This is a genomic window from Ruminiclostridium hungatei, assembly GCF_002051585.1.
Classification (GTDB): Bacteria; Bacillota; Clostridia; order Acetivibrionales; family DSM-1351; genus Ruminiclostridium; species Ruminiclostridium hungatei.
This window is the reverse complement of sequence record NZ_MZGX01000014.1, coordinates 1-57671: the sequence shown is the minus strand read 5'-3', so window position 1 is coordinate 57671 and position 57671 is coordinate 1. Positions and strand designations below refer to the sequence as shown.

Annotated in this window: 52 protein-coding genes, 2 pseudogenes, 1 riboswitch and 1 other annotated feature (1 of these 56 running past the window's edge); of the genes and pseudogenes, 25 read left to right on the top strand and 29 right to left on the bottom strand. The window is 44.0% G+C overall.

Going from position 1 to position 57671, the window contains the following annotated elements:
• A protein-coding gene (locus CLHUN_RS11335) for a hypothetical protein (protein ID WP_080064712.1) crosses the window boundary here: on the top strand, positions 1–343 show its 3' portion. Its footprint begins 50 nt before the window's first position; 343 of the gene's 393 nt are visible here — the last part of the coding sequence; its start codon lies beyond the left edge, outside the window; it ends in the stop codon at positions 341–343.
• 94 nt (positions 344–437) lie between these two features.
• On the opposite strand, the gene CLHUN_RS11330 is transcribed toward CLHUN_RS11335, so the two are convergent.
• The 4 genes from CLHUN_RS11330 to CLHUN_RS11315 all read right to left on the bottom strand — a co-directional run bounded on the left by CLHUN_RS11330 (position 438) and on the right by CLHUN_RS11315 (position 5448).
• The gene (locus tag CLHUN_RS11330) at positions 438–2039 is read right to left on the bottom strand and encodes a glycoside hydrolase family 43 protein (RefSeq protein ID WP_080064711.1); all 1602 of its coding nucleotides are present in this window, start codon (positions 2037–2039) and stop codon (positions 438–440) included.
• Between the two features lie 229 nt (positions 2040–2268).
• Complete coding sequence (locus CLHUN_RS11325) at positions 2269–3258, bottom strand: hypothetical protein (RefSeq protein ID WP_080064710.1); 990 nt, start codon at positions 3256–3258, stop codon at positions 2269–2271.
• 207 nt (positions 3259–3465) lie between these two features.
• Positions 3466–4176: a YiiX/YebB-like N1pC/P60 family cysteine hydrolase gene (locus CLHUN_RS11320; protein WP_080064709.1), complete on the bottom strand. Its 711-nt coding sequence runs from the start codon at positions 4174–4176 to the stop codon at positions 3466–3468.
• Between the two features lie 54 nt (positions 4177–4230).
• Entirely contained in the window at positions 4231–5448 is a 1218-nt protein-coding gene (locus CLHUN_RS11315) for a macrolide family glycosyltransferase (protein WP_080064708.1), read from the bottom strand.
• A 128-nt stretch (positions 5449–5576) separates the two neighbouring features.
• Between CLHUN_RS11315 and CLHUN_RS11310 the strand changes: the two genes are divergently transcribed.
• Positions 5577–6137: a TetR/AcrR family transcriptional regulator C-terminal domain-containing protein gene (locus tag CLHUN_RS11310; protein ID WP_080064707.1), complete on the top strand. Its 561-nt coding sequence runs from the start codon at positions 5577–5579 to the stop codon at positions 6135–6137.
• 146 nt (positions 6138–6283) lie between these two features.
• On the opposite strand, the gene spoIIID is transcribed toward CLHUN_RS11310, so the two are convergent.
• The 5 genes from spoIIID to CLHUN_RS11285 form a co-directional block, all read right to left on the bottom strand.
• On the bottom strand, positions 6284–6532 hold the full coding sequence (gene spoIIID / locus CLHUN_RS11305; RefSeq protein ID WP_080064706.1) for a sporulation transcriptional regulator SpoIIID: 249 nt from the start codon (positions 6530–6532) through the stop codon (positions 6284–6286).
• Positions 6533–6866: 334 nt separating this feature from the next.
• Complete coding sequence (serS, locus tag CLHUN_RS11300; protein WP_080064705.1) at positions 6867–8144, bottom strand: serine--tRNA ligase; 1278 nt, start codon at positions 8142–8144, stop codon at positions 6867–6869.
• Between the two features lie 119 nt (positions 8145–8263).
• Positions 8264–8472, bottom strand: a binding site (T-box leader).
• Positions 8473–8578: 106 nt separating this feature from the next.
• Positions 8579–9736: a DUF362 domain-containing protein gene (locus tag CLHUN_RS11295; RefSeq protein WP_080064704.1), complete on the bottom strand. Its 1158-nt coding sequence runs from the start codon at positions 9734–9736 to the stop codon at positions 8579–8581.
• A gap of 153 nt (positions 9737–9889) precedes the next feature.
• Positions 9890–10465 carry a hydrolase gene (locus CLHUN_RS11290; RefSeq protein WP_080064703.1) on the bottom strand — a complete coding sequence of 192 codons (576 nt, stop codon included), beginning with the start codon at positions 10463–10465 and terminating at the stop codon, positions 9890–9892.
• A 134-nt stretch (positions 10466–10599) separates the two neighbouring features.
• Positions 10600–11775, bottom strand: coding sequence for a MalY/PatB family protein (locus CLHUN_RS11285; protein ID WP_080064702.1), 1176 nt, complete (start codon positions 11773–11775; stop codon positions 10600–10602).
• A gap of 296 nt (positions 11776–12071) precedes the next feature.
• Between CLHUN_RS11285 and cysK the strand changes: the two genes are divergently transcribed.
• The 3 genes from cysK (at position 12072) to coaBC (ending at position 14645) form a co-directional block, all read left to right on the top strand.
• Positions 12072–13004: a cysteine synthase A gene (gene cysK / locus CLHUN_RS11280; RefSeq protein WP_080064701.1), complete on the top strand. Its 933-nt coding sequence runs from the start codon at positions 12072–12074 to the stop codon at positions 13002–13004.
• 219 nt (positions 13005–13223) lie between these two features.
• Positions 13224–14030 carry a phosphopantothenoylcysteine decarboxylase domain-containing protein gene (locus tag CLHUN_RS11275; RefSeq protein ID WP_080064700.1) on the top strand — a complete coding sequence of 269 codons (807 nt, stop codon included), beginning with the start codon at positions 13224–13226 and terminating at the stop codon, positions 14028–14030.
• A gap of 69 nt (positions 14031–14099) precedes the next feature.
• Positions 14100–14645 (top strand): bifunctional phosphopantothenoylcysteine decarboxylase/phosphopantothenate--cysteine ligase CoaBC, encoded by a 546-nt coding sequence (gene coaBC, locus CLHUN_RS11270; RefSeq protein ID WP_080064699.1) that lies wholly within the window; start codon positions 14100–14102, stop codon positions 14643–14645.
• 65 nt (positions 14646–14710) lie between these two features.
• Here the strand turns inward: coaBC and CLHUN_RS11265 are convergent, their stop codons facing one another.
• Positions 14711–16216 carry a family 43 glycosylhydrolase gene (locus tag CLHUN_RS11265; protein ID WP_080064698.1) on the bottom strand — a complete coding sequence of 502 codons (1506 nt, stop codon included), beginning with the start codon at positions 16214–16216 and terminating at the stop codon, positions 14711–14713.
• A gap of 178 nt (positions 16217–16394) precedes the next feature.
• Here CLHUN_RS11265 and hydE point away from each other — a divergent pair, with 178 nt between their 5' ends.
• Positions 16395–17432 (top strand): [FeFe] hydrogenase H-cluster radical SAM maturase HydE, encoded by a 1038-nt coding sequence (gene hydE / locus CLHUN_RS11260; protein WP_080064697.1) that lies wholly within the window; start codon positions 16395–16397, stop codon positions 17430–17432.
• Positions 17433–17556: 124 nt separating this feature from the next.
• Here hydE and CLHUN_RS11255 read toward each other — a convergent pair whose 3' ends face one another.
• Both CLHUN_RS11255 and CLHUN_RS11250 read right to left on the bottom strand, forming a co-directional pair.
• Entirely contained in the window at positions 17557–18657 is a 1101-nt protein-coding gene (locus CLHUN_RS11255; protein WP_080064696.1) for a sugar kinase, read from the bottom strand.
• Between the two features lie 23 nt (positions 18658–18680).
• Positions 18681–19322 (bottom strand): bifunctional 2-keto-4-hydroxyglutarate aldolase/2-keto-3-deoxy-6-phosphogluconate aldolase, encoded by a 642-nt coding sequence (locus CLHUN_RS11250; RefSeq protein ID WP_080064695.1) that lies wholly within the window; start codon positions 19320–19322, stop codon positions 18681–18683.
• Between the two features lie 395 nt (positions 19323–19717).
• Between CLHUN_RS11250 and CLHUN_RS11245 the strand changes: the two genes are divergently transcribed.
• Positions 19718–20389, top strand: coding sequence for a GntR family transcriptional regulator (locus CLHUN_RS11245; RefSeq protein ID WP_080064694.1), 672 nt, complete (start codon positions 19718–19720; stop codon positions 20387–20389).
• On the opposite strand, the gene CLHUN_RS11240 is transcribed toward CLHUN_RS11245, so the two are convergent.
• From CLHUN_RS11240 to CLHUN_RS11230, 3 genes and pseudogenes are all read right to left on the bottom strand, one after another.
• Positions 20358–21113 (bottom strand): DUF2238 domain-containing protein, encoded by a 756-nt coding sequence (locus tag CLHUN_RS11240; RefSeq protein ID WP_080064693.1) that lies wholly within the window; start codon positions 21111–21113, stop codon positions 20358–20360. The genes CLHUN_RS11245 and CLHUN_RS11240 overlap by 32 nt on opposite strands.
• Before the next feature lie 238 nt (positions 21114–21351).
• Positions 21352–22521, bottom strand: a complete 1170-nt coding sequence (locus CLHUN_RS11235) for an iron-containing alcohol dehydrogenase (RefSeq protein WP_080064692.1) — start codon at positions 22519–22521, stop codon at positions 21352–21354.
• A gap of 440 nt (positions 22522–22961) precedes the next feature.
• Positions 22962–24707: pseudogene (locus CLHUN_RS11230) on the bottom strand (iron-containing alcohol dehydrogenase); the annotation flags it as partial.
• Between the two features lie 431 nt (positions 24708–25138).
• Between CLHUN_RS11230 and CLHUN_RS11225 the strand changes: the two are divergent.
• Entirely contained in the window at positions 25139–25777 is a 639-nt protein-coding gene (locus CLHUN_RS11225; RefSeq protein WP_080064691.1) for a corrinoid protein, read from the top strand.
• A 168-nt stretch (positions 25778–25945) separates the two neighbouring features.
• On the opposite strand, the gene CLHUN_RS11220 is transcribed toward CLHUN_RS11225, so the two are convergent.
• The gene (locus CLHUN_RS11220) at positions 25946–26179 is read right to left on the bottom strand and encodes an HPr family phosphocarrier protein (protein WP_080064690.1); all 234 of its coding nucleotides are present in this window, start codon (positions 26177–26179) and stop codon (positions 25946–25948) included.
• A gap of 132 nt (positions 26180–26311) precedes the next feature.
• On the opposite strand from CLHUN_RS11220, the gene CLHUN_RS11215 reads away from it, so the two are divergent.
• Complete coding sequence (locus tag CLHUN_RS11215) at positions 26312–27070, top strand: DUF1638 domain-containing protein (protein ID WP_080064689.1); 759 nt, start codon at positions 26312–26314, stop codon at positions 27068–27070.
• A gap of 41 nt (positions 27071–27111) precedes the next feature.
• A complete protein-coding gene (locus tag CLHUN_RS11210; RefSeq protein ID WP_080064688.1) occupies positions 27112–29019 on the top strand; it encodes an ASKHA domain-containing protein in 1908 nt (635 codons plus the stop codon).
• Between the two features lie 33 nt (positions 29020–29052).
• On the opposite strand, the gene cobS is transcribed toward CLHUN_RS11210, so the two are convergent.
• From cobS to CLHUN_RS11180, 6 genes are all read right to left on the bottom strand, one after another.
• Positions 29053–29802, bottom strand: coding sequence for an adenosylcobinamide-GDP ribazoletransferase (cobS, locus tag CLHUN_RS11205; protein WP_080064687.1), 750 nt, complete (start codon positions 29800–29802; stop codon positions 29053–29055).
• A gap of 4 nt (positions 29803–29806) precedes the next feature.
• A complete protein-coding gene (gene cobU, locus CLHUN_RS11200; RefSeq protein ID WP_080064686.1) occupies positions 29807–30367 on the bottom strand; it encodes a bifunctional adenosylcobinamide kinase/adenosylcobinamide-phosphate guanylyltransferase in 561 nt (186 codons plus the stop codon).
• Between the two features lie 116 nt (positions 30368–30483).
• Positions 30484–31701 carry an ABC transporter ATP-binding protein gene (locus CLHUN_RS11195; protein ID WP_080064685.1) on the bottom strand — a complete coding sequence of 406 codons (1218 nt, stop codon included), beginning with the start codon at positions 31699–31701 and terminating at the stop codon, positions 30484–30486.
• Between the two features lies 1 nt (position 31702).
• Positions 31703–32740 (bottom strand): FecCD family ABC transporter permease, encoded by a 1038-nt coding sequence (locus CLHUN_RS11190; RefSeq protein ID WP_242656502.1) that lies wholly within the window; start codon positions 32738–32740, stop codon positions 31703–31705.
• A 103-nt stretch (positions 32741–32843) separates the two neighbouring features.
• Positions 32844–33911, bottom strand: coding sequence for an ABC transporter substrate-binding protein (locus CLHUN_RS11185; protein WP_080064683.1), 1068 nt, complete (start codon positions 33909–33911; stop codon positions 32844–32846).
• A 214-nt stretch (positions 33912–34125) separates the two neighbouring features.
• A riboswitch (cobalamin riboswitch) is annotated at positions 34126–34292 on the bottom strand.
• An 87-nt stretch (positions 34293–34379) separates the two neighbouring features.
• A complete protein-coding gene (locus tag CLHUN_RS11180; protein WP_080064682.1) occupies positions 34380–35558 on the bottom strand; it encodes a phosphopentomutase in 1179 nt (392 codons plus the stop codon).
• 236 nt (positions 35559–35794) lie between these two features.
• On the opposite strand from CLHUN_RS11180, the gene CLHUN_RS11175 reads away from it, so the two are divergent.
• A complete protein-coding gene (locus tag CLHUN_RS11175; RefSeq protein ID WP_080064681.1) occupies positions 35795–37219 on the top strand; it encodes a CapA family protein in 1425 nt (474 codons plus the stop codon).
• A gap of 105 nt (positions 37220–37324) precedes the next feature.
• Positions 37325–39145 (top strand): LTA synthase family protein, encoded by a 1821-nt coding sequence (locus tag CLHUN_RS11170; RefSeq protein ID WP_080064680.1) that lies wholly within the window; start codon positions 37325–37327, stop codon positions 39143–39145.
• 89 nt (positions 39146–39234) lie between these two features.
• On the opposite strand, the gene CLHUN_RS11165 is transcribed toward CLHUN_RS11170, so the two are convergent.
• Complete coding sequence (locus tag CLHUN_RS11165) at positions 39235–40248, bottom strand: nucleoid-associated protein (protein WP_080064679.1); 1014 nt, start codon at positions 40246–40248, stop codon at positions 39235–39237.
• A 182-nt stretch (positions 40249–40430) separates the two neighbouring features.
• On the opposite strand from CLHUN_RS11165, the gene CLHUN_RS11160 reads away from it, so the two are divergent.
• Positions 40431–41126: a tetratricopeptide repeat protein gene (locus tag CLHUN_RS11160; RefSeq protein ID WP_080064678.1), complete on the top strand. Its 696-nt coding sequence runs from the start codon at positions 40431–40433 to the stop codon at positions 41124–41126.
• Between the two features lie 19 nt (positions 41127–41145).
• Here the strand turns inward: CLHUN_RS11160 and CLHUN_RS11155 are convergent, their stop codons facing one another.
• On the bottom strand, positions 41146–41835 hold the full coding sequence (locus tag CLHUN_RS11155; RefSeq protein WP_080064677.1) for an SGNH/GDSL hydrolase family protein: 690 nt from the start codon (positions 41833–41835) through the stop codon (positions 41146–41148).
• 248 nt (positions 41836–42083) lie between these two features.
• Between CLHUN_RS11155 and CLHUN_RS11150 the strand changes: the two genes are divergently transcribed.
• The 8 genes from CLHUN_RS11150 (at position 42084) to trpA (ending at position 48566) form a co-directional block, all read left to right on the top strand.
• Positions 42084–42677 (top strand): DUF1836 domain-containing protein, encoded by a 594-nt coding sequence (locus tag CLHUN_RS11150; protein WP_080064676.1) that lies wholly within the window; start codon positions 42084–42086, stop codon positions 42675–42677.
• Positions 42678–42770: 93 nt separating this feature from the next.
• The gene (gene ytaF / locus CLHUN_RS11145; protein ID WP_080064675.1) at positions 42771–43394 is read left to right on the top strand and encodes a sporulation membrane protein YtaF; all 624 of its coding nucleotides are present in this window, start codon (positions 42771–42773) and stop codon (positions 43392–43394) included.
• Between the two features lie 581 nt (positions 43395–43975).
• Positions 43976–44110 carry a hypothetical protein gene (locus CLHUN_RS22725; protein WP_278247540.1) on the top strand — a complete coding sequence of 45 codons (135 nt, stop codon included), beginning with the start codon at positions 43976–43978 and terminating at the stop codon, positions 44108–44110.
• Positions 44107–45126: an anthranilate phosphoribosyltransferase gene (gene trpD / locus CLHUN_RS11140; RefSeq protein ID WP_080064674.1), complete on the top strand. Its 1020-nt coding sequence runs from the start codon at positions 44107–44109 to the stop codon at positions 45124–45126. Before CLHUN_RS22725 ends, trpD begins: the two co-directional genes overlap by 4 nt.
• Positions 45127–45194: 68 nt before the next feature.
• Entirely contained in the window at positions 45195–45983 is a 789-nt protein-coding gene (gene trpC / locus CLHUN_RS11135) for an indole-3-glycerol phosphate synthase TrpC (protein ID WP_080064673.1), read from the top strand.
• A complete protein-coding gene (locus CLHUN_RS11130; RefSeq protein WP_080064672.1) occupies positions 45983–46618 on the top strand; it encodes a phosphoribosylanthranilate isomerase in 636 nt (211 codons plus the stop codon). Before trpC ends, CLHUN_RS11130 begins: the two co-directional genes overlap by 1 nt.
• Positions 46619–47803, top strand: coding sequence for a tryptophan synthase subunit beta (gene trpB / locus CLHUN_RS11125; protein WP_080064671.1), 1185 nt, complete (start codon positions 46619–46621; stop codon positions 47801–47803).
• Entirely contained in the window at positions 47796–48566 is a 771-nt protein-coding gene (gene trpA / locus CLHUN_RS11120; protein WP_080064670.1) for a tryptophan synthase subunit alpha, read from the top strand. Before trpB ends, trpA begins: the two co-directional genes overlap by 8 nt.
• 118 nt (positions 48567–48684) lie before the next feature.
• On the opposite strand, the gene CLHUN_RS11115 is transcribed toward trpA, so the two are convergent.
• Both CLHUN_RS11115 and CLHUN_RS11110 read right to left on the bottom strand, forming a co-directional pair.
• A complete protein-coding gene (locus CLHUN_RS11115; RefSeq protein ID WP_080064669.1) occupies positions 48685–49995 on the bottom strand; it encodes a nucleotide sugar dehydrogenase in 1311 nt (436 codons plus the stop codon).
• Positions 49996–50011: 16 nt separating this feature from the next.
• On the bottom strand, positions 50012–50974 hold the full coding sequence (locus tag CLHUN_RS11110; protein ID WP_080064668.1) for a glycosyltransferase: 963 nt from the start codon (positions 50972–50974) through the stop codon (positions 50012–50014).
• Between the two features lie 207 nt (positions 50975–51181).
• On the opposite strand from CLHUN_RS11110, the gene CLHUN_RS21805 reads away from it, so the two are divergent.
• Positions 51182–52522, top strand: coding sequence for an NTTRR-F1 domain (locus CLHUN_RS21805; RefSeq protein ID WP_133051110.1), 1341 nt, complete (start codon positions 51182–51184; stop codon positions 52520–52522).
• 18 nt (positions 52523–52540) lie between these two features.
• On the opposite strand, the gene CLHUN_RS11095 is transcribed toward CLHUN_RS21805, so the two are convergent.
• The 3 genes from CLHUN_RS11095 to CLHUN_RS11085 all read right to left on the bottom strand — a co-directional run bounded on the left by CLHUN_RS11095 (position 52541) and on the right by CLHUN_RS11085 (position 55906).
• A complete protein-coding gene (locus CLHUN_RS11095; RefSeq protein ID WP_080064666.1) occupies positions 52541–54187 on the bottom strand; it encodes a recombinase family protein in 1647 nt (548 codons plus the stop codon).
• A gap of 37 nt (positions 54188–54224) precedes the next feature.
• On the bottom strand, positions 54225–54488 hold the full coding sequence (locus CLHUN_RS11090; RefSeq protein ID WP_080064665.1) for a DUF6870 family protein: 264 nt from the start codon (positions 54486–54488) through the stop codon (positions 54225–54227).
• 452 nt (positions 54489–54940) lie between these two features.
• Positions 54941–55906: a helix-turn-helix transcriptional regulator gene (locus CLHUN_RS11085; protein ID WP_080064664.1), complete on the bottom strand. Its 966-nt coding sequence runs from the start codon at positions 55904–55906 to the stop codon at positions 54941–54943.
• Positions 55907–56369: 463 nt separating this feature from the next.
• On the opposite strand from CLHUN_RS11085, the gene CLHUN_RS11080 reads away from it, so the two are divergent.
• The 3 genes and pseudogenes from CLHUN_RS11080 to CLHUN_RS22715 form a co-directional block, all read left to right on the top strand.
• On the top strand, positions 56370–56687 hold the full coding sequence (locus tag CLHUN_RS11080) for a hypothetical protein (protein ID WP_080064663.1): 318 nt from the start codon (positions 56370–56372) through the stop codon (positions 56685–56687).
• Positions 56688–56947: 260 nt separating this feature from the next.
• Positions 56948–57343: pseudogene (locus tag CLHUN_RS22720) on the top strand (NTTRR-F1 domain); the annotation flags it as partial.
• Between the two features lie 46 nt (positions 57344–57389).
• A partial coding sequence (locus tag CLHUN_RS22715) for a hypothetical protein (RefSeq protein WP_278247542.1) occupies positions 57390–57671 on the top strand: 282 nt, incomplete at its 3' end.

Genomic DNA, 57671 nt, shown 5'->3' with positions numbered 1-57671 from the left:
ATCACTGGGGCTGCTGTTTCTTTCATTTTTAATCTCAATAATATTCTATTTGTTTCCCTTGGGATTATTAAACTATTTGGTGTATCTTCCCTTCCTCGTGTTCCTGTTAAGAGCCCTTTCCAAAAATCACTCCGCCCGCCGGAAGGAAAATACCTACTTTTTAAAGCTATGGAATCCCATAGCAGGCTGGTTTTTTAAAAAACGCAGCAGGGTGAGCACTTACAAAACCCACAGGTACTTTAAATGCCCCGGCTGCAAGCAGGAAGTCAGAGTGCCGAAGGGCAAAGGCAAGATACGCATAACCTGCCCGAAATGCAAGCTGGAATTTATCAAAAAGACTTGATTTTAGTGTAATCCGGCACTTTGTGCCGTGCCGGCCAGGGTTTTGATGAAAACACCCTAAACCGGCACAGCAGCATAATTCAGCATTCTCCTGTTCACCAGCAGTACTCAAACCAGTCAAAGTCAGCGTGGTTCACGCTGGCTTTTCCATTGCTGCTGGCAAACATTCCAATATAGGTTCCTACAAAACCTCCCGCCACATCAGCGCTCAGAAACCTTCCGTCAACATTTTCAGCCAGGCTGGTAAGGTTTTCCTCATCAAGGCCATAGTAGAAGCTCAACTCCTGTTCCCGGGCCGCCGCCTTGAGGTATAGCCTCCCGCCTTTGATCTCCCGGACTGCTATTACCGTTTCAGTCCCTGCATGGCAGCGGACAAGCTGCAGGATATTTTTACCCTCATTCAAGGTATACTCAAACCGGATATTGTAATCATCACTTTGTATTAAGGCTATACCTGCCGATTCACCTTCCAGGGCAGGTTGAAATTCCATGGCTGCCGCTGCGGCAAATGCCATATGCTGCTGTCTCCGGCCTATAAAGCTTGGATTCGCCTTCTCGGTAATTTTTTGCGGCCTCAGCCTCAGTCTCAAGTGTCCCCTTCTTTCCGTCAAACTCCAGGAACTGGATCTGGGAGTCCGAAGTGTATTCCAGATAAGTGCAAGCTGGGAGCTGTCAAAATCATCTCTCCGGGAAAAAGCTGCCGCCTCCTCTTGCGGAAGTACCGGCCTTTTGTAATTGAATTCTATCCTGCCTGTACCGGGACTGACTATAGGCCAGCCGTCTTCCCATTTTACAGGAGCCAGGAAAGTCTCCCTTCCAAGATTTCTAAAATAACCTCCATATGGCCTGGATGCCAGTGCCACCATCCACCATTCCCCATTTTGTGTCTCCACCAGATCCGCATGTCCGGTATTTACAATGGGATAATTTCTGCCGAGATGCCTGTGGGTCAGAATAGGATTTCCGGGGTTGCCCTCATAAGGCCCCGTCAGTTGCGGGCTTCGCGCTATGGTTACAGAATGGTGATAATCCGTTCCTCCTTCAGCTATCATCAGGTAATATACCCCGCCTATCTTATACAAGTGAGGCCCTTCAGACCAAACGGCATTTTTCAGTGCACCTCTCCACAGTCCGTACCTGGGGCCTTTTAGGGACATACTGTTCAGGTTCAGTTCCTGAAGATAGATTTCATTGTCACCGTAATATTTGCCTCCTTCGGAAGCTTCACTGGTTCCCACATAATAAGCCCTTCCGTCATCATCAAAGAACAGGGAGGGATCTATTCCAGGGGCATTTTCCAGCCAGTATGGCTCAGACCATGGCCCGGAAGGATTTTCGGCCGTCACGATAAAGTTTCCGCCCCGGGTCACATTGGTGGTTATAACATAGAACCTTCCTTCATTATACCTTATGGTAGGTGCAAAAATCCCCTCCGAGTGTTTACCCTCATCCAGGTCCAACTGTGACGGGCGGTCCAGAACATGCCCTATCTGTCTCCAGTTAACCAGGTCCCTGCTGTGAAAGACAGGTATGCCAGGAAAGTAGGAAAAGGAGGAGGTTACCAGATAGTAGTCTTCTCCAACACGGCAAATGGACGGGTCGGGATAAAATCCCGGCAGAATGGGATTTGTAAAAAAGTTTTCGCGGTCTGTACTGTTATTGGTTCCAACGTCATTAAATGTGCCTGAATTGTTCATAATTTATTTCCCGTTTTCTTAAAATATTATTTTTTGTATCTAAAACTTATATTGAGTCTTGCAGCTTTCCTGGGCTGTCATTTCCCGTCCGGGCAAAACGCTGTTTATATTATGCCAGCTATGCTTATTTTAATCCTAAATCTTTTTGATAACAACAATCCGGTAACATTTTCGACAAAATTTTTTAGATGTGCTTGATGTTTTAAAGTTACACCGGTAATGGAAGCCATTACTCAACTATGTTTGCCAATAATTCATTTATGGTGTGGGCCTCCTGAATGGATATTTCCTCCAATGAACGGATTATCTTCTCAATATGCTCCCTGTTCCTGTTTTTTTCATATTTCATTTGCAGATTTCTCAGCATCAGCACCTTGTTTTCAATTTCAATGCTGGAATTCAAAATCGGCCCATGCCGGGTCAGGTGCTTTGTTTCATGCAAGTAGGCAATCCTTGCGGTCATACACCTTTTGTGCTCCCAGAGTATATGCAGTATTCGTATGTCATAGTAGGTCTTTTCATTAAGAAGGGCTTCAAAATATGTTTTCAGATGTTTATAGATTTCCAGGCCGTATACACAGTCCGAGGTTGGATTATTATACATTATGGACCTTTTTGACGTATTGCAGGAGTTCAGGTAATCACTCAATGTATTTTTGATATTTTCCAGCTCCAGCTTAAATACAGCATTACTATTCGGCTTTAAAATTTTCAGGTGAAGGTTGTCCGGGGCATGATTAAATGAATCTGACAAATCCTGATATCGTGTCTCGGAAAAAGTGTACTTTTGATTTTGATCAAAACCCGACGAATAAAAGCAGCGGGTATCCGGGTCAAACCCGTGCAGCAGGTTTTCATGAATGAAATGCCTTGTATTATAGGCTCTTCTGTTCCGGTCATAGAACTCATCAATATAAAGCCATATATAATAGCCCTGCTCAATATATTTGACGGCTAATTCCACAATATCAATACCATTTATTCTTAAAAACTCATTTTTTACCATCTGCAGGTCAAGCAGCGGACAGTAGTCAAATGCTCCCCCATACAAATCCAGCCTGTGAAAATTGAGCCAATACCTTTGAGGGTAATATTTCATCTGTATATAATTCGTGTTGAACCATTCCTTGAAGTCCGGGTGTTCCCGGGCAACAGACAACAGATATGCATGATGCAGATAGCCTATAACAGGAGGCAAATCAATATTTAGTCTTATCATAGCTGGCACCTCCCCGAATCAGTTTTTTAAATCCCTGGCTCAAATTAACTTTTATAAATCTGCATTTATCCTCACATTTATATGTAAATATTGTAATGTATGTAATATTATACCATTAGGCATTGTGGAGGTCAAACCAATGTCTGCACCAGAACAATAAATCCCCCGCTGTCAGACAGCGGGGGATTTATTGTTGAAGGCTCGAAGCTAACCCTGCTTATATACGATTGACACCTTGTCGCTTCTCAAAAAATCGTATGGGAAAACAGCTTTTCCGCCATTTCCGTCCAGATCCGCTCCGCTCTTTACATAACAATCCCATACATACTGTGAGCAATAATACTTATCTATCTTCGTCTTCTCGAACATATTGGTAAAATAGCTGAAGGGTGTGCCTATTCTTGTATGCCCGTATGCAATGGCATCCGCTATGATTTTTTGATCAACCTTCGGACGTACCACCAGAATTTTTTTATATCTGGTTCTCCAGTCATTTACATGGTTTTCAATGCCATCCTGGAAAAGCTCCAGAACCATTTTGGGGTCGGAATCCACAAACGCGGAATGGGTGGTAAGGGAGCCCATGGATATTGCATTCATATCGGTATTGCCAGGATCAATTGCAGCAATCAGGATATCTCCGGGCTTTCCTACCCAAGCCTCCTTTGAATTATACAAATCCATATCCTTTTCTATGGGCAGGTTATTCCAGTTGCGTTGTATGTATTCCTGAAAGCTCAAAGTATCTTTTATTTCCTTATATATTGCTTGAGCGTCTGCCGGAGTGACTTTTGTCACATCAACATAAGCCGGAATTTCAGGGCTGATTTTCACATCAAGGGCGAAAGCCCCTGAGCCCATAACACTGGCAGATATTAATACTGTGCAAAGCAATGCCGATATTATTCTTTTCTTCATAAGTATACCTCCCAAATTAATTTTTTTGATTTGCCGGTTAATTTTTCCGGCAGACTACCTGAGAATAAGATCTCCGTTTAACTTTCTACTGTTTATAATATTTAAAATCTCATCAACTCCTCTCTTATAGCCTCCTGCTGCTCTCAGCGTTTTCCCTGCCTTCTCGCTGTTTTGCCTGTAACCTCTGTTGGAAAAAATGCTGACTGCCGCCTCTTTTAATCTTTCAGGAGAAACCTTATCCTTTTCAATAACAATCCCGGCCCCAAGTTCGGCAACTCTGTATGCAACTATGGGCTGATCAAAGAAATGAGGTACCGCAATCAACGGCACCGAATAGTACAAGCTTTCATTAGCACTGTTCATACCCCCGTGTGTGATGAATAAATCTGCATGCTTCAATACCTCAAGCTGCGGTACATGGTCCATAATGACAAAGTTTTCAGGAATATCCCTGAAGCTTTCCATATTTATATTCCTTCCAACAGACATGATAATCCTTGCATCCATGTCTCCAAAGGCAGCAAGGCAGCTTTTATAAAACTCCACAGACCTGTTGAATATCGTCCCAAGGGAAATGTAGATGGTTTTGCTCCTGTGATGCTCCAGCAGTGCCGGTTCCATGGGTTCCCTCCTATCCGGAATTGATGGGCCTATGAACTTATAACTTTCATCAAAGCTGTTCCCGCAAATTTGAAAATATTTCGAAGTATAAACAATATTGATATCATTTTTTAAAGAATGCAAGCTGAACAGATCCGGCACCTCTATGCCGTACTTGTCCCATAAATGCCTGACCACGGGAGTAAAGCCCGGATTATTGAGAAGTCTTTTCACAGCAGGGCCGAACCTGGCAAAAAAGTCTGAAAGATAATTGGTCTTATCATTAATTGCAAAAGTGGAGTTGGAACTTATTGCAGGTACTTTTAAAACTTTTGCTATTTCAGCGCCAAGAAAAAACAACAGGTCATATATGATGCAATCAAACCTCTCCTCAATACTGAAAACCGTTTCAATTATTCCAATATAAACCCGGGCAATCTCCATTAATTGAGGTTCCATCTCAGTCAGGCCGATATCCCCGTTATTGAATTCCAGCTCATTAAAATTTTTATAGCCTATAAATACCGCACCCAGGTTTTCTATCCTGCTTCTGAACTCTTCCCCGGCTATATACGTGACCTTTTCTCCCCTTTCAAGCAATTCTTCAACCAGGCCTATGGTGGGATTGATGTGCCCGTGACCAAATACATTGATAAATAATACATGTGACATAAATATCGCCCCCCTTATTAATTTAATTTACATTATTTTACTATTGAGTATTATATTCCCAATAAGTATACTAATAAATAGGCAATTTTTTCTAATTGTCCAAAAAACAACAACAGGGAGTGATATTGGTGGAAAGTCAACGCAAAAAAAGCAAAACCAGAAGTGACATAATCGAAGCATTCCAATATCTGATGACAGCTATGCCATTTGATAAAATAAGGGTGCAAAATATTACCTATCTAGCAGGGGTAAACCGTAATTCATTTTATTATCATTTTACTGATAAGTACGATTTACTGTATAAGGTAGTAACCCAGATGCTTGTAATAGATTATGATACCGCCTCCGGAAAATCCTTGATCCAGCAGTCTATTGAAGAGGTTCCCAGAATCCTGCATTACTTCGAGGAGCACAGAAGGTTCTTTAAAAGTGCCTTCAGAGACGACAAGCAGCATTCCTTTTATAATTTTTTTCAAAAGCTGATTTTCGACTGGTTTACAACCATATTAAACGATACGTATGACATAGCCGAGACTGGGAATAATTCCTTCTATAAAACCCAGACCAGATTCTATGTGGCAGGCTACAGCCAATTGCTGATATACTGGCTATACCATGAACCTGATAAACCGGCGGAAGTGCTTGCAGAAGAAATCCTGCTTATTTTCAATAGTGCATTTAAACGATGAAGGCTTATTGCTATTTATCCTGAGTAACATTAACAGGGGAGAAGTCCAAAACAACCAAAAGCCGGGTTGCTTAACGCACCCGGCTTTTCAAACTTCATCCTCTATGTAAATTATTGCTTTTTCCTTCACACCTTGTCTATGTAAACCTACCTGCTCTGATACTTCGCCTTTGTTGCTTCTCCGCCCCGGATATGCCTTTCTGCCTTATTTTCCTCCAGTATGATTCTGACATCGTTCATAAGTGTAGGATTTATTTTCTCTAGTCTTTCGGTAACATCCTTGTGGACTGTGCTTTTGCTGATCCCGAACTTTTTAGCAGCATATCGTACTGTAGTCTTTTTGTCAATAATATAATTTGCGAGTTCCAAAACCCGTTCCTCTATATATTCCTTCAACCATATACCCCCCTTTAATAAGGCAAAATTACTGCAAAGCAGGCCAAGCCAATTACAAGTATTTTCGTGCGACAAACAACATTTTGCCGTAATTGGCTTATAAAGCTGCACAGGCAATGTCTACAGTGTATATATATGCCCTTGGGGCTATGGTTATGAATATCTTGTTAATTTTTATATTTCAGGAAACTCCGGCCAGAGCAAAAAACCGTTTCACTTTCAAAAGATGCTTTAATCCTGCTTTGATGACTGCACGCAAAAAGGAGCTACAGCATGGGCAGACTTTCCAAAAGCGCCTTATGCTGCAGCTCCCTTAAAAACTTTTATATGAATTTTATTTTATAACCGTCATCCCGCCCATATATGACTGCAGAGCAGCAGGGATATTTACCGAGCCGTCTGCATTGAGATTGTTTTCAAGAAATGCTATGAGCATTCTCGGGGGAGCGACAACCGTATTGTTCAAAGTATGTGCAAAGTACTTGCCGTTTTCACCGTCAACTCGTATTTTCAGACGGCGGGCCTGAGCATCACCCAGATTTGAACAGCTTCCCACCTCAAAATACTTTTTCTGCCTTGGTGACCAGGCTTCAATATCCACCGACTTCACCTTCAGATCCGCAAGGTCTCCCGAACAGCATTCCAGCGTTCTCACTGGTATGTCAAGGGAGCGGAACAGGTCAACGGTGTTCTTCCAGAGCTTCTGGTACCACTCCATGCTGTCCTCCGGCTTGCAGACGACTATCATCTCCTGCTTTTCAAACTGGTGTATGCGGTAGACTCCTCTTTCTTCCAGGCCATGGGCTCCCTTTTCTTTTCTGAAGCAGGGTGAATAACTGGTCAGAGTCTGTGGCAAAGTGCTTTCAGGTATAATAGTGTCAATAAATTTACCTATCATGGAATGTTCGCTGGTTCCAATCAGGTACAAATCCTCACCCTCTATCTTATACATCATTGCATCCATTTCAGCAAAGCTCATAACGCCTGTCACAACTTCACTTCTGATCATGAAAGGAGGAATACAATATGTAAAGCCCCTGTCTATCATGAAATCTCTGGCATAGGATATTACGGCCGAATGCAGCCTTGCAATATTGCCCATCAGGTAATAAAAACCGTTTCCGGCCACTTTTCTTGCACTGTCCAGATCTATCCCGCTCAATTTTTCCATGATTTCAGTGTGGTATGGAACGTCAAAATCTTTTAAGGCAGGTTCTCCAAAACGTTCAACCTCCACATTTTCACTGTCATCCTTACCGATGGGTACACTGGGATCAATAATATTAGGTATAGTCATCATTATGGTTTTAACCTTTGACTGGAGTTCGGCTTCCTTCACTTCCAGCTCAGCCAGACGGGCAGCCTCGTCATTGACTTTCTTTTTAAGCTCTTCTGCTTCTTCCTTTTTTCCCTGGGCCATCAGACCGCCAATCTGCTTTGAAATCTTGTTTCTGTCAGCCCTTAAGGCTTCCGCCTCCTGCTTGGCACCTCTCAACTCAGAGTCAAGGTCAATAACCTCATCCACCAGACCAAGCTTTTTGTCCTGAAACTTGTTTTTTATGTTCTGTTTTACTATTTCAGGATTTTCTCTTACAAATTTTAAATCCAACATAACTACACTCCTAATCTTCATTATTTAATATTTTTCGAAAAGTTTGTATTGAATAAACCTCCGGGCTTAATCCGGCAATGCCTGCTGCTGAAAATAAAAAAACCTTCATCCCGTGTTACTGCTGGGACGAAAGTATTCCGCGTTGCCACCCAAATTGCCGGCACAAGCTGCACCGGCCACTCATAGAGAAGTACGATAAAGGGTACCAAACCTTTCAACTTTTCATTGAACGCTCAAAAAGTGGACCGGCCCACACTTCCACCGGCTCACACCAAACACCGGCTCTCTTATGAAAGCTATAAACCATGGCTTTTATCATCGCTTTTGTATGTCATTATGCTTAATTATATATATTTTTATACGTATTATCAAGGAAATTTTAACAGGCGGCTGCCAAAACAATTTCTTTTCAGCTAAAAAAGCATAATTTTTTGTCAATTCAGCCCCAACAGCCTGCTCAAGGCTTTATCCCTTGTGATTATGGCGCCTTTCGGACAGAGCTCCTGACAGCAAAAGCATCTTATGCAGTTGCTGTAATTCCATTTGGGTATGACCTTTCCATTGTGCCTGATAAAAGAAATTACCCTGGCTTTCTCAGGGCAGGCCTCCTGACACTTCCTGCAGCCGATACACTTTTCTTCCACCAGAACCGGGTCAGGTGCAGTCATTGTGGATACAAGGCTTGTCAGACCGGGAGTAAGAAAATTTATCACTTTCGCATTTCTGGAAAGTTTGAAATCCCTGCACTTCATTTCTTCAATACTCCGCCCCAGAACCTCTATCTCCTCAGGCAGTACAGTTCCCCAATTTGCAGCCTGGGCTGCCTTCAAAACAGGAACAGCCAAAACGTCCTTATAGCCTATGAGCCTGACAGCAGTTGAGTCCACAGCAGTCAGGGACTCACCCATGATTATGGTATTCATCTGCTTGGGGGTTCCGTTCCTTGGCCCGTTTCCCTCCATGGCAATTATGCCGTCAAGTATTGCAAAGTTTGTTTTGACGACGGAATTCAAGTCCAGAAGCATTTTTGCAAAGCTGGCTGAATCAGGCAGCTTTGTGTGCCACTGGGCCTTTTGACTTCCGGGTATACAGCCGAACTGATTTTTAACCGCTCCCGTATAGTACATCATGGCATGGGTTTTAAGCTTGGGAAGCGTTATGACCACGTCCGCCTCATATGGTCCCCTTGCAATATTCCAGTACTTATACATCAGAGGGCTTTCAAGTTTGCAGTGCACTGCTTCGTTAAAATCGCAAAACTGTACGCCGTACCTTTTCGCCACTTCCATAAGGCCCGACTTTTCAGCCGCCACTCTGGTATCCTCCTGTCCCGGAGAATCCCCAAAGGATATGTTTCCGCTGTACTCACCAAGGATTCTGACTACAGCTTCAAAGACCGCAAAATGTGTAATTACAGTTGAGCCCTTCTCAACCACACTAAGTAGATTCGGTTTCAGAAGAACACTGCTGCCCGCAGGTATCAGCCGGCGCAAAAAGCTATCCCCGCCCAGAAGCTCAAACCCCTCACGCAGTGTCTTCTCAATCTGGTCAACCTCATATACGGCACATTCCAACAACGCAACTTTTTCCATATTACCTCACAGGTTCGTGTTAAGTCAATTACTATCGGCTGAAAGACGATAAATTTTGGTTTGAGGCCAAAGCCTCCTGAAGTCAGAACTTGCTGGCTTTTGTAAGGCAAAGGCTTTGAGCCGCAATTGACTTTGGTAATATCTATTGTACCTTTATGCCAGCATAATAGCAATGGCAGCCTCACATTCCCTCATTGCCAGGATGGTCTGCTCTATGAGATAATCCAGCTCCCAGCCCAGCATGGCCGCACCCCGTTCAATAACTTCACGGGAGCAGCCTGCCGCAAAGTTTGATGTCTTGTACTTTTTCTTCACTGATTTAACCTCAAGGTCTGAAACACTTTTGGAGGGGCGCATAAGGGCAACCGCACCAATGAGACCGGTCAACTCGTCTACGGCGTACAACACTTTCTCCATCTGATGTTCGGGCACTATATCTACGGTAAGGGCATAACCGTGGCTGGCAGTTGCATGGATGACTGCCGGCTCGATGCCTCTTTCCGCCATAATTTCCTGCTGCTTTATACAATGCTGTTCAGGATATTGCTCGAAATCCAGGTCATGGAGCAGACCTACGATTCCCCAGAAGTCCTCCTCCTTTTCATAGCCCAGCTTTCCTGCAAAATATCTCATGGTGCCCTCAACAATCAAAGCATGTCTCAGATGAAAGGACTCCTTGTTGTACTCCGTCAATAAAGCCCACGCCTCTTCTCTTGTCAATTTGCTCATTATCATCCCACGTATAATCCGGTTCTCATCTTCCGGCCCGGATTATATTCCTTTCTCCCCAAATTCCACGGGGTTGATTATTTCCTGTATTGTTATATTTTATGTTGTCCGGTTATTTTGGCCGTCAAAGGTATTTACAGCCTTCTGACCGCTTTTTCCAACTGTCCCAGGGCTCTTGTAAGTATTCCCCTGGGGCAGGCTATATTTACCCTTTGGAAGCCCCGCCCCTCCTCACCGAACATCAATCCGTTATCCAACCAGAGCTTTGCCTGGTTTATAACAAGGTCCTCAAGGCTGTCATCGGATAAACCCAAGCCGCTGAAATCCAGCCACAAAAGATAAGTTCCCTGAGGCTCCACCAGCCTTATTTCAGGAAGTCTTTCAGCCAGGAATTCACGTACATACGAAAGATTATCCGTCAGGTAGCTCTTTAGCTGGTTAAGCCACTGTGCACCATGCTCGTATGCCGCCTGGCAGGCCACAAGTCCCATGGTGTTTAACTGGCTGTACCCGCTTTTTACTATTTCCTCCTGAAAGCCTTTCTTTAAGGCAGGATTTTGTATAAATATGTTTGACACTTGGAGGCCTGCCAGATTGAAGGTCTTGCTGGGTGCGGTGCAGGTGATGGTATTGCTCATATATTCCGGCTTGAGACTTGAAAAAATCAGGTGTCTGTGGCCTTCATATATGAAATCTGCGTGGATTTCATCCGCAAGCACTATCACATCATGTTTCAGACATATATCTCCAAGAGTGGTCAGTTCCTCTTTAGTCCACACCCTTCCCACCGGATTGTGGGGATTGCACAGAATAAACAGCCTGACATCTTCCGCAGTGATTTTGGCTTCCAGATCTTCAAAATCCATTTTGTACTCCCCGCCAGTGTAGACAAGCGGATTATTCACCAGCTTGCGCCTGTTGGCCAGAATGGTTTCAGAAAAGGGATAATATACCGGCTGTTGTATCATGACTCCTTCTCCCGCTTCGGTAAAGGCCTTTACAGCCATGGCAACAGCAAAAACGATTCCAGGAGTCTTCACCAGCCATTCCGGACGGATTTCCCAGCCAAAGTTACCGGAAAACCACTTATATAATGTAGCAAAATAGTCCTCCTTAACTTCAGAGTACCCGAAGATTCCATGCCGGCTGACCTTCTCCAGGGCTTCTGTAACCTGGGGGAGAGTCTTGAAATCCATATCGGCAACCCACAGCGGAATAGAGTCCTCCGGTTTTCCCCTATGTTTGGCAAAATCGTATTTAATTGAATTTGTATTTCTCCTGTCGATTATTTCATCAAAATTATATATCATATGCATTCTCCCTGTAGTTACTGAGGTTTATAATCAATTATGGACCCTTCAGACAAAAATCAACCCTATTTAAAAATATTATTATCCATAATATTACTCTGATAGAAAATCAAAGTCAATATCATACTAAACATATATTAATTATATATTTTATTCTAAAACGTATTGACAATTCTATTCTATGGGATTATAATTAATTCATAGTAATTATATATGATATGTATGAAATATAGTTGCTTTCAAACTGCATAAACCACAAACATAAACAAATAATTAATATAAAGGAGAATATGTATATGTCTAAAATTTATAAGAGCCTCACTGATTTAATAGGGAAAACACCCTTGCTGGAATTGGCAAATTATGAAAAGAAGCATGCTTTGAAAGCTAAAGTAATAGCAAAGCTTGAATACTTTAATCCTGCCGGAAGCGTAAAGGACAGAATAGCAAAAGCTATGATTGATGATGCCGAAGCAAAGGGAGTATTGAAGCCCGGTTCTGTAATAATCGAGCCTACCAGCGGAAATACAGGTATTGGTCTGGCCTCTGTTGCTGCTGCCAGAGGCTACAGGATAATTCTCACAATGCCCGAAACAATGAGTATAGAGCGCAGGAATCTCCTGAAGGCCTATGGCGCCGAACTGGTGCTTACAGAAGGTGCAAAGGGAATGAAAGGTGCCATAGCAAAGGCAGACGAACTTGCTCAGGAAACTCCCAATAGCTTTATTCCCGGACAGTTTGTGAATCCTGCAAATCCAGCGGTGCACAAAGCCACTACCGGTCCTGAAATCTGGGAGGATACCGAGGGAAAAGTAGATATATTTGTATCAGGTATCGGAACAGGCGGTACTATCAGCGGAGTAGGAGAGTATTTAAAATCCAAAAATCCCGATGTAAAGATAATCGCTGTGGAGCCTGCAAGCTCACCGGTCCTTTCCAAGGGAACTCCAGGGCCTCACAAAATCCAGGGCATCGGAGCGGGATTTGTTCCTGATACATTAAATACAAAAATTTATGACGAGATAATAACAGTGGAAAATGACGATGCCTTTGCTTCCGGAAGAGAGCTGTCAAAGGTTGAAGGGCTGCTGATCGGCATTTCCTCGGGAGCTGCCGTCTGGGCCGCTACCGAAGTGGCAAAACGCCCTGAAAATGCAGGAAAAACTATTGTTGTGCTTCTGCCTGATACAGGTGAAAGATACCTTTCAACACCTTTATTCTCTGAATAAAAGGCGGAAGGAATAATAAACGGCATATATTTGATATGTATTATTTGTCTCATTGATCCCTCTATAAAATATTTAGCTTTACTTCATCCAAATAAACAAGTGGAAGCAGTACTCAGGTTACTTGCTTCCACTTGTTTTTATGTTAAAATATAAACTAGCAGTTAATATTTATTTTATATATTAACTATCAGTTTATTATATTATACAGGAGTTCGGATTTTGAATATATTGATAACCGCAGGCGGAACCACCGAAAGAATAGACAATGTCAGAACCATAACCAACAGTTCTACCGGGAAGCTGGGTTCGGCAATAGCAGAAGCCTTTGCAGGAGCTGCTCATCTGCCTGTTGAAAAAATCTATTACCTTTGCGGACTAAATGCGGTCACCCCTGCTTCAGAACAGTCTGGTACAACCAGCATAATCAGGATAGGCAGCGTAAATGAGCTTATTGAAAAATTAAGTGAAATATTGGCGACACAAAAAATAAATGTGGTTATACACTCCATGGCTGTCAGCGACTACACTGTGGATAGTCTCACCACCAAAAGCAATATGGCGGCTTCAATGACCAGGTTTATAAAGGACAGCGGGCAAACCGGAGACTTAAGTCCTGAAACCTTTACCTCAGGAATGCTTCAGGCAGCCTTTTCCGGAAACGGGAATTTAAGCTCTGAGAATAAAATCAGCTCGGATATTGAAGATATGGTTATCGTCATGAAAAAGACCCCCAAGGTAATAAGCCTTATAAAAAAGCTTCAGCCCCATACACTCTTAATAGGCTTCAAGCTTTTAAGCAATGTTTCTCTGGAAACCCTGCTGGATACAGCTTATAGCCTTTTACTGAAAAATGGCTGCGACCTGGTGCTGGCAAATGACCTGGCTGAAATAACGCCTCTTAAACACAAGGGATATTTAATAGACCGCCATAAATCCTACGAGGAATTCCATACAAAAGCTCAGATAGCAGAGGGTATAGTCAAACGGGTGGGCAGTATCCTCACCCGGGGAAATGAAGAAAGCTGACCTTTTACCGCCTGCAGGATGCAGATGGAATACCCGGCAAAACAATACCGCTGTAAAGGAAGATGAAATATGAAAAAAAATATTGTTTTAGGTGTTACCGGCAGCATAGCCGCCTATAAAACTGCTGATATTGCCAACACATTAACCAAGAAGGGCTTTAATGTGGAAGTAATCATGACCAGGAGTGCCATGGAATTTGTGACACCCCTTACCTTTCAGTCACTCACCAAAAATAAAGTCTATTATGATATGTTTGAGGAAATAACGCCGAGTGAAATAAAACATATTTCACTTGCAAAAAAAGCCGACCTGTGCCTTATAGCTCCCGCCTCTGCAAATATCCTGGGAAAACTTGCAAACGGAATAGCAGACGACATGCTTTCTACGGTAGTAATGGCCATGTGCAATGTGCCTGTTTATATTTGTCCCGCAATGAATACAAATATGTACAACAACCCCATAGTTCAAAGAAATATTAATACACTGTCCCAATTGGGATATCACTTTATTGAGCCGAAGGAAGCCGTTCTGGCCTGCGGAGATTTGGGCAAGGGGGCTCTTGCCGATGTGGACAGGATAGTCAGTACCGTTGAGGCCCGGTTCCACCCTCTGTAGCACTGGTCCCAGAAATTTACGTGCCATACTCCCAAAGCGTACGGCACGTAAATATGAAGGAGCCGTTACCGTATGGAAATATCATCGTAGGCAGCAGTATTTGCAAAACCTTTTCCCGAATCAAAGGCAATTCTGTCAAACTGGGTGACTGTACCCGTAAAGCTGCAGCCGGCTTTGATTTTGACTCCATCGATATATGCATCAAATTTCTGAGTTGCCGTATCGGCTACAATTCTCAATTGATACCAGGTGTTGCCCGATACAGTCTGAATTATATTTCTGGTGGACGTACCCGTTAACCAGCCCAGACCCTGTTCAAAATTAATAATATCTATACCAATTGAATTCCCGCTGTACAGCCTTATTCTGTCCCATCTCCCCGGATTCTCATATTTAAAGCTTATATCAAAGGTCACGCTTCCGCTCTTTGCCGGAAAATCCTTGACTGCATAACAGTAGTTTGAAGTGGTTGTATCTGATAATTGAAGTGCCTTGTCTCCGTCTATGGAGAGCACCTGTATATTTGTGGCCTCAGGCTGGCTGACGGTCCATTGGTAGGGGTCGGCATTTGTCAGTATCCCTCCGAAGGTATACGTGTGATAGTCGTTGGCTATTGCGCCAAACTCAGCAGCGGCTTTAACCGTATCCGTATAATTCATGGTTACAGAAGAACCATTAATAATCAGAGGAAGCATGAGATATGAAGAATCGCTGACCTTGCCTCCCCATGCACCTGCCCACCTGTCCGCCAGAAAGACAAAGCCGCTGCCCACCGGGAATACACACGCCCCCTGGGAATCATAGCAGGTGGCATCTCCCAGGTTGGTCAAACCCGTCCAGCCTGAGGATATGGCTTTTGAAGTGGCATATTTCTGCTGATTTGGGCTCCACCCGGTGCAGCCGGAGGTTATAAGGTAATAAGTATCTTCTTTTTTAAACATACATGGCGCCTCTCTCTTTTGTCCCGGCCATAGAGTTACAACCTGTGAAGCTATTGATTTATAGTCGGAGGACAGCCTGTACACTATCAGGTCTGCGTTTTCATTGGCAGCAGATATGAAATATCCTGTGCCGTCCGAGTCTACAAAAGTAGTACAATCCCTGGACATATTATTGTTTGGTCTGAAACTGCCGGTATAGGTAAAGGGGCCGGTGGGGCTGGAGCTGTATGCGACGGCAGCCCTTGCAAGTGAATAATCCCTTCCGTTCTCATAATGCATCCACATTACGTATTGGTTTGTAGAAGCATTATACATTACCTTGGGCCTTTCGATATTGCAACTGTTCAATTCAGCCGCAGAGCTTTTTGATAAGGCGGCCCCCCTGTCCGTCCAATTTACAAGATCGGTTGAGGAGTATACCTTTACCGATACAAACAGGTTGCTCGCATCACGGTTTTCACCATACCAGTAATAGGTATCGCCCACTTTGATAATACTTCCCCCATGGGCCTGGACTCCGCCAAAGCTTGTACCGTTATTTATTATTCCGATTGCTGCGAAAGTAACTGCGGGAGTAGCTGCAAAAATGACAAAAACAATCAGAAAAAAAGCGACAGACCTTTTAAGCATATTTTTACCTCCTAAAACTAAACTTTGTTATATTATAACATTTTATATAATATTTAACATAGGACACTGGTAATACCTCCCGTTACAGCATACTTTTTAAACCTGCATTTTTGTGGTATAATATAATCATTATAAATTTAGTAGGAATTAACATTTTAGTTTGAGAGGCTGCAAAAACATGAAACAGTTAATTGATAAATTATATGAAAAGCAACAGTTGGCAAAAGATGAATACATACATATTCTTAATAATATTGACGCTGCTTCAAGTGAATACCTTTTTGAAAAAGCCCGTGAGGTATCCCGGCGCAGCTTTGGAACCTCAATATATACAAGGGGCCTGATTGAGTTTACAAACTATTGCAGGAATAACTGCTATTACTGCGGAATAGGTTCAGGAAATAAAAAAGCCGATCGGTACAGGCTCAGCCGTGAGGACATATTGGACTGCTGCAAGACAGGCTATGAGTTGGGCTTCCGTACCTTTGTCCTCCAGGGAGGGGAAGACAACCACTATTCTGATAAGGATATCGTTGAAATAATTACATCAATAAAGCAAGACTATCCTGATTGTGCCATAACACTTTCAACAGGTGAAAAAAGCAGCTCCTCCTATCAGAAATATTTTGAGGCAGGAGCCGACCGGTACCTGCTGCGGCACGAGACAGCCAACGATGAGCATTACAGCCGCCTTCATCCTGAAAGCTTATCTCTGGCCGACAGGAAACGGTGCCTGTATAGCCTTAAGGAAATAGGCTTCCAGGTTGGGACAGGCTTCATGGTAGGTTCTCCCTATCAGACCACCGCAACCCTGGCAGAAGACCTTTTGTTTATAAAGGAATTCAACCCTCATATGGTAGGAATCGGCCCCTTTATACCACACAGTGAGACCAGGTTTGCCTCCGAAGCTGCAGGCAGTCTTGAGCTTACGCTGGTTTTGATAGCCTTAATCCGTTTAATGCTTCCAAAGTCGCTTATACCCGCTACTACCGCACTTGGGACCATAAATCCCCAGGGTCGTGAAAAAGGTATCCTGGCAGGAGCAAATGTAGTCATGCCAAACCTCTCCCCGGTATCGGTGAGAAAGAAGTACTCCCTGTACGACAACAAGATATGTACCGGCGAAGAAGCGGCAGAATGCAGATTTTGCCTGGCTGGCAGAATGGAGAAAATCGGGTATCAATTGGTGGTGGACAGAGGGGATTACAAGGGCTGACCTGTCCTGGGTTTTCACCCTCGAAAACAATAAGGCACAGCGCGGCTATGACTTGATGATCAAGCCATAGCCGCGCTGTGCCTGTATTAGGCAAAAACCTTCATGAAGGAGCAATTTTACCTGATTATCTTACCACTCTTGCCCCAAGCCCCTTCATTACACCTTCAACTTCCTTCAGACTGGCCATGGAAGTATCTCCGGGAGTAGTCATGGCCAATGCGCCGTGGGCAACTCCATAATTTACTGCCTTCTGTGCATCCCCGGCAGTCATGAGTCCGTAAACCAGACCGGATGCAAAGCTGTCTCCTCCGCCTACCCTGTCATATATTTCAAGTCCAGGGAACTCAATTGATCTGTAAATCTTGCCCTCTGCCCAGCAAATGGCGCTCCAGTCATTTACCGTAGCTGTTTTAACCCCTCTCAGAGTTGTTGCAACAACCTTCATGTTGGGGTACTCTTTAACAACCCTGTCTATCATCTTTTTGTAGCCTTCAATGTCAAGCTCCTTCAGATTTGAATCATTGCCTTCCACCTCAAAACCCAGGCACTGTGTAAAATCTTCTTCATTTCCTATCATAACGTCAATGTACTTGGCTATTTCCTTGTTAACCTCCTGCGCCTTCTTGTTTCCGCCGATGTAATTCCACAGGGAAGGCCTGTAATTAAGGTCATAGGATACTATCGTGTTATATTTTTTTGCAGTCTTGACAGCTTCTATTACTACCTGTGGCGTAGTCTCGGACAAAGCTGCAAAAATGCCTCCGGTGTGGAACCACCTCACACCCAGTTCACCGAATATATACTCCCAGTCCATATCTCCCGCCTTAAGCTGGGATGCTGCGGTATTCGCCCTGTCGGAAACCCCAAGGGCCGCTCTTATTCCAAAGCCTTTTTCGGTGAAGTTCAGTCCGTTTCTTACTGCACGGCCAATCCCATCATATGGAACCCACTTGATCAAAGAGGTGTCTACCCCGCCCTGCAATATAAAGTCCTCAATAAGTCTTCCTATATCATTTTCAGCAAAAGCAGTAACAACGGCACAGTTCATTCCAAAGCACTTGCGAAGCCCTCTGGAAACATTGTATTCCCCTCCGCCCTCCCAGGCCTTGAATTCCCTGGTATTTTTTATTCTGCCGTCTCCGGGATCAAGTCTGAGCATTACCTCTCCCAATGATATGCAATCGTATTTATAACTGCCCTCTGGTTTTAAACTAAGAATAGACATGAAACAACCTCCTGTAATTTATCCTAAACCCTGGCTTCCTTTACCTTTTCAACAAATTGCTTTCCAATGGCAACTATTGATTCATAATCGCCCTTCTTAGCACCGGCGGTAAGATTCCCCCCTACTCCCACAGCAACACTTCCGGCTTTGATCCATTCTCCTACATTGTCAAGGTTCACTCCCCCTGTAGGCATAAGCTTAATATATGGCAGCGGCCCCTTGAAAGCCTTAATGATTGCAGGTCCAAACAGTTCTCCCGGGAAAACCTTTATAATATCGGCACCGGCTTCCATAGCCTCCACAGCTTCTTTAACAGTCATTGCTCCCGGCATGCAGGCAACCTGGTATCTGTTGCACACCTTGACCACTTCCGTATTGAGGCATGGGCTTACGATAAACTGGGCTCCTGCCAGTATGGCAGCTCTTGCAGTTTCAGGGTCGAGAATTGTTCCTGCTCCAATGAGCATCTTACCGTCCTTGTTTGCCTTGGCAAGTTCCTTTATAACATCCAGGGCTCCGTTAACAGTAAAAGTAATTTCGATGGCATTTATTCCTGCCTGAATACAGGAATCTGTTATTTTCATAGCCTGCTCGGCACTTTCTGCCCTTACAACTGCTACCACACCGCAATCACAGATTTTCTGCAAAACTTCATTCTTATCCATGTTATATCTATCTCCTTTTCCCATATAGGTTTATTGTTCTTCTCAAAGTCAATTGCTATGTACCGTCAAAAAACCAAAGACTTTTTTAGGCCAACTGACAATAGAAAAAGTTATTGATAAACTACATCTTATATATTAATATACTAATATACAAGTTCAGTGTCAATAGTTCAAACCGTATCACATTGAGCACAATATTCAGTCGTACATTTGTGTATTTACACAAATGTACGACTACTTATGCTAAAATATTAATTATTGCAAAAAGTACAGCAAAAGAGGTTAGCGTGAAAGATGATACATGTGGTAAGTCAAAGTGAATTTCACGCAGCGAAAGCCACTGCGTATCTTTCATTACTATTTGTGTACGCGCTGTGCGCGTAGATGGAGATATTATGATTAAATATGCCAGGAATATGCTTCCCTTGAAGGAAGTTATCTATTTGGAAGTTAAAAATAAAATATTGAATCTTGAGTACAAACCCGGTCAGATGATCAGCGAGAACGAAATAGCAGAGTCGTTAAACGTCAGCCGGACTCCTGTCAGAGAGGTTTTTATCAGGCTGTCCTATGAAAAGCTGCTTAACATATACCCTCAGAAGGGAACCTTTGTGTCGCTGATAGACCTGCCCTTTGTGGGCGAAAGCGTGTATATGCGGGATCTGCTGGAAAATCAGATCGTTAGCGGAATAATTGAAAACGGCGGTCTTCTCCCCCATGAAATAAGGAAAAACCTTCGCCAGCAAAAGGAACTGGTAGAAGAAGCCGGAACCGTGGAAGAATTTCTTGAATTGGACAATGAATATCACAGAGTCATATTTAAGACTGCCGGGCATGAAACCATATGGGATATAATAAGCACAACCAGAATTCATTATAACAGGTACAGGGTATTGACCATGTACGAACCGGAAATGCTCAGAAAGGTGTACCTGGAGCATCAAAATATTGTGGAACGGATTGAGGCCCGTGATTCAGCCTGCTGCTCTATCTTAAAACAGCATCATTATTCCGGTCTCGATCACTCAAAGGTTCTCAAAGAGAAGTATCCTGATTACTTTTTATAGGCCTTATCCTGGTTACTGCAAACTTTTCAAGCCAGCCCTTCTTAAATCTAAGGGAGATGTAACCCATAACGCTGGTGCCAAGTGCACCGAGAGCATCAACAATCAAGTCCTTCATTGTATCTGCCAGGGCATCCCTCCCTATTCTGAGACTGCCGTTTTCATAGGCAAACTTCTGCATATTCAATCCCAGCAGCTTATCAAAGGAGAACTCATATACCTCCCACAATGCGCCAATGGCAAGTGCAAAGGAAAATGCAAAAACCGCTACGAACAGGGGACTGAGGTTGATGCTTACTTTTTCGGAATCATTCAGCAGCCTGACTATGGAAAACCCCAGGGCTCCTATCATGGCACCGCTGAAGGTATGCAAAACCGTATCCCAGTGGGGTATGTGGTAATAGAAGCTTCGAACCTCCCCCAGATATATGGCCGCATAAAGAAAGATAACGAAAACTATATGCATAAAGCTGGGAACATTTATCTGAAGCTTTCTTTCCAGAATTGACGGAAGAAACATTATGATAATACCCATAATGCACTGAATGAGCATAAGCACGTAATCACTTTTCAGCTTTTGAAACCTGACCTCCGCAACAGCACCTGACGGTGACAAAATTACATGTATAAGTGAGAACGCGGTTGATGCCACAAGAGTTGCAAATACAAACCAAAAGGTTATCTTTTCCCAATTTGCCTTTCTGAATGCGAATCTTTTATTTACCATCCCATACCTTTGTCCTTATAGATATATTGAAAACTGTTTTATATATTATAGCATTTATTTATTGAATCTGAACATAAAAATACGCCACAACAACTTAGGAAATAAATACCGTCCTTAATGAGGCCCCAGCTAAAAATCTCTACAAATGCAAAAGAGCCTCTGCAGGGCAAACCTTCAGTTCGCCTGTAAAAGCCCTTCTGCAATTTATCAGTTATAGAAATTTATGAGTTATTGCAATTTATTTATAAGACTTTTTCAGTATCTCCACCACATTTTCATCACTGAGTTCAGCAGGGTCACAGGCAAAAAGTCCACCCATGGTGTGTCTGGCGTTTCTGGCCAGGGCTTCTATCTCACCGGCCTTTATTCCATAGTCGGACATTTTAAGTCCATAGACACCGCAGGCCTTTTGCAGATCAACCAAAGCAGCTACAAAGTCCATTGGCTCGCTTGCATCCTTCTTTCCAAGTGCTGCCGCCATATCCACAAGCCTTTGGTCACAAGAGCCGGATTTTGCAAAGAAGGTGTAGTAAGCTTCGCTTACCATGATGAGCCCTGCTCCATGGGGAAGCTCCGGATGAAATGCACTGAGGGCATGTTCAAGTGAATGCTCCGAGGTACAGCCGGAGGTAGACTCCACCATTCCGGCAACCGTGTTTGCCAGGGCTACCTTTTCCCGGGCTTCTTCATTTGAGCCCTCATTTACTGCTGTGGGAAGATATTTCCCTAAAAGCTGTATGCTCTTAATCGCATACATATCGCTCATTTCATTTGCAAATCTGTTGACATAGCCTTCCGTGCTGTGGAACAGAGCATCAAAACCCTGATACGCCGTCAGATGCGGCGGCACGGTCATCATCAGATCCGGATCCACAATTGACAGGACGGGGAATGTCTTGTCATACCCAAAACCTATTTTTTCATTGCTTTCATCATTTGTGATAACGGTCCAGGGATCTGCCTCTGTCCCTGTTCCTGCGGTTGTTGTAATTGCCACTACGGGCAACGGATCATTTGGCACCGGCATTGCCTTTCCCGAGCCCCCGCCTATATAGTCCCAGTAGTCCCCGGGATTTGTGGCCATGACCGCTATTGATTTTGATGAATCAATGCTGCTGCCTCCGCCAAGACCGATGACAAAATCACAGCCGTTTCCTGCTGCCAGCGCCGCACCTTCCATTACATGCGGTTTTATGGGGTTCGGTAATATTTTATCGAATATGACATAATCTATATCTGCCTTTTTTAATTGGTCTTCCAGCCTTGCAAGGTAACCATATTTTTTCATGGACATGCCTGCCGAAGTGACTATTAATGCTTTTCTGCCGGGCAGGGCCTGTTTGTGCAACTGCTCAAGCTGTCCCTTGCCAAACAGTACTCTGGTAGGAATGTAATAGTTAAAACTCATAAGCTTTGCCTCCTTCAATCTATAAATCTTTCTTATTTATACCCTGATACCATTTTCATAAATCATTTTATATTAAATTATAAACATTATCCTTTCAATATTTGCTCAAAATCAGTCGAAATCTATGAAAATCTTTTGTCAGCAGCTCTCAGCCATTTAATTTCAATATATTAAACAAAAAAACAACCGCCTGCATATTTCAAGTATCCTGCAGGCGGCCGTTTTTACCAAACATTTATGGAACTGTCAATTGGCAGGAAAGGGGTGAGGAGATCAACAATAAAATGAATAATTATAGAAATATTCCCGCCAATGATATGATTGTTGTTTTACTTTCCGTAATATGCTCTAAGGTACATATCCTTTAATTCACTCATTAATGGATATCTGGGATTTGCGCCTGTGCACTGGTCGTCAAAAGCCTGTTCAACCATTTCGTCCTTTCTGATATCCATAAATCTCATGGCCAGATCCTGGAAGTCCACCTCAGGATGCTCGTATAAAGTCCACATTATCTTGCCGGCATCCATGGCCGAGCCTCCTCCAAGAGCAATTATCACGTCCGGATTGAATTCCCTCATGGCCTCCGCACCCAGCTTTGCACATGCAAGCGTAGGATCGGGAGCCACATCAAAGAAGGTATGATATTTAATATTCATGGTATCCAGCAGGTCCGTAACAGGTTTTGTATACCCGTTATTAAACAGGAAGGAATCTGTGACAATGAAAGCCCTCTTCTTGTTCATCACATCCTTCAGTTCCTTTAAAGCCACTCCCAGACAGCCTTTTTTGAAATATATCTTTTCAGGAGTTCTAAACCAAAGCATATTCTCTCTCCTTTCGGCTACGGTCTTGATGTTAATCAGGTGCTTGACCCCTACGTTTTCAGATACCGAGTTGCCTCCCCAGGAGCCGCAGCCCAGGGTCAGAGAAGGAGCCAGCTTGAAATTGTACAGATCCCCTATACCGCCGTGTGAAGACGGCGTGTTCACAAGAATTCTGCAGGTTTTCATGGCCTGTGTGAATTTATCTATTTTAACTTTTTCATTAACTGCATCAATATAAATAGATGAGGTATGTCCAAAGCCTCCGTCTGCCACAAGCTTTTCGGCTTTTGCTACAGCCTCGTCAAAGGTCTTGGCCCTATACATGGCAAGTACCGGTGAGAGCTTTTCGTGTGCGAAAGCTTCAGTTAATTCAACAGATTCCACCTCCCCAACCAGTATCTTTGTTTCAACAGGTACTTCAAAGCCTGCCAGTTTTGCGATGGTGTATGCAGTCTGACCCACTATCTTGGCGTTCAATGCGCCGTTTACAAGGAGTATCTCCCTCGTTTTCTGAGTCTGTTCCTTATTAAGGAAGTACGCACCTCTGAGTGTGAACTCCTTCTTTACATCGTTGTATATCTTATCCAGTACAATGACCGCCTGCTCTGAAGCACAAATCATACCGTTATCAAAGGTCTTTGAAACAAGTATTGAGCTTACCGCTGTTTTTAAATCGGCAGTGTCATCAATAATTGCGGGAGTATTGCCTGCGCCCACGCCTATGGCAGGTTTTCCTGAAGAATATGCCGCCCTTACCATACCCGGTCCGCCGGTGGCCAGTATTATATTTGCCTCTTTCATTACGCGTTCTGAGAGTTCTATGGTAGGCTCGTCTATCCACCCGATAATCCCCTTGGGAGCACCTGCTGCAACTGCCGCTTCAAGTATGATACCTGCTGCTTCTATTGTAGATTTTTTTGCTCTGGGGTGGGGAGAGAATATTATGCCGTTTCTGGTTTTAAGCGCCAGCAGAGCCTTAAATATAGCTGTTGATGTAGGATTTGTGGTTGGTACGATGGCAGCTATGACACCCAGCGGTTCAGCAATCTTTGTTATTCCAAAAGCGTCGTCTCTTTCCAGAACTCCGCAGGTCCTGGTGTCTTTATAAGCATTGTATATATATTCTGCTGCATAGTGATTCTTTATTACCTTGTCTTCCACAACACCCATACCGGTCTCAGCCTGAGCCATTTTAGCCAGAGGAATTCTTTTCTTGTTGGCTGCCAGAGCTGCTGCAGCAAATATTTTGTCAACCTGCTCCTGGGAATAGGTTGCAAAGACCTCTTGTGCCTGCTTGATTTCAGTGATTTTTTCCAATAATGTCTCAACACTGTTTACAATCAGATTCTTCTTAGCCATAATATTCAACCTCCATTAAGTTATAAAGCAATACAATTATTGTTATTTTTTTAACAAATAATCTTAAAAAATTTAAGCCATTCGTGTTCAGCCATTTATGGCTTAAAAAATAGGATTATTTATGGCAACACTGTTAATAATTTAACAATGTCTCTATAATTATTTTAACCCTTTGTTAATTATTTGTCAATATTATTTTTATAATTATTTTTACATTCTATATTATAAATAAGGCACAAAATGGGATTTTTTCCCTTGTGATTCCTGACATTTTTTATAGTCCCGGCTTCTCTGCTATAATAAAAATTTTTGTAAATAATTTATATACAGAAGGAAAAAAGTTTATACAAATCAGTCGTTTTATATTACAATGTGTATATGTATTGTACAGTTTAGCACGCTAAAGCGTACTAGAAACAGGAGAATATCAAATGAGCATACTGGATGAAATTTCACAAAACCTTCAGATAGGAAAAGCTAAAATTGTAAAAGAGCTGGTTCAAAAGGCCCTGGGCGAGGGCATAAAGCCCCAGGAAATCCTGAATAACGGTCTTCTTCCCGGAATGGCAGTAATAGGTGAAAAATTTAAACGTGACGAAATATATGTTCCCGATGTAATGATTGCCGCAAGGGCAATGACTATGGGAACAGAGCTTCTCAAGCCGCTGCTGGCTTCAAGTGGAGTCAAGGCGGCAGGTAAGGTTATCCTGGGTACAGTGGCAGGTGATCTCCACGATATAGGTAAAAACCTGGTTAAGATGATGATGGAAGGCAGGGGGCTTGAAGTCATTGACCTGGGTGTAGATGTATCAGCTTCAAGATTCGTTGAGACTGCCATAAATGAAAACGCTCATATTATAGCCTGCTCCACTCTGCTGACCACCACTATGGCCGAAATGGACAGTGTGGTAAAAGCTGCGGTAAGCGCAGGAATAAGAGACAAGATTGCCATTATGATAGGCGGCGCTCCTGTAACACAGAGTTTCTGCGAAACAATTTCCGCCGACTACTATACGGCAGATGCAGCCTCAGCGGCCGACGCGGCCTCCGAATACTGTCAGGGCCGCTAGTGGTCTGTAACCTCTGGCTTCATACATTGCCGGCGGTTAAATTTTCCCAGGACGTCGTCAGTTGGAATAAGACGATTATTCCGGCCTCCTCCGCCTGGTCCTGAAAAAATCCCCCCGCCCGGCTATGGCAGAGCCCATGCTGAGCTCTCGCCGTAACTATTTCAGCATTTAAAAAATATGCATATACTGGTCCAGTTCCTTAAATAGCTTGTTTGTGTCTGCATCATCAGGCACAACAAGTGTTAAAGGTTCATCAAGCTTGAGAATGAACATCCCCAGGATGGATTTTGCATCTGCCATTCCGCTTTTTCCATGAATCCAGATGTCGAAGGGGTACTGGCTTACAATCCGGTTGATTGCTTCAATGTCTTTCACATTTTTAATCTTAATAGGCTTCACCATATTGAAAAACTCCTCTCTCCGTATGAAAATACCGTCTCTTAGTGTAAAATGTAATCAGGCTGTTTTATTCATCATTTATTATGTAGTATAAACACTATTATTATTTACCCTTTACATGGAGGATAAAACAAAATGCTCAGACTGAAAATTATCGCCTGCGACGTTTTGAACAGGGAGCTGTCCTATCTGGCAGGCTTATCACAGCACTATACTGATATTACCTTCCTGCATCAGGGTCTCCACGACAAGCCCGACTTTCTCAGAGAGTCTCTGCAGGAAGAAATCAACAGGGCAAATGACGGGTTTCCATATAATTATCTTGGCACCTGTCCAGCCTATGACTACATCATTATTGCATACGGACTGTGCAGCAACGGGACTGCCGGGATTTCAAGCCCCAAGGTCCCTCTTGTTATTCCCAGGGCTCATGATTGTATAACTTTATTGCTGGGTTCCAGGGAGAAATATATGGAGTTTTTTAAAAAACATCCCGGTACATACTGGTTTTCTTCCGGTTGGATTGAACGGGCCTGGCAGCCCAGTGAGCTGAAATTTTCGGTCCTGTATAAAGACTATTCCCAAAGGTATGGAGAAGAAAATGCCCAATACCTTATGGAAATGGAACAGACCTGGATGAAGGAGTATAAAAATGCCGGTTTTATACGCTGGGATTCCCTTAATAATAACGATTATTACAGAAGCTTCACAAGAAATACCGCCGATTTTTTCAAGTGGGACTACATGGAGTTTGAAGGGGGTATGGGCCTGCTATGGAATATTTTAAACGGTGAATTCAAAAGTGACGAGGTTTTAATATTACAGCCCGGCGAAGTGGTATGTGCTTCCTACGACAAGGAAATTATAAAAGCGCAGTTGTCCGGGGAAGAATAATGCTGCCGGCACATTAAAATACTTTTACAGGCGGTGAAAAAATGTTTCAGATCAAAGTTTATTCTGATGATAAAACTGCATTAATTCAAGTACCGGATAATAACAGCCTGCTCTACCACTTAAGGAGCAACGGCTTACAGGTGGACTCCCCCTGTAATGGAAACGGCACTTGCGGAAAATGCCGTGTAAAAATATTATCCCACTCCAGGCCCTTGAAGCAGCCTGGCCCGAGAGAGTCGGAACTGCTGGGCGGCGACGCTCTTTCAGAGGGGTACAGGCTGGCATGCGGCATCCCTGTGTCCTGTGATATGGAAGTGTCCCTGGATGCCCGGAATGACAGCGCAAAAATAGTAACAGAAGGTATTTCAAAGGATATTGATTCTGACCCTCCTGTTTCAAAGGTTTGCCTGAAGCTGGAGGAATCACGTCTGAGCCATCAGCGTGACGATCTGTCCAGACTTATTGACAGCATAAAAAACCCGGACTGCCACACAACACAGCACTACGGCATATGTGCCCAAAAGTCCGGAGAGCTTTATGGTGAAGCAATGCCGGATGACTCTGATTTGAGCCTGCTGCGAAGCCTGCCCTCTGCATTAAGACAGGAGGGTTCCTGTGTAACTCTTGTAACCGGCTGCTCAAAACTATTGTCCGTTGAGGCAGGTGACACCACAGCAGAACTTTACGGTGCTGCTGTGGATATAGGGACCACCACCCTGGCCTGCTACCTGTTGGATCTGAACACCGGCAAAAGGCTGTCTGTCAGTTCATTGCTAAATCCTCAAAAGATATACGGGGCTGACGTTATCTCCAGGATCAAACATGCAATGGATTCGCCTGAGGGCCTGGAACAGCTTCAAGCTCAGGTGGTCAAAGGAGTTAATGCGGGTATCTCGGCTTTGTGTGCCCAGGCTGGAATCAGTACAGCCGGTATATATGCCGTAACTCTGGCAGGCAACACCACCATGCTTCACCTGCTGACAGGAGTGGACCCGCGGAACATTGCCGCTGCTCCGTTTATTCCGGCCTTCACCCGCAGCATTAATGTAAAGGCGGCAGAGCTGGGTATTTCCATCAACCCTTCGGGACTGGCACTAATATTGCCTTCGGTTTCCGCATATATTGGGGCTGATACCGTAGCTGCCGTACTTTCAACAGGCATGTACCGGCAGGAGTCCATAGCATTGCTCATTGACATAGGAACCAACGGAGAAATGGTGCTGGGCAGCAAAGACTTCCTGTATGCCTGCTCTTCGGCTGCCGGCCCCGCCTTTGAGGGGGCAAACATCCGCAACGGAATGGGCAGTATAACAGGTGCCATCAGCAGCGTCAGCCTGACACAGGGTTTTCGCTGCACCACTATCGGCAACTCCCGTCCCATGGGCATATGTGGTACAGGAGTAGTGGACATACTTGCCCAACTGCTGGAAGCGGGAATAGTTGATGAGACCGGGAGACTTGACACTCTTTGGAAGTCAGAAAACCAGGCCCTTGCAGCTCTGTCCCGGCGTATTGTCCAGGTGGACGGAATAAATGCCTTCAGGCTTTATGAACAGGAAGAAACGCTTACAGGACGCGACATTGCCTTAACGCAAAAGGATATACGGGAACTGCAGAATGCCAAAGCCGCCATAGCGGCAGGTATCAATATTCTGGTCAAGGAAGCGGGAATAAGCTTTGATAAGATTGAGACTGTCTATCTGGCCGGAGGTTTCGGAAGCTATATAAATATTGACAGCGCTTTAAAAATCGGCCTTATACCCGGTGCTTTAAAAGGCAGGATAATCACAGTGGGAAATGCGGCGGGACAGGGTGCCGCGGAAAGTCTGCTGAACAGGAACAGCCTGAATGCCGCTTATGAGCTAAGCAGGAAAATCACATATGTGGAGCTTTCGGCCAGAAGTGATTTTAACCAACTGTTCGTGGATTGCATGCTGTTTGAGGAATAAAATACAAGGATTAATTGAAGCATGGCGAATTGATTATTGCAGGATACCGCACGCCGCTATAAGAAATATGCACTGGTTGAGTTCACAGACTGCACCCAGTATATCTCCTGTGGCGCCTCCTGTTTTCCGGCTGAAGAACCGGACAAAAAGCAGGGCTGAAAACGGCGGCAGCAGCAGCACAAACCACAGCCCCAGGTCAAAGGTCAGCAGACTGATTGCAGTATATATGGCCAAACCCCATATAAGTTCTTTCTTACCGCAAAAGTCAATAAATGATTTGCCCAGCCCCTCACCCTGCCTTGCATAGCGGGAAACAGCCGCTCCCACAAGTGATCCTGCCCTTCCCGCCATGGGCATCAATAGGATTGTCCTTAGATAATAGTCCGGATTTATCTGAGTCAGGGCTGCAAAATCCAGCAGGATTACACCTGAGACAGCAAGAACCGCATTGGTTCCCACCCTGCTGTCTCTCATTATCTCCAGTATCCTTTCCTTGGAACGGTTTGAAAATATTCCGTCAAAAGTATCTCCCAGGCCGTCCAGGTGCAATCCGCCTGTTACCAGCATATACAGTACCAGGATAATTGCAGTGACCATAACCCTTGGAAATATATATAGAAGGCCATATGCAGCCATAGTGAGCAAAGCGCCGATAACAAGCCCTACAAAGGGTGCATAAACCAATCCTTTTCCAAAATCCGAACTATTTGAAGAAATACTGATGTTTATTGGTATCCTGGTAAAAAACTGCAGCATCAGCACAAGACGTTTAAGTGCTTTCACAAACTCACCCCTTTATCTTCATCGGTATCCCTGAAACACAAAAATATACTTCATCCGCGGTTCTCGCAATAAGTTGATTCATCCTTCCCGCAATGTCCCTGAAATCCCTGCCCATTGCCGTGGGAGGCACCAGCCCCAGGCCAACTTCGTTTGCCACCAGTATGAAGGGTACGGAGCTCATTTTTGACAGGCTGATAAGCCTTTCAATCTGATGAAGTATTGTATCCTCGATTTCTTCGGCCTTTTCCCTGGAAAAGCTGTCCCAGTCAAAACCCTCATCCAGCATGAGATTTGTAATTAAAATTGTGATGCAGTCCAAAAGCACGGCACTTTTATCCCTTATTATACCTTCAAGCTCTATATCCAGATTTTTGTAGCCCTCGAAGGTTTCCCACCCGGCAGGTCTCCGCAGTATGTGCCGGGCTATTCTCTGCTCCATCTCCCGGTCAATGCGCCTGGCAGTCGCCACGTACAGCACTTTATCTCCCAGCTCCCCTGCCTTTTGTTCCGCAAAGGTACTTTTGCCGCTGCGGGCGCCCCCTGTTATAAAAATCAATTTGCCCATATATCCTCCACCCTCTGCTATTACACATTTATCACCAGACTCCGGCATTGTGCTTTAAAACCGCACCGGCTTCAATTCTCAAATTTTACGGTTTCTATCCTGCTCTTCCAGGCTCACTACAGGACTTCGTGAAGACGGGCCGAAGGTATAACTGCCGCTGCGGTCCTTTTCAGCCTGTTGTACAGCTCCAAAGCCTTGCCCTCTGTATAATCCCTGACCTCAGGCTTCTCATCCTCTATTATGACCAGCTTTTTTGCGTTCAGCGCTGCCTGGAGGTTACCCATATTTTGAAAGCCAAAGGGCATATTGCACAATATTGTAAGCTCTGAATTTTTAATATTATAAACATTTTCCGACTGCAACTCTTCCGATATTTCACAGAAGGGCTTTTCTGCCAGATATTTCACTCCAAACACCTCAGCACTGCCAATATCACTGTCACCATGAAAAAAAACACCAGCCGTCACAGTGTAGCCCTGTTCATACAGTGCACGCAGCACGGCGGTGGCTGAGCCTCCTCCTCCGATTACATGAGCCCGCCCGGATTTTTTGTGCGGGCTGAACCTGTTTATATAAATATCCAGCAATCCCGTAATCCTGTTTCTGTATACAAGTGCATTTACACCGTAAACCCTTGAGATATTTTCGGAAGTGAGCACTTCCTCAGGCTTTCCGTCGGCGGCAATTGCACCGTTGTCCAAAAGCACCAGCCGTGTACAATATCTGGCGGCAATTTTCAGGTCGTGTATGGCAGCTACTACTGTTATTCCCAGGCTGGTCAGTTCAGCAGAATACTTGAATATCTGCTCCTGATAGGTGATGTCCAGGCTTGCGGTGGGCTCATCCAGCAGAACTATCCCCGTCTCCTGGGTCAAGGTCTTGGCAAAAAGCACTCTCTGCCTCTCTCCTCCTGACATCTGGGTAATGGGACTGTTCTCAAGCCCCTGTGTATTGGTGTAGCTCATGTTGCTCCTGGCTATTTTGTGGTCTTCACCGCTTTCTCTTTTAAATCGTCCAAGGTATGGGTATCTTCCCATAAGAACTATGTCCAGTGCTGAAAAGGGAAAGCCTATAGATGTATTTTGGTGCATAAGCGCTACTTCTCTTGCCAGCTCTTTATCACCATAGGTTTTAATATGTCTGCCCTTTATTCTTACAAGCCCCTCAGCGGGATTTATCCCGTTTATACATTTCAAAAGGGTAGTCTTGCCCGCCCCGTTTGGTCCTATCAGGCCCACAAACTCTCCCTGCCGTATACTGAGGTTTATGTCGTGTAATATTTTCCTGGTGTCTATGGTAAAATCCAGCTTCTGTATTTCAATAATATTGTCCATACTATATCACAGCGCCTCCCGCCCTTTTGGATTTCAAAAGAAGATACAGGAAGTACGGGGCTCCAAGCAGTGCGGTTATTATGCCTACTCCCAGTTCATAAGGTACTGCCACCACTCTTGATATAAGGTCACAGCCCACCAGAAATATAGCGCCTCCAATGGCGCTGGCAGGCAGGAGAATCTTATGGTCCGGCCCGATTAAAAGCCTCATTATGTGAGGCACTATAAGCCCTACGAAGCTTATGGACCCGGTGACGCAGACAGCGCTTGCCGTTGCTGCCGAGACAAGAATCAATAAGACAGTTCTTAACCTGCCGGTATTCAGTCCCACAGATTTCGCCTCTTCCTCACCCATGAGCAGTACGTTGAGATCCCTTGAGAATATGCACATCAGCACAACACTTATAAATACAGGAAGGACTATCAGCCTGAAGTGCTCCCAACGCCTTCCCTCCAAGCCTCCGGTAGACCAGAAGAGAAATTCCTTGACCTGATAGTCATAAGAAATTGTCAGAATTATATTTGTTATAGCTCCAAGAAAAGTACTGATGGCTATACCCGAAAGAATCAGCGTCAATACCGGTACTTTTCCCTTTTGATAGGATAACAGGTAGATTGCCATTATGGCTAAAAAAGCCCCCGTAAAAGCAAACAATGGCATATAATACATACTGACTGCTGCCAGCCCCAACTTAATGGCCAATACCGCCCCAAGCCCGGCGCCGCTGGAAATGCCCAGTATACCCGGGTCAGCCATGGGATTTCTGAACATTCCCTGCATAACCGCTCCGGAAGCTCCCAACGCGGTACCTGCCAGCGCAGCTACTGCAACTCTGGGAAACCTCACCAGAAAAATTATAGGCTCCTGTCCCTCTGCAAAGACAGCATTTTTTAACAAACCCAGGTTCTTGAGTATTATCCTGAAGGTATCGAAAAACGGCACATAAACTGCACCCACAGCAGTGCCTGCTATGGTTATAACCAGTAAAACCATTAGCATGACAGGTATTATTCCAATTTTAAAATCAGCCTTTTTCACTATAACCTCCATTAAGTTGCCTTACTGCAAAACAAAACTTTTAAACTCTGCAAGAACTGCTGCCGGACCGGATTACCGCAAGCCCATATTGCTTCTGAAAGTGCTATTTGAACAACTCAGGATAAGCAGCTTTTGCCATATCCTCAACAGCCAGAACCGAATATTGTGAGGTAGTGCTCAAATGGTTGTAGGGAACCGATATGAGCCTGTTGTTTTTCACTGCCTTCACACCAGCCAGAGACTTGTCCTGGGCTATGGATTTTTTAAGGCTTTCCGGCGTTGCCTTGCTTGTATCATAAAACCACGAGGGTACACTGATTATATCCGGATTGTACTGGACTATCATTTCCTTCGAAAGCTGCGGCCAGCCTGTCAGCCCGGCTTGCGCCACAGGGTTTGTAAGCCCGGCCCTTGTAACAACATCGTCAAAATTTGTATCTTTGCCGCTTGTAGATCCCATTTCACTGTAATCAATAATTGTGAGCTTTTGCTGTTCCTTAAGCCCGGCAAGTTTATCCGAAACCGCCTTCAGCTTTTGCTCCATCCAATTGATTACCTCTTCTGCCTTTGCCGTGCTGTCGGTGAGTTCCCCCAGAAGCTTCAGCATTTCCTTCTGCTCATCAACATTCTTCGGCGTATTCACAACAAAAACCTTTATCCCTGAATCTCTGAGCTGCTTTATGATATTCTTGTCCTGCCAGGTATCAACCAGCACCAGGTCCGGCTGTATGGCAATTATCTTTTCCGCATTGAAATCAAGCCTTTTGCCTACTCCTTTGGCAACATCGGCTATATTTGACACAGCCGCATCATCAACATAATTTGTCATGGCAGCTATCTGACTTTTATCCACCAGAGAAAGCAGCATCTCGCATGCTCCAAGGGGAAGGCTTGCAATTTTTGAGGGTTTTGACGCTATTGTAACCTCTGTCCCGTCTGCATCCTTTAAGGTCAAAGGATACTGGACGGCCTTTGAAGCTTGGGAACCTGCCGAAGCTTCTCCGGGGGCAGCTCCCTCTGTTTGGCTTGAAGCGGCGGTATCTGATGCGGCGGACTGCACTGCAGAGACTGAAGCAGTTGATAAACCGGCAGTATTATCGGTGCCGCAGCCTGCAAACATTCCAAGGGCTACTGCGAACACCATGATTAATGACAGTATTTTAATTTTCATTTGTTTCCATCCTCCATTATAATTAACTGTTAAACTCAAAATGCCCCCAAACACAAGTGTCTGAGGGGCATGCTACTATCAATTGCAGTATATTACACTTTATAACACATTAAAAGGATTTCATCTTTTTAAATCAAGCCATACATGTATATACCGGAGTAAACATTCACCACCCCCTATCTCTCGTAGAGCAACAGTGCCAGGAAACAGCCGTGCCGTTTCCTGGATGCGGACAGGTATTCTGACTCAAGCGTCATCATTCTCCAGACCTTCCCGGGTTTAACCAGTGGCATTCCCTGGAGAACTCTTCAATTACAGCGGCGGGACCGTGCAGGCTTTATACCTGCTTCCCATGTCAGCATCCAATATAAAATTTTTCTGGTTTGTACTGATGCATGTTTCCTATGCTATCAGCCATTACATAATTATAATAATACATTAAGTCATATATGGCAAATCAATTCCAGCTTATTTTTTTATGAGGCTGTAAAAACCGTCCCCCGGAAATACCCTCTCTGTTTCAAAAATTTCTGCCAGAGTACTGGCCAGATCAGCAAAGGTTTTCCTGGTTCCAAGATTCACGTCCGCCTTTATATTCCTGCCATACAGCACCACAGGCACATATTCCCTGGAATGGTCGGTGCTTGGCGTTGTCGGATCACAGCCGTGGTCTGCAGTGATTATCAGCAGGTCCTCTTCCCTCATGGCTGAAAGAATTTCCGGAAGCCTTGCATCAAACTCTTCCAGTGCCTGCTTGTACCCCCCGGCGTTATTCCTGTGGCCGTAAACCATGTCAAAATCCACAAGGTTTGTAAATATTATTCCATTATTGTTTTCCTTCATATATTTTAGTGTCACATCCACGCCGTGCATGTTGCTTTTCGTATGTTCAGCCTGCGTGATGCCCTTTCCTGAAAAAATGTCCTCGATTTTCCCTACGGCGATTACTTCCAGGCCCTTTTCTTGTACTTTATCCAGAATAGTATCCGATGTGGGCTGGGCAGAAAAGTCCCGTCTGTTTGCAGTACGTGAAAAATCACCCGGCTGTCCCGTAAAAGGACGTGCAATGACACGGCCCACCATATTTTCTCCTTGAAGCATGTCTCTGGCAATCTGGCAAATCCGGTACAGTTCATCAACAGGAACAATTTCCTCATGTGCGGCTATCTGGAATACACTGTCTGCCGAGGTGTACACTATCAGCTTTCCCGTCTCCATATGCTCCCTGCCGTATTGCTTGATAATCTCCGTTCCTGACGCTACACAGTTTCCTAAAATTCCCCTGCCGGTGAGTTTCTGAAATCTATCCAGGATTTCCTGTGAAAATCCATCAGGATAAGTTGGAAACGGGAACTCCAGTTGAATTCCTGCCATCTCCCAATGGCCGGTAATTGTATCTTTGCCTTTGGATACCTCCGCCATTCTTCCATAGCTCCCACTGACCGCCTGAGGTATGGGCATATAATCAATTCCATCTATTTTCCCCAGGCCTAAACCACTCAAGTGCGGAAGATTAATCCCGCCGCACCCGGCGGCTATATTTCCCAAAGTATTGCTGCCTTCATCTCCGTATTCCCCTGCGTCAGGCAGTTCCCCCACTCCCACACTGTCCAGTACAATAAGTATGACTCTATTTATATCCTGCATGTCTAAACCTCCAAAGCAACTGATTTTTCAATATCTCTAATCATATTATAATACCAATCCTGCACAGTTTTAAACCAGATTATATTAAAAGAAGGGGTTAAATTTTTTCAAGATAAAAAATTTATATTTAGCTTATTACATAATTTGTATACCATATAAATGCAAATTTATGATATAGTCATATTGTTAGTATTATACAAAAATTATTTTTGATGTTCTAGGAAGGTACATATAAAATGAAAACAAAATTCCGTCTTTTTAAGCACACTTTTATTGTGCTGAGTATAATGTGCTGCTTTTTGCTGGGAAGTACTTCGATTATATACGCCCTTAGCGATTTCAGTGTATTTGCTGCCGCCTCCAACCCGCCGGTTTCTTCTCAGAGTCCTTCGGCAGGCAATACTCCGGCTGCTGCCGGCACAGCATCCCCTTCAGCCTCTGAAACTTCTGAAACTACAGAAGGTACTGCCCCTTCAACCGGCGGCACCGATAATCCTGCGGCCCAGACTTCAAGCCAGCCTTCAAATCCCCAGCCAGGCAACACACCCGGTGAACCCTCCGGAAATACCGGCTCTGAAAACCAGCCTGGAAATGATAAGCCCGTCCCTGCTCACACCACAAAAACTGCCGCTATAGCAGTTGTAGGAGATATAATGGCTCATCAGGGCAACCTGAACAACGCCTATTCCCCCAAAACGGGTACATATGATTTTACCGGATTTCTGGAATACGTAAGACCCTACCTTTCCAAGGCCGACCTGACCATAGGCAATTTTGAAACTGTGACTGCCGGACCAAAGACGGGTTATACAAGCTATCCAAGCTTCAATACACCCGATGCCATATTGACAGCTCTCTCAGGAGCAGGTTTTGATATATTGTCAACAGCAAACAATCACTGCCTGGACAGAGGAATAACCGGACTGACCAGAACCATCCAGATGATAAATAAGAACAAGATGATAAATGTAGGCAGTTCCACCAATGGCAAGGACAAATACGTGTTCAAGGAAGTCAATGGTATAAAGCTTGGAATTCTGGCATACTCGGGCATATATAACGGCCTGGACAAAAAGCTGAGCGCCTCTCAAAAAAGCACTTACCTGAGTCCCATCAATGAGCAGCAGATGCAGAAGGATATTAAGGCTGTTAAAGCAGCCGGTTCGGATGCAGTAATCGTCATTGTACATTGGGGCACCGAATACCAGAGAACACCTGATGCCTCCCAGACCTCACTGTCAAAAAAATTATTGAACTGGGGAGCAGACATAATTCTGGGCTCACATCCCCATGTAATTCAAAAGTCCGAAATTGTCAAGGTTAATGGAAAGGATAAATTCATAATATATTCCATGGGCAACTTTATTTCAGGCTACAGAAGAGTGGATAAGGCGGCAAGGCCAAATAAGATATATACCGAAGACGGTATAATAGTAAATCTCCTTCTGGAGAAGGACTCCAAAAATAATACAGTATTGAAGACCGTAGATTATGTGCCCACCTGGGTTGATAAGTACTATGCAAATAACAGGCCTGTGTTTAAAATCATTCCTATTCCCGACAGCAATAATATATCCGGGAAATACGTAACAAGCTACAACAAACCGTTTATCCAGCAATCCTACAAGAACACCATGGGAATTATGGCAAAAATGAAGTAGAATAAATATATATATTTTACAGTAGTGGATATGGAATCCAAATTGACACAGGCAAGATATAAAAGCAGTATCAGTATCAAAAAGAAAGGAATGCCGGCAGATTAAATGTTTAAAAATTTTTTTGTTGAAAGCATTAAAAATGTCAAAACAGCTTTTAAGAGCAAACCTTACAGAAATACTTTTGTGATAATAGCATTCTTTATATTTATCAATGCCCTGAAGTTAAGCTTGTACAACTACTTCCTGATTCCACAGGCCACCAGGGAAATTCTTGTATACAAATTCGGCTTCACACTGTTGTGCTCCACTGTTATTCTTATTCTGGTACTCAGCGTAAGGTCAAGGTATCTTTTTCTGATTTACATGATTGCTCAGGGAATATACTGCTTCACCAACATATCCTATTTCCTGTATTATCACAGCTATCTTCACTTTTTGCAGTGGATATCACTTTTCAAGGAAGCGATGATATCAGCTACGCACCTGGCCAATCCCAAGAGTATGCAGTTGCTGGTGGTATTTATTGATGCACCTTTAGCCCTGTATATTTTTATCAGGTATTTTAAGAAGGAAGCAAATAAAATCAGGCTGCCGTTGATAAAGTATACCCTGGTTATAGTTTCACTTATCATATTGCTGGGAGTTGAAACAAATAACTACTATGAAAACAAATCCATCGCCCAGTATATGGACGACAGGTATACCGGAGAAACAGAAATAGTAGAAAGATATGGTACCCTTGCAAACAGTGTGGTCAATATTATCAAGAACAACAGTGAATCCAAACTGATCCAGCAAATTCATTACGGGCACAAGCAGTCAAACAGCAATACGATAAGTGTCGGAAATGACCCCAAAAACTCCTATCTGAATTCCCAAAGTCCGAATTTTGCCATTATTCAGGTGGAGTCCATGGATGCCAATATAGTCCGCCAGCAATACAAGGATTCATATATAATGCCTTTTTTGAACTCCTTGACCAAAAACAGCATTTATTATCCATATACCTTGAGCTATCATCAGGGTGGGGGCACCTCGGACGCCGAGTTTTCCATTATAAACAGTGTTGAGCCTCTGGAATCCTTCCCTGCCATAAAGCTTACCTCCTATGGGTATCAGAACTCGGTCATCTCAAAGCTGAGCAAGGCCTCTTACGATACTATGGCCTTCCATGGCAATGTGGGAGCCTTTTATAACAGGAATATCGCGCTGTCAAAAATGGGCTTTCAAAGGTTCTATGATATCAGCTCCATGAATTATGAGGATGAGGGCTGGGGAGCCCCCGACGACAAGGTTTTTTCCTTTGCTCTGGATAAAATGAAAGCCTCGGGCAAGCCCTTTGTTTCATACGTAATAACCATGACCAGCCACGGTCCCTTTGAAAGTGCAAGAAATTATTATAACAATCCTGCTTACGACGATATTGATAATGAAATCGTGAAAAATTACTTCAACTCCTTCAGTTATGTGGATGAGTCAATCAGGGATTATGTATCGGCAATCCAGAAAAACTTTCCCAATACCTATGTGATAATATACGGAGACCACACTCCCAATATCAACTCGGAGGATTTTGCACAGGCTTCCTTTATTGACGGAGATAAATATTTTGAATTTGTTCCTATGATTGTTATTACACCGGACAAACAGAAGTACACTGAAAAATCGGCGGTAGCGTCCTTCCTGGATGTTTCACCCACCATACTCGAGGCATCCGGCCTGCCGTATTCGGTTTACTCTGACGGTTCCAGCCTTATCACGCACAAGGCAGGCCCTATGAACATTCCTCTTAAAGGTTCATACTTTGACAGAGCATGGCTGTACGATAAAATCTCAAATTACAAATATGCCGAAGAAGAACCCCTGTGGAAAAAATATCTGCCCTCATTCATATCTTCCAATCTGATTGAGAAGCACAGAAGGTGATTTAAAATAAACAATAAATAAAAAGCATAGAAGCGCCGGGTACAAAAACCATTGCTTCTGTGCTTTTTTATCTGTTGCCTGTATGTTACCTATCTGTTGGTAATTTTACTGACGTTCTTGATGATTATGGAAATTGATCCATCCGGGTTGTTGAAGAACTCTATCATTTCCCTGTCATCATAGTAGCTCAGGGGGAAATTTATCTCAATGCCGGTATCTGTTCTGATTTTATGGGTTTTGAACTTCCTTTCGGCTATTTTCTCGGGTATCTCAATGGGCTCGTCCTTAAGTCCTGCCTTCTGAATTTCCTGTATGTACTCCTCCCTGACAGCCAGATTTGTTTCAAATATTTCTTCAGCTATGGCTTCCACCCTTATTTCCTTGTTTTCTCCTATGCTGTCCGAGACAACCTTCTTGAGTTTTGCCACCTTGTCAAAGTCCTCATCATAATACTTTTTATTAATTTTTTGCGTAACTTTATCTATTATTTTAAGCTTTTGATTATCCGAAAGTGCTGTGGAGCAATTGAATATATACTGGGACAGATAGAATTCCTTTGCGCCGTTTATCTCACAGGCCTTTTCAAGAAGCTTCAGTTGTCCGGTTTCCATGCTGATTAAAACCGCCTCGTCCACCTTCTGTCCATCGGAAGGAAGCAAGGTCTTATGCCGTATTAATGAGTTGCTTGCCCCTCCTTCCATTTGATTTACATAGTGTGTAAAGCCGGTCTTGTAATTCAGCTTCAGAAGTCCCAGGTGCTCTTCATTGTTAACATGAAACAAACAGAAAATAATATCCGCAGGTGTTATATCAACATTTTTAAGCATGAAATCAAAAATAATGCCTCCAAAAGCAGTGCTGGCCTCCATGAAGCAGTTCCCATCCTCCTTTACCGCCGCACATATGTCTCTCGCCGTATTAACCTCACCGATAAACTGCGCTTTTTTGAGATTCACATCATCCAGTATCTTCTGTATATGTTTTTCAAGAAATTCTGAAATTTCTCCGCCCAATTCCAGCTCATTATTGGAAAATATAGGAAAGTTTATGCTTGTATCCAGGATATGCAGAACTGCCTTTTTTAAGTGAATATCATAATCCATTGAGAATTCCGCCTCTCATTATTTTAAAACCCATAAATGCAGTTAATTATTTTGACAATCCCTATTATAGCAAAATACCTGTACAATTGGACACCATTTGATATAATAAAACGAAAAACGTAAAATCAGCGGGATAAGATTACAGCTTAATGCTTTTTGTATAATCCCGCCAGGAGGGAACTATGCTGCTTGCAAAAATAAAATGCAACTATTACAAATTTAAAACCAACAAGGCATATGCCAGAGGCAATGCAGAAGAAACTCTTTTTTGGCTGGAACGTGTTTATAAGACCGGAGTTGCAAAGCCAAATGCGATAACCACCTATGGATATCTGTTGTTAAAGGACGGCAGGCTTGAAGAAGCTATGAAAATATTTCAGGAGCAATTCAATATGCCTAATATTTCAAACACTGACTATTACAATATCAAAGCAAATTATGCCCTGGGTCTGTGGAAGCAGGGAAAACTTGAGGAGGCTGTCGCTTTGCTTGAGAAAATCATTCCCGACTATAAAAATACAAATATTTACGGCAGCCTTGGCTATCTGTACAACCTGCAGGGAGATCTGGAGAAAGCTCTGAAATTTAATCTTGAAGCTTCGGAGTATAACAGTACCGGGGGAGTTATACTTGATAACCTGGGTCAGACCTATTATCTGATGGGAGACCTGGAGAAAGCCCAGGAAACCTTCAAAAAGCTGATGACTCTTAATCCCAAGTTTCCGGAGGCATATTACGACTATGCCCTGGTATTGGAAAAGCTGGGTGACAGGGAAAACGCCGTAGCCATGCTTAAGGATGCACAGCAGCACAAAATAAACTATTTGTCTGCCGTGACAAAGGAGCATATTGAGGCAAAACTGGCACAGTTGGCATAAATGCCGTCCGCCGGTTGCTCTAGAATGCGAAATCCAAAAGGGTTTTCAATATCTTTTTGTGCCCTTTTTCGTTGGGATGGATTCCGTCGGCACAAAAATGAGAGCTGTAGTTGGTACTCAGCAGGAAGCTTTCTCTGACATTTATGAGCCTGCAGCCATTTTGCAAGGCTGCCCACTCAACAGCGTTGTTATAGGCTTCCTGCCATCGGTATATCCTGGATACATCTCCCAGCCATCTGAGTATATTATCTTTATTAAGTCCTCTGGAGAGCCAGTTGAAATACCTTTCCGGCTCAAGGGGGGGCAGGTTCATAAGAATCGGAGTTACCCCCTTCTCCCTGAACACATGTACCATGTTTTGCAGAGAGCCCTTAAATGCTTCAATTGTAGTCTTTGGCTGATGTTCTACCTCCGGGGAGGCTGAAATTTCCGCCCAGTTGAAATCGCAGTCGTTTCCTCCGAACTCAATAATGACAATATCATTTTTATCCATAAACTGCTTTTCCATGGTTTTTGTTATTCTATCAAGTGCCTTTGTAGAGGTCATTCCAAAAAAGGCATTATTCTTCAAGGAGCAGCCTGTTATCTCGGCAAAACTGTTGACGCTGCTATTTTTCAGCACTTTGTATTTGCCGTCCTGTTCATCCAGAACCACTCCTTTTAGTATTGAATCACCCCATATTGTTATTTTCCTGTTATTCAGCTCCATATCCCAATCACCTTCCGTAGCAATTCTATTATAGTTTAAATTGTTTCCTATATACTACAAAAATATAATATTTTCAAAACTTTAACTTAATAATGCCATAAGCACATGCAGCACCAAATATGTATCATCTAGTTATGAATACTATGTTACATACTTTTTATGAAATTGTCAAGGTGTGTGCGAAACTATATTGTAATTGCCCGTTGTTATGATATACTCAATATAAAATACAGGTTGGAGGTTTCAGGTTGAGTAAAGGTAGTTTGAATCATATAAAAGACGAACTTTCGAATTTTTCCAATGCTTTGGGGCAATATGCAACCGAGAGATGGACTCAGTTTCCCGGTATAGACCTTTATATGGATCAGGTTGTCACTTATCTAGAGAAGCTTTTAAAGCTGTTTGATACTGATGCTTCCGGTAAGGTAATAACCTCCAGCATGGTCAACAACTATGTAAAAGAAGGCTATCTGAAGCGTCCGGTAAATAAAAAGTACGACAGGGTGCAGCTTGTGACCCTGTATATAATGTCCATGCTCAAACCAATACTGCCTATCCCGCTTATTGCCGGCTCATTGAGCAATCTGACCCACGAGCAGAAGTACCAGAGTTTTTTTGAAGAACTTACAAAGCTGCAAGATGAAGCCTTTCGCAATATATCGGACAAATTGACTGCCATACTTGAAAATCTGTCGGAAGAGGACTACGAAACCACACTGCGTTTATTTGCGCTACAGTTGACCAGTGAAGCAAATGCACGGAAAATTGTGGCGGAAAAAATCCTCCAGTCACTGAACAGAGAATCTTCAAAAGCCGGAGAAAAGGACAAGGATAAGAAATAAACTTCCGCCTTGCGCTGATAAACCGCTTTTTGAGTCGGACATACACGATCACCTCACCGGATTAATATACTAATCCAGTGAGGTGATATATACGTGGTCAATATTATATCCATATTTTTACTATGTTTAGCACCAAATCTTGACAATATGGTTATCGGTCTTGCCTATGGGGCAAGGAAAATCAATGTCCCTTTCAAATCCAACTTTGCAATTGCACTTTTTTCAGGTGTTGCAACTCTGTTCTCCAGTTTGTTGGGAAGCTTGTTATCCAGCTATATTCCCAGACATACGGGTAATATCATTGGCGGTACTATAGTCATTGCCATAGGCTTATATACCATAAGCAGTTACTTGCATAATAAGAAAAAGTCAAAACCGGTTCATCAGAGCGGAAATCAATATATCGGGGAATTGCGGGCTGTTATGGACGACCCGGGCCTGGCAGACAGGGATTATTCAGGAGATATATCGGTGAAGGAGTCGGTGCTGCTTGGAATAGCACTTGCCGTAAATTGTCTGGGAACTGGCTTTGGTGCGGGAATGGCCGGTGTAAATATTGCAGTTCTTACACTGGCGGTATCTGTGTTCAGCCTGGCAACAATTTCTCTGGGAGCAATGATTGGCAGGCGTTGGGCTGCAAAATTCCTGGGAGATCAGGCAACTATCCTTTCGGGCCTGCTTCTGGTGGCAGTTGGAATATACCAGATGCTGATTTAGCTTTTGCAGTTGACACATATGCAACCTGCACGGCAGCTTAAATTAATTTTAAATTCCAGTTGTAATTGTTAAGCTGTATTTTACTTAGTTCTTGAAGGCAATAACTTTATTAATTTACTTAAATTTCCTTATTGACAAAAATTTATATTGGATGTAATCTATTATTAATTAAATATCTGCCCTTTAAACCGTTGAAGTGGAGATAACGGTGTTGGAATTTTTTAAATAATTCCTGACGTGCACTTACAGAGAGCGGGGGAAGCTGAGAGCCCCGCAGAACGCAGTACATCAAATGGACCACTGAGGGCGCAGTCAAATGAAGGTTTCCCTTCAGAGTATTCTGCGACGTCGCACAAGCGTTATTTGTGGGAAATATGATGGTATTTCTGCAAGCGTGTAGGATTTATTTTATTCTTACAAAACAAGGTGGCACCGCGGGTGAATTATACACTCGTCCTTGACTTATATTTTAGTCATGGGCGGGTGTTTTTATTTTCTGCAGAGAATTTGCCGTGGAGGTTTTTACCTTCAAAGCAGTTCATTTTTGTAAAATATTAATAAATCTTATAAGGAGTGGTTTAATGTACAGATCAAGTCTGGCTGAAGCAAAAAAATTATCCGAATCCATACTCACCCCCCAGGAAAGAACCATACTTGAAAATTTTTCAAGGTCAGGCACATCACAAAATATAACTGACAGGAGGGCTGCAAAATGATTCAGGAAGCTATTTACCAGTTAATAAACAAGCAGGACTTAAGTCTTGAGCATACCAAGACTGTAATGGAAGAAATCATGGAAGGACGTGCAACAAATGCACAGATAGGCTCATTTCTCACTGCCATGCGTATGAAGGGTGAAACCATCGATGAAATCACCGCCTGCGCAACTGTTATGAGAGAAAAATGCACTAAAATACGGCCTGGCAAGGATGTTTTGGACATCGTGGGAACAGGCGGAGACGAATCGAATACCTTTAACATTTCAACCGTTTCCTCATTTATTGTTTCAGCGGGCGGAGTTCCTGTGGCAAAGCACGGCAACCGGTCTGTTTCCAGCAAATGCGGCAGTGCGGACCTGTTGGAAGCCCTGGGTGTAAATATAGCATTAACCGCTGAACAAAGCGCACATATACTGGATGAGCTTAACATATGCTTTATGTTTGCACCTACATATCATTCATCCATGAAATATGCCGCTCCTGTCCGCAAGGAGTTATCCGTCAGAACTATTTTCAATATCCTGGGTCCCCTGGCAAACCCCGCAGGTGCAAACATGCAGCTTTTGGGCGTATATGATGAAAATCTGGTGGAGCCTCTGGCAAGAGTTCTGGCAAACCTCGGAGTAAAACGTGCCATGGTGGTTCATGGGCATGACGGCCTGGACGAGGTAACCTTGTGTGACACCACTACCATATGCGAAGTCAATGATGGAAAAATAAACAGCTTTTTTCTGAGCCCTGAGCAGCTTGGACTAAACAAGTGCCAGTCCCATGAACTGGTGGGCGGAAATCCCAAGGAGAACGCAAAAATCGCCCTGGATATTCTCAATGGAAAAAAGGGACCCAAAAGAGATGTGGTCGTACTTAATTCGGCACTCTGCCTATACATGTCCCATGACCGGATAACACTGAGAGAATGTGTAAAGCTGGCTGAAAACCTTATAGACACCGGTGCTGCAATGACTCAAATGACTAATTTTGCAGCCTTGTCAAATTCCTTGGCTGCCAACTAGTGAAATACCCGGAATTCCGGACGGATGGCTCATGGTCAGCCAGTACATGTTGAAACTCGGAGGATAAAATGATACTTGATAAAATAGTTGGAAAAACAAAAATCAGGGTTGACACCTTGAAGCTTCAAAGGTCTTATCAGTCGGTAAAGCAGGCTGCCCTGGGCAGCCTCTCCGGCTCACGCCCCTTTTCCTTTGAAAATTCCCTGAAAAAAGACGAAATAGCTTTTATTTGTGAGGTAAAGAAGGCCTCTCCCTCCAAAGGTGTCATTTCAGAGCATTTCCCCTATCTGGAGATTGCAGGAGAGTACGAAAGAGCTGGTGCAGGTGCGATCTCGGTACTGACTGAGCCATACTTTTTTCTTGGAAGTGACAGGTTCCTCACGGAAATTAAACAGGAAACGTCCATACCTATACTCCGGAAGGACTTCACCATAGATCCCTACCAGATATATGAGGCAAAAGCCATGGGTGCAGATGCAATCCTGCTCATATGCTCCATACTGGATACCTCTGCAATCAGTGAGTATATGAAAATAGCCGACCAGTTGGGACTTTCCTGTTTAGTAGAGGCACATGACGAAAAAGAAGTGTATGGCGCACTTGAGGCCGGAGCAAGGGTTATAGGCGTTAATAACCGCAACCTCAAAACCTTCGAAGTAGACATCAATACAAGCCTTGCGCTCCGGAGACTGGTACCGGAGGACAGGATATTTGTGTCGGAGAGCGGAATAAAGACATCTGAACATATAGCAGTCTTGAGAAAAAACGGAACTAATGCCGTACTTATTGGCGAAACGCTGATGCGGAGCGGCAACATAACCCAAGACTTAAAAAGCTTAAGAGCAGTGGAGGGCTGATGGCGGAAACAAAGATAAAAATTTGCGGTTTAAGCCGGAGACAGGATATTGAATATGTAAATGAAGCACTGCCGGATTTTGCGGGTTTTGTTTTTGCACCGAGCCGCAGACAGGTCACCCCGGAAGCCGCCGGAATTTTGAAATCCTCCCTGGATGACAGGATTAGGGCCGTAGGCGTTTTTGTAAATCACGATATGGATTTTATAAAAAACCTCTGCTGCGGGGGAATTATTGATTATATCCAGCTTCATGGCGATGAAACAGAAGAATACGTTTTAAGGCTTAAAGAGCGGTTAAGCACTGCAGGCTGCATGAAGCCTGTCATAAAAGCGCTGAGGGTGAAGGACTCCTCCTCTCTGGAAACTGCGTCCAGGTTTGACTCGGATTTTCTTCTTTTGGATACCTATTCACCACAGGAATACGGAGGCAGCGGCAGGGCCTTTGACTGGAAACTTATTGACGCCATAGGTAAGCCCTTTTTTCTTGCAGGCGGAATTAATCTCGAAAATGCCGCTGCTGCGGTAAAGACTGTCCAGCCCTTTGGTCTGGATGTGAGCAGTGGTGTTGAGACCGATGGTATCAAGGACGCTGAAAAGATCAAAAAAATCGTAAATCTTTTAAGGAGTGTGAAATAAATGGTAAAAGGACGTTATGGCAAGCACGGAGGACAATATGTTCCGGAAATACTGATGAATTCTTTAATAGAACTTGAAGAGAGCTATAACTTCTACAAGAATGACTATAATTTCAATCAGGAGTTAAAGTCACTTTTGAAGGAGTATGCCGGAAGACCTTCTCTTCTATATTATGCCAGAAAAATGACAAAACATCTGGGAGGCGCAAAAATCTACCTGAAGCGCGAGGACCTGAATCACACCGGTTCTCATAAAATCAACAATGTGTTGGGTCAGGTGCTGCTGGCTAAAAAAATGGGCAAGAAACGTGTAATAGCAGAGACAGGAGCGGGACAGCATGGAGTGGCAACTGCAACCGCGGCAGCTTTGATGGGCTTGGATTGTGAAATTTTCATGGGTCTTGAGGATACCAGACGCCAGGCACTTAACGTATTCAGAATGGAACTTCTGGGTGCTAAAGTGCATCCTGTTACAAGCGGAACTCAGACTCTTAAGGACGCAGTAAACGAAACCCTGCGAGAATGGGCAAACAGAGTTGATGATACCTATTGTGTCATGGGTTCTGTTATGGGAGCCCACCCCTTCCCCAGAATCGTCAGAGATTTCCAAAGCATCATCGGGAAGGAAGTAAAGGAACAGATACTTGACAAGGAAGGAAGACTCCCTGATGCAGCCATAGCCTGTGTGGGCGGCGGCAGCAATGCAATGGGCCTTTTTTATGAATTTATAAATGACCACTCCGTGCAGCTTATTGGCTGCGAAGCGGCAGGTAAGGGAATTGACACCGACAGCCACGCAGCCACTATTGCCAAGGGACAGCTTGGAATATTCCACGGGATGAAATCATATTTCTGTCAGGACGAAAACGGTCAGATTGCTCCCGTTTACTCTATTTCTGCGGGACTTGACTATCCCGGAATAGGTCCTGAGCACGCCTATCTGCATGATATCAACCGGGCAAAATACGTTCCGGTAACTGATGCGGAAGCTGTTAATGCTTTTGAATACCTGTCAAAAACCGAAGGAATTATTCCGGCAATAGAAAGTGCTCATGCAGTTGCTCATGCCATGAAGCTGGCACCGAAAATGTCCAATGAACAGATAATCGTGATTTGCCTTTCAGGACGCGGAGATAAAGATGTTGCAGCTATTGCCAGATATATGGGGGTGAATATAAATGAGTAAAATAAAGAATGCCTTTGATAACGGAAAAGCCTTTATCGGATTTCTCACGGCAGGTGACCCTTCGCTGGGCAAAACCGGTGAATTTATTCTTTCCATGGCGGATGCGGGCGCTGACCTTATAGAAATCGGAATACCCTTTTCAGATCCTATCGCAGAGGGTGAGGTTATTCAAAAAGCTAACGTGAGAGCACTCTCAAAAGGTACAAATCTGAAAAAGATATTTGAAATGGTTAAAGGGGTAAGGCTGAAAACCAAAATACCCCTGGTGTTCCTGACCTATCTCAATCCGGTTTTTACTTATGGCTACGACCACTTTTTCAAGGACTGCAGTGAGGTTGGGATTGACGGAATAATAATACCTGACATTCCATATGAGGAGAGAAATGAATTACTTCCCTTCGGCGAAAAATACGGCATTGATATTATTTCATTAATCGCTCCCACTTCGGAATCCCGCATAGAACAGATTGCTTCAAGCGCCAAGGGCTTTGTCTACTGTGTTTCCTCCATGGGGGTGACGGGAATACGCTCGGAAATCAAAACAGACCTGCCTTCAATTATTGCCTCAATACGTTCTGCCACTAACATTCCAGTAGCTGTCGGCTTTGGTATATCAACCCCTCAACAGGCTAAAGCCATAGGTGAATTTTCAGACGGCATAATTGTGGGAAGTGCTATCGTTAAGTTGATTGAAGAACATGGTGAGAATTCCGGAAAGCCTCTTTTTGAATATGTAAAAAAAATGAAGCAGGCTATTGTCTAGTCTTACTGAATTTATGACCATACAGGTATTTTGCCGTTACAGTCAGGAAAGCTTCTTGGCTGTGACGGCAGAAACGGCATATCTTTGTATCCCATATGCCCTGATTGGGACAACGCGGCTAGAGCAATTCTATATTACTCCGGTCTTCCAAGTCCCTCATTGCATTCTTTGTATCAAATATAAAAGGCGAATTTTTCTGTACAAATGCATAGTCAACACATTTATGCGGAGTTGTGATGACAACCAGTTCTGATTGTCTTAAAACCTCAACAGTTAGTGTCTTGCTGACATATCTCTTGTTTTTATGTTCCAAATCCGGAATGTAAGGGTCATGATAGGATATCCGGGCACCCTGCTCCTCCAGCAGCTCTATAACCTTCAGTGCCGGGCTTTCCCTATAATCTGCCACATCAGGCTTGTAGGCTATCCCCAATATGAGTACCTCCGAGCCATTTATGGGTTTCCTGAACCTGTTCAGTATTCTGTAAATCCTTTCAACCACATATTGCGGCATATATTCATTTATTTCACCTGAGAGCTCGATCAGTCTGGTATGATAATCGTACTCCCTGGCCTTCCAGGTAAGATAAAAAGGATCGAGAGGTATGCAATGTCCCCCGATTCCCGGACCAGGATAGAAGGCCTGGAAGCCGTATGGCTTTGTCCTGGCGGCATCTATGACTTCCCAAATGTTGATTTTCATTTGCTCACAGATTATGGCCATTTCATTAATCAATGCAATATTTATATTCCTATAGGTATTTTCTAAAATTTTTTCCATTTCAGCCACGATAGGACTTGATACCTGGAATATACCTCCCTCAAGCACATTGCCATATAAGGCTGCTGCAAGTTCGGTGCTGTCTTTTCCCATACCTCCGACTACCTTGGGTGTATTTTTTGTTTTAAATACACCATTTCCGGGATCAACTCTTTCCGGTGAAAAGGCAAGAAAAAAATCCTTCTCGCATTCAAGCCCGGACTGCCTTTCAAGAACCGGTTTCAGCAATTCTTCGGTTGTTCCCGGGTAAGTAGTGCTTTCCAGCACTACAAGGGTATCCCTGCGCAGGTACTTAGCTACCGAATCTATAGCTGATTTGATAAAGCTCATATCCGGCTGTTTGTTCATATCCAGGGGGGTGGGTACGCATATGATTATACAGTCTGCTGTTCTTAATGCCCCGAAATCGCTTGTGGCATGTAGCTGGCCTTTTTTTACCTGAGCACTCAGCTCAGTATCCTCAACATCACCAATATAACTATTCCCTGCGTTTACTTTAGCAATTATCCTGTCATTTACATCTATTCCGATGACCCTGTAGCCCGCTTTGGATATTTCCAGGGCCAATGGCAGTCCCACGTAGCCCAAGCCTACGACACTCACTACTGCACTTCTGCCTTCTATTTTGTTTAGCAGTTCTGACTTCATTACCAATCCCCCAATGTCATGTTGCATTTTTTGGATTTGCCGTAACACCGGCAAGCATATTGCGGATTTTTAAAATCTGCTGATCAAAGGAATAATTTTGCTGTATAAAGCTTCTGTACTCTTCAGATGAGTAATTGCTTTCAGTCACCATGTTTACAGCTTGACCTATGGTATTCCATATATATTTTTCGGGGTAGATGCTCCTTGCTCCTACAAAATTATGTATAACCGGCTTGATACCCTTGGCCATTGCCTGCATAACACTCATATTCTGGGATTCAAGTACGCTGGAGCAAATAATATAATCCTTGTTTTCCAGCCAGCTATCAATGTTGGCCTGCCACCCCTGGAAGAAAAGATTATTCTCCATACCAAATTCCTTGAGCATCTGATTAAAATACAGATAATATCTTGGCTCCTGGTAGCTTCCGGCTATATAAAACCTGTATCTGTTATCGGCATCAAAGATTGCCTTGAAGGTATGTAAAAGCAGCATAGGCCCTTTTTTAAAATTTATATAACCTACATATGCAACATTAAATCCCGGTTTCTTCTGACTGTAGTTTGTCTTTTCCATATCCACTCCATTGGGAATCACAGCAGTAATATCCTTCCGGATTTTGAAATGCTCAATTACATATTTCCTGATATCCTCAGAGACAAATACAAGTTTATCCACTCTATTCCAGTTAACCTTGGAAGGGTAGTTCGAAAAGGCTTCATAGCTATGCAGCCTGCATAGGATTTTTCTTTTCTCTGCCAACTCCAGCTTGCTTCCATAGGCAATAAGTTCATCACACCATTCAAACCAGCATACCTCGGCCCATTCCATCCATTGCTCCATCAGCCTGTACTCTGCTGCCGAAGATATTGTGATTAGCCTTATTTCAAACTGATCGCCCAGTTTCTGTATAATTTCACTAATGAATTTATTATCGCCCTTTGAAAAAAAGACTAACCTGGTCTTTTCCGCTTCCACAGGCTCCCTCTCCTTTTACTCCGTTTTTATGCACCCATAAATCTGTCTTATCTATATATATGATTTCATATTTGATAAGGACACTTTTTTATAACCCTGGTTTACATAAGTTACCAAAGCCCCAATTTATTCATATACTAATACATAGCATGCAGAGGGCTTTTTCTTCATGCTCCCCTATAATTTTCAGGAGGTGAAATATATAATATGTCCACGATTGAACTGATCGTAAACGGCGGTTTTGAGACAGGTTCTTTTCCTCCCTGGCTTGTAGATAATGCAATTGTCACTTCGGCGTACAAACACTCAGGAAGCTTTTCCGCCCAACTGCTAAGTGGTATATCTGTCATATACCAGATTGCAGAAGGTGATTTCAGTTCCGGCACTGAATTCTCTGCTTTTCTGGGAAAAGTCGGAACTTTGCCCAATCCGCTTACGACAATCACTATTGCATATTTTGGCGCAGCCTTTAACTATCTTGGACTTGGACTGGCAATAAGCATTCCCCCAAACAGTCTTCCAAATGCAGCTTTGGGCAGTTGGCAGGAATTCACAGGTATAACTTCTCCTGCCCCCGCAGGAACTACAATGGCAATAATATCCTTCAGCAAGCAAGGTGATGCCGGTACCGCTGATGTTGTTGTAGATGATGTGTCTTTGACTGTTGAAGGGCCTATAGGTCCAACGGGACCCACAGGGCCTACCGGACCGACTGCTCCTACCGGACCCACAGGGCCTCAAGGTGCTACCGGGCCGACTGGGCCAACGGGTCCCACTGGGCCTCAGGGTGCTACTGGGCCGACTGGACCTACCGGCCCCACTGGGCCTCAGGGTGTCACCGGCCCTGCCGGTGCTGGCATAACCGGGCCTGCCGGACCTACCGGACCCACTGGGCCTCAGGGTGTTACCGGCCCCACCGGTGCTGGCATAACCGGGCCTGCTGGTCCAACCGGACCCACTGGGCCTCAGGGTGTTACCGGCCCTGCCGGTGCTGGCATAACCGGGCCTGCTGGTCCAACCGGACCCACTGGGCCTCAGGGTGTTACCGGCCCCACCGGTGCTGGCATAACCGGGCCGACTGGTCCAACCGGACCCACTGGGCCTCAAGGTGTTACCGGCCCCACCGGTGCTGGCATAACCGGGCCTGCTGGTCCAACCGGACCCACTGGGCCTCAGGGTGTTACCGGCCCTGCCGGTGCTGGCATAACCGGGCCTGCTGGTCCAACCGGACCCACTGGGCCTCAGGGTGTTACCGGCCCCACCGGTGCTGGCATAACCGGGCCTGCTGGTCCAACCGGACCCACTGGGCCTCAGGGTGTTACCGGCCCCACCGGTGCTGGCATAACCGGGCCGACTGGTCCAACCGGACCCACTGGGCCTCAGGGTGTTACCGGCCCCACCGGTGCTGGCATAACCGGGCCGACTGGTCCAACCGGACCTCAAGGCGTTACTGGGCCTGCCGGCTCTGGCTCAACAGGTCCCACCGGAGCGTTTATATTAGGAAAACAAACTGCCTGTAAAATTGCGGTCTGTCTAAACCGCATTTGAGTGGGTATTGACCTTGATTTATTCAGCTACGCTGCGGTACTCATTGGCAAATTTCAATCTAACGCTGATATTGCCGTTCTCATGTACCTTGATTTGCTCTACAAGCTCAATCAAAATCTCTCTTGTCAGCTTGTCGATGTTTTCATACTTCCTGAAGGTTGCTAAAAATGGGTTTTCCGTATCAATTCTATTTTCAAGCTCTGCCTTTTCTTCGTTCAGGTTGCTTATAACCTCGTTTATGGCTTCCATTTGTCGCTCGTAATCTTTTTGCATATGGCGGTAATCCTTGTAGGTAATTTCCCCGTCTTTCCAGTCTTGATAAATACTTTGCCTGTAACGCATAATCTTGGAAAGCGCTTTTTCCTTTGCCGCTATTAAGCCGTTCAGCCGAATAGACCGGCTTTTCTGCAAGGGAGCGGCGTTAACGCGGGAAATAATGTGGGAAAACTCTGCCGCAAGAAAAACCATTTTCTGAATGACATGAAATACACCTTGTTCAAGATGATTGTGTCTGATTGTGTGTTTGGTACAAGCTGTTTTGGATTGGTCTTTATAGGTGCGGCAGTAGTAATATACATTCCCGCCGACTTTACTTCGTGTCATTGCCTTGCCGCAATCGGCGCACCGGAGAAAGCCGCTGAACAGATATAGGGTTTTTTGTTCCGGTGCGGTGCGGGTGTCTTTTCTCAAAAGCTCCTGAACTTTGGCAAAGTCCTCACGTCTGATAATGGCTTCGTGCGTATTCGGGACAATAAACCATTCATCTTCCGGGACGGTTTCCTGCACATGGATTTTATAGCTTTTAATACGGTAACGGCCCTGCACCATATCCCCAACATAAATTCGATTTTTCAGAAGGTTGCTGATACTCATGGCGCACCATAGAGGATTGCCGCCCTCGACGTTGGGATTTTTGTATTTCATGCCCTTGCTTTTCTTGTAAGCTGCCGGGCATAGAATACCACTGTCATTGAGTTTTCGTACAATCGCATTTTTGCTCATGCCCTCCAGAAACCAAGCAAAAATACTTTTTACATGTTCGGCCGCTTCCTCGTCTATGACAAGAACATTTTTATCCTCCGGGTCTTTCTGATAGCCATACGCCGCAAAGGAGCCGATATGCAAGCCTTTTTCCCGCTTTTTGTCAAAGGTTCTGCGGACACTTTCAGATGTACCTCTTGCGTGTTCCTCATTCAAAACACCTTGAACGGGTACAGCAATATTTTGAGCGTTTTGCGGAGCTCTGTAAGTATCAATGGGTTGTTGGTAAAGAGAGATAAACCTCACATTGTTTCGTGGAAACCAGTCACCAAGATAATAACTCTGATCGCCGTTGTTGCGGAAGCTCCGGGCAAGGTTCTTGACAATAACACAGTTGATTTTACCCTTTTTTATATCTGCCAATAACCTTTGGAAGTTTTCACGTTCTTCGTCCGTCGTGCCGCTTACGCCATCATCAACATATTCGTCAACATAAACGTATTCGTCACAATCTTCCTGTTGTTCAAGAAAATCTGTCAGGATAAGCCTTTGATTGGTAATGCTTTCGGATTCGTCTTTCCCTCGTTTGTCCTCACGTGATAATCGGATATAGAACGCTACCAACCATACCTTGTTTTTGGGTGCTGCTTTGACAATATCGTGCCTGTTGGCCACTCGTGCCATGTGTCCTCCTTCCTCACATTACACCTATAATTATACCTTATAAGCCGCTTTTCTTGCGTATAAGAAGGTTGGCGAGCACCTCTTGAATCGGCGGCGCATTGTCGTCAAATTCAAGCTTGATTCCCATTTCTCCATAACGGAAGCAAAAGGGGTTCTTCAGCTTTTCTAATACATAATCCATCCGTTTTTCTTTGGGGAGAGAATTATCCAGCTTCAATGTGCTTATGTCAGCCAGCGTTCCCACATCTACCGTATTCATATTTACGCTCATAAAATCATCTATCATTTCCAGCGTAAGCATAATCATGCACCTCCTTATTCTGCATGATTCAATATATGCGTTTCCTTGTTTGTCCTATGAGGAAACACAAAAAGCCACTACTTTTACGGTCAAAGTGATGGCTTTTAATATTTCCCCCACTTCGGGCCGAGTTGGCCCGAAGTGATAAAGTAATCTGTCTTTGGCCGGCTCACATTAAACCGCTATGGTTATTCAGCGGCCCAGCTCGTTGAGGGTAGTTTGCATAGCAAAACATGGCAACATTCCTCCTTAATGCAGCCATGTTCTATGAAAAGAGCAACAAACCAAGCCCTCTATAAAAAGAGAACAGCGGCTTTGATTTTCAGATCCGCTGTTCGGCTATATATTTGTCATTATGGCATAGCATCTGTCAAATGACGGCTTTTTTTATATGCCGTCACAGGCAGAGCATCTATGCTATTTCAATTTAGCGTTTAGTCAATCGATTTTATTTACTTCCGTACTGGTCTGATATACTTAAAAAACCGTTCCGGATTATAATAAAAGTAAATTATTCTGCCTGGGGAAGTATCAAAGCAGTAACCAGTGCCTGCAAAATCAAAAGTTGCCATTGCCTTTTCAATCTTTTCCTCCACACTACGATTTTCCTGCTCATAATCGAATGGCCCATGTTCAAAAACAACATACTCCGCTTCGGGAACATCCACCATAAGCATTTGTGGTGGTACTTCGCCTTTATAATCAAAAGGAAGTCGTGCACCATAACACTCTGTACGTGGAATACCCCAATCGCATAGTCTGCCGTCCGGGTCGTTAATGTACGCCATAATCTGACCACTGCCGCCGTTAGATTCGCTCCCGCCATCGTCATCCAATTTGCCCTTGATACTATCGAGCAAGCCGCAAATTGTTTCGCAGTCCTGTCCCGGAATAAGACTTTGCTTTTGCCAAAAATCCCAATACCCATTACTCTCATAGTTTTTAATGTGCAAAAACTTGTGTGCGGGAATGGTTACAAAATAAATTTTAACATCATCCGCGGATTTCATCATCCCAATCTCTCCCAATCCTAAAAAGTAGCGGTCAAAAGGGTTTATTTTTGTACGAAGAACGACAGGCTTAGGCTTTTTTCGGTATTCACTTGGAGTTACGCCATATGTTCCCTTGAAAGCTCTGGTAAAAGCTTCGTGTGATGAAAAACCATAATCAAAAGCAATATCTAAAAGGCTTTTTTCACTATCCCGAACCTCTTTTAGTGCAAAGGCTAATTTTCTATGCCGCAGATAATCCCTAAATTGCATACCCGATATTTCTTTGAATTTTCTCGTTGTGTAAAATTCGGAATAACCCAGCCTGCAAGAAAGAAAGCGTAGTGTCAAGGCTTCGTCATTATAATTTTTAATACATTTGTCAATTTCATCAACGATTATTTGAATTTGCTTCTGCCAGTCGTACATTCGTCTGTTCACCTCGTTTCAATCACCCTACATTTATTATAAAGAAATAGAGAGGTTACTGCTTGACTTTACTTGCTGTTATTCGTATTATAAACGGAAAATTAGTTTGTGACAACAAATAGAGAAAGTACAGCTTTGTGTATCTTGACGGCTCTATCTCCACGTTCTGCCAACCAGCAAGCAGGACAAGCGTATTGACATTTGCACATTTTTAAGATTTTACCTGTGGCCAAATCCTCAAAATTGCTCGTCTCTTATTTTATTGCCCTTATCCGGGACTGTTTTATAGTTTCCTTTTATAAATGGCTCCACAGGGCCTGCCGGTCCAACCGGACCTCAAGGTGCTACAGGCCCTACCGGTCCTGCCGGTCCCACAGCCAGCGCGCCTGAACTGTTTTTCAGTCAGACAGCAGGTGCTATTACAGCGTACCCCCCATTAAGTACGGAAGTTACTGTAGCAACATTGAGTATCCCTGTTACTGCAGGCATCGAAGTAAAAATAGATTATGCTGTATCAATTGAAGCTATAACCACGGCAAACTGGGCTATGTCATTCGAGGTAAGGCTTTATAGAGATACCACGTTGATTACAACAAGAACATTTATTGATTCGGCTTCTTCTGCGGGAACACACAGATTTTCAATATCAAATACCCAGGTTGATACCTCTGTGGCGACTGAAACCGCCGGCTATCAGCTCCGAATAATATTTACCACCGCAACTAATGTTGCCACTGGTACAGCTTTGAACAGGAATATAAATGCTATAGTATTCCCATAATTTTATAAAAGCAGGCTGCCCGAAATATGATATGCTCACTTCACGAACTGTAAGATTGAGAATCAATGGGCGCCTGCTTTTCTTTTATGCATATCAATACTCAACTATATCAATTTTTCTATTACCATCGCTCATTCACAGCTTGTTATACCTAACAAGTACCAAATTCGGCAGTTCCTCATATAATATTACAGAGCATGTTATAGAAACCTATACAAGCATGTTCCACCCATAACTTTCAGGAGGTGAAATATAAAACTATGGCCACGATTGAATTGATCGTAAATGGCGGTTTTGAAACAGGTTCTTTTCCCCCATGGCTTGTAGACAATGCCGTAATAACATCTGTATATAAACACTCTGGAGTTTATTCTGCTGAATTACTGAGCGGAATTTCCGTTATATATCAGATTGTAGAAGGCGACTTTAGTGAAAGTACTGAATTTTCAGCATTCTTGGGTAAAGTTGGTGCCTTGCCTAATCCACTGACAACGATAACTATTTCGTATTTTGGTGAAACCTTTGGCTATCTTGGGCTTGGATTAGTTATAAGTATTCCTCCTAATAGCCTTCCTGATGCTTCCATCGGGAATTGGCAGGAATTCTCCGGAACAACAAATATCGCTCCCCAAGGAACAGCATTTGCAATAGTATCCTTCAGCAAGCAAGCAGAACCCGGTACAGCAAATGTAGTGGTCGACGATGTTTCTTTATTGGGCTCTGAACAACCAGTTAGCCCAACTGGCCCAACCGGGCCTACTGGCCCGACTGGTGCTCCTGGACCCACTGGTGCTCCTGGACCCACTGGCGCTCCTGGACCCACTGGCGCTCCTGGACCCACTGGCGCTCCTGGACCCACTGGCGCTCCTGGACCTACTGGCGCTCCTGGACCTACTGGCGCTCCTGGACCTACTGGCGCTCCTGGACCTACTGGCGCTCCTGGACCTACTGGCGCTCCTGGACCTACTGGCGCTCCTGGACCCA

Excerpts from the sequence above, each read along its gene's own strand:
- CLHUN_RS11330 (WP_080064711.1), bottom strand. The coding sequence starts at position 2,039 with ATGAACAATTCAGGCACATTTAATGACGTTGGAACCAATAACAGTACA.
- CLHUN_RS11325 (WP_080064710.1), bottom strand. The coding sequence starts at position 3,258 with ATGATAAGACTAAATATTGATTTGCCTCCTGTTATAGGCTATCTGCAT.
- CLHUN_RS11320 (WP_080064709.1), bottom strand. The coding sequence starts at position 4,176 with ATGAAGAAAAGAATAATATCGGCATTGCTTTGCACAGTATTAATATCT.
- CLHUN_RS11315 (WP_080064708.1), bottom strand. The coding sequence starts at position 5,448 with ATGTCACATGTATTATTTATCAATGTATTTGGTCACGGGCACATCAAT.
- serS (WP_080064705.1), bottom strand. The coding sequence starts at position 8,144 with ATGTTGGATTTAAAATTTGTAAGAGAAAATCCTGAAATAGTAAAACAG.
- CLHUN_RS11295 (WP_080064704.1), bottom strand. The coding sequence starts at position 9,736 with ATGGAAAAAGTTGCGTTGTTGGAATGTGCCGTATATGAGGTTGACCAG.
- CLHUN_RS11290 (WP_080064703.1), bottom strand. The coding sequence starts at position 10,465 with ATGAGCAAATTGACAAGAGAAGAGGCGTGGGCTTTATTGACGGAGTAC.
- CLHUN_RS11285 (WP_080064702.1), bottom strand. The coding sequence starts at position 11,775 with ATGATATATAATTTTGATGAAATAATCGACAGGAGAAATACAAATTCA.
- cysK (WP_080064701.1), top strand. The coding sequence starts at position 12,072 with ATGTCTAAAATTTATAAGAGCCTCACTGATTTAATAGGGAAAACACCC.
- coaBC (WP_080064699.1), top strand. The coding sequence starts at position 14,100 with ATGAAAAAAAATATTGTTTTAGGTGTTACCGGCAGCATAGCCGCCTAT.
- CLHUN_RS11265 (WP_080064698.1), bottom strand. The coding sequence starts at position 16,216 with ATGCTTAAAAGGTCTGTCGCTTTTTTTCTGATTGTTTTTGTCATTTTT.
- hydE (WP_080064697.1), top strand. The coding sequence starts at position 16,395 with ATGAAACAGTTAATTGATAAATTATATGAAAAGCAACAGTTGGCAAAA.
- CLHUN_RS11255 (WP_080064696.1), bottom strand. The coding sequence starts at position 18,657 with ATGTCTATTCTTAGTTTAAAACCAGAGGGCAGTTATAAATACGATTGC.
- CLHUN_RS11250 (WP_080064695.1), bottom strand. The coding sequence starts at position 19,322 with ATGGATAAGAATGAAGTTTTGCAGAAAATCTGTGATTGCGGTGTGGTA.
- CLHUN_RS11245 (WP_080064694.1), top strand. The coding sequence starts at position 19,718 with ATGATTAAATATGCCAGGAATATGCTTCCCTTGAAGGAAGTTATCTAT.
- CLHUN_RS11240 (WP_080064693.1), bottom strand. The coding sequence starts at position 21,113 with ATGGTAAATAAAAGATTCGCATTCAGAAAGGCAAATTGGGAAAAGATA.
- CLHUN_RS11235 (WP_080064692.1), bottom strand. The coding sequence starts at position 22,521 with ATGAGTTTTAACTATTACATTCCTACCAGAGTACTGTTTGGCAAGGGA.
- CLHUN_RS11225 (WP_080064691.1), top strand. The coding sequence starts at position 25,139 with ATGAGCATACTGGATGAAATTTCACAAAACCTTCAGATAGGAAAAGCT.
- CLHUN_RS11220 (WP_080064690.1), bottom strand. The coding sequence starts at position 26,179 with ATGGTGAAGCCTATTAAGATTAAAAATGTGAAAGACATTGAAGCAATC.
- CLHUN_RS11215 (WP_080064689.1), top strand. The coding sequence starts at position 26,312 with ATGCTCAGACTGAAAATTATCGCCTGCGACGTTTTGAACAGGGAGCTG.
- CLHUN_RS11210 (WP_080064688.1), top strand. The coding sequence starts at position 27,112 with ATGTTTCAGATCAAAGTTTATTCTGATGATAAAACTGCATTAATTCAA.
- cobU (WP_080064686.1), bottom strand. The coding sequence starts at position 30,367 with ATGGGCAAATTGATTTTTATAACAGGGGGCGCCCGCAGCGGCAAAAGT.
- CLHUN_RS11195 (WP_080064685.1), bottom strand. The coding sequence starts at position 31,701 with ATGGACAATATTATTGAAATACAGAAGCTGGATTTTACCATAGACACC.
- CLHUN_RS11185 (WP_080064683.1), bottom strand. The coding sequence starts at position 33,911 with ATGAAAATTAAAATACTGTCATTAATCATGGTGTTCGCAGTAGCCCTT.
- CLHUN_RS11180 (WP_080064682.1), bottom strand. The coding sequence starts at position 35,558 with ATGCAGGATATAAATAGAGTCATACTTATTGTACTGGACAGTGTGGGA.
- CLHUN_RS11175 (WP_080064681.1), top strand. The coding sequence starts at position 35,795 with ATGAAAACAAAATTCCGTCTTTTTAAGCACACTTTTATTGTGCTGAGT.
- CLHUN_RS11170 (WP_080064680.1), top strand. The coding sequence starts at position 37,325 with ATGTTTAAAAATTTTTTTGTTGAAAGCATTAAAAATGTCAAAACAGCT.
- CLHUN_RS11165 (WP_080064679.1), bottom strand. The coding sequence starts at position 40,248 with ATGGATTATGATATTCACTTAAAAAAGGCAGTTCTGCATATCCTGGAT.
- CLHUN_RS11160 (WP_080064678.1), top strand. The coding sequence starts at position 40,431 with ATGCTGCTTGCAAAAATAAAATGCAACTATTACAAATTTAAAACCAAC.
- CLHUN_RS11155 (WP_080064677.1), bottom strand. The coding sequence starts at position 41,835 with ATGGAGCTGAATAACAGGAAAATAACAATATGGGGTGATTCAATACTA.
- CLHUN_RS22725 (WP_278247540.1), top strand. The coding sequence starts at position 43,976 with ATGTACAGATCAAGTCTGGCTGAAGCAAAAAAATTATCCGAATCCATA.
- trpD (WP_080064674.1), top strand. The coding sequence starts at position 44,107 with ATGATTCAGGAAGCTATTTACCAGTTAATAAACAAGCAGGACTTAAGT.
- trpC (WP_080064673.1), top strand. The coding sequence starts at position 45,195 with ATGATACTTGATAAAATAGTTGGAAAAACAAAAATCAGGGTTGACACC.
- CLHUN_RS11130 (WP_080064672.1), top strand. The coding sequence starts at position 45,983 with ATGGCGGAAACAAAGATAAAAATTTGCGGTTTAAGCCGGAGACAGGAT.
- trpB (WP_080064671.1), top strand. The coding sequence starts at position 46,619 with ATGGTAAAAGGACGTTATGGCAAGCACGGAGGACAATATGTTCCGGAA.
- trpA (WP_080064670.1), top strand. The coding sequence starts at position 47,796 with ATGAGTAAAATAAAGAATGCCTTTGATAACGGAAAAGCCTTTATCGGA.
- CLHUN_RS11115 (WP_080064669.1), bottom strand. The coding sequence starts at position 49,995 with ATGAAGTCAGAACTGCTAAACAAAATAGAAGGCAGAAGTGCAGTAGTG.
- CLHUN_RS21805 (WP_133051110.1), top strand. The coding sequence starts at position 51,182 with ATGTCCACGATTGAACTGATCGTAAACGGCGGTTTTGAGACAGGTTCT.
- CLHUN_RS11095 (WP_080064666.1), bottom strand. The coding sequence starts at position 54,187 with ATGGCACGAGTGGCCAACAGGCACGATATTGTCAAAGCAGCACCCAAA.
- CLHUN_RS11090 (WP_080064665.1), bottom strand. The coding sequence starts at position 54,488 with ATGCTTACGCTGGAAATGATAGATGATTTTATGAGCGTAAATATGAAT.
- CLHUN_RS11085 (WP_080064664.1), bottom strand. The coding sequence starts at position 55,906 with ATGTACGACTGGCAGAAGCAAATTCAAATAATCGTTGATGAAATTGAC.